The 57,671-nt window shown below is 66.9% G+C and carries 47 protein-coding genes and 1 tRNA gene (2 of these 48 cut by a window edge); 25 read left to right on the top strand and 23 right to left on the bottom strand.

Annotated features, from left to right (window positions below; genetic code table 11):
- The 3 genes in view from ACFQZZ_RS30075 to ACFQZZ_RS30085 are tightly spaced (at most 37 nt apart) and all read right to left on the bottom strand, a layout consistent with a single transcriptional unit that may run on beyond the window.
- On the bottom strand, window positions 1–1,100 hold the 5' portion of the coding sequence (locus ACFQZZ_RS30075; protein ID WP_378687459.1) for an ATP-binding protein. It extends 208 nt beyond the left edge of the window; the window shows 1,100 of its 1,308 coding nt (coding positions 1–1,100); the start codon lies at window positions 1,098–1,100; its stop codon lies beyond the left edge, outside the window.
- Between the two features lies 1 nt (window position 1,101).
- On the bottom strand, window positions 1,102–1,779 hold the full coding sequence (locus ACFQZZ_RS30080; protein WP_328409720.1) for a response regulator transcription factor: 678 nt from the start codon (window positions 1,777–1,779) through the stop codon (window positions 1,102–1,104).
- A 37-nt stretch (window positions 1,780–1,816) separates the two neighbouring features.
- Complete coding sequence (locus ACFQZZ_RS30085; protein WP_378687460.1) at window positions 1,817–2,377, bottom strand: PH domain-containing protein; 561 nt, start codon at window positions 2,375–2,377, stop codon at window positions 1,817–1,819.
- A gap of 209 nt (window positions 2,378–2,586) precedes the next feature.
- Here ACFQZZ_RS30085 and ACFQZZ_RS30090 point away from each other — a divergent pair, with 209 nt between their 5' ends.
- Window positions 2,587–3,540: an acyl-ACP desaturase gene (locus ACFQZZ_RS30090; protein WP_378687462.1), complete on the top strand. Its 954-nt coding sequence runs from the start codon at window positions 2,587–2,589 to the stop codon at window positions 3,538–3,540.
- 60 nt (window positions 3,541–3,600) lie between these two features.
- Here the strand turns inward: ACFQZZ_RS30090 and ACFQZZ_RS30095 are convergent, their stop codons facing one another.
- Window positions 3,601–4,401: a biotin--[acetyl-CoA-carboxylase] ligase gene (locus ACFQZZ_RS30095; protein WP_378687463.1), complete on the bottom strand. Its 801-nt coding sequence runs from the start codon at window positions 4,399–4,401 to the stop codon at window positions 3,601–3,603.
- Window positions 4,402–4,482: 81 nt separating this feature from the next.
- Window positions 4,483–4,671, bottom strand: a complete 189-nt coding sequence (locus ACFQZZ_RS30100; protein WP_378687465.1) for a hypothetical protein — start codon at window positions 4,669–4,671, stop codon at window positions 4,483–4,485.
- 215 nt (window positions 4,672–4,886) lie between these two features.
- On the opposite strand from ACFQZZ_RS30100, the gene ACFQZZ_RS30105 reads away from it, so the two are divergent.
- From ACFQZZ_RS30105 to ACFQZZ_RS30115, 3 genes are all read left to right on the top strand, one after another.
- A complete protein-coding gene (locus ACFQZZ_RS30105; protein WP_378687467.1) occupies window positions 4,887–6,527 on the top strand; it encodes an acyl-CoA carboxylase subunit beta in 1,641 nt (546 codons plus the stop codon).
- Window positions 6,528–6,666: 139 nt separating this feature from the next.
- Window positions 6,667–6,993: an acyl-CoA carboxylase subunit epsilon gene (locus ACFQZZ_RS30110; protein WP_378687468.1), complete on the top strand. Its 327-nt coding sequence runs from the start codon at window positions 6,667–6,669 to the stop codon at window positions 6,991–6,993.
- Between the two features lie 78 nt (window positions 6,994–7,071).
- Complete coding sequence (locus ACFQZZ_RS30115; protein WP_378687469.1) at window positions 7,072–7,707, top strand: Maf family protein; 636 nt, start codon at window positions 7,072–7,074, stop codon at window positions 7,705–7,707.
- Here ACFQZZ_RS30115 and ACFQZZ_RS30120 read toward each other — a convergent pair.
- Complete coding sequence (locus tag ACFQZZ_RS30120) at window positions 7,633–8,460, bottom strand: helix-turn-helix transcriptional regulator (RefSeq protein WP_378687470.1); 828 nt, start codon at window positions 8,458–8,460, stop codon at window positions 7,633–7,635. The two genes, ACFQZZ_RS30115 and ACFQZZ_RS30120, sit on opposite strands and share 75 nt — an antisense overlap.
- A gap of 166 nt (window positions 8,461–8,626) precedes the next feature.
- On the opposite strand from ACFQZZ_RS30120, the gene ACFQZZ_RS30125 reads away from it, so the two are divergent.
- From ACFQZZ_RS30125 to ACFQZZ_RS30135, 3 genes are all read left to right on the top strand, one after another.
- Window positions 8,627–9,541, top strand: coding sequence for a sulfurtransferase (locus ACFQZZ_RS30125; protein ID WP_378687471.1), 915 nt, complete (start codon window positions 8,627–8,629; stop codon window positions 9,539–9,541).
- A 155-nt stretch (window positions 9,542–9,696) separates the two neighbouring features.
- Window positions 9,697–11,499, top strand: a complete 1,803-nt coding sequence (locus ACFQZZ_RS30130) for an acetyl/propionyl/methylcrotonyl-CoA carboxylase subunit alpha (RefSeq protein ID WP_378687472.1) — start codon at window positions 9,697–9,699, stop codon at window positions 11,497–11,499.
- Between the two features lie 107 nt (window positions 11,500–11,606).
- A complete protein-coding gene (locus ACFQZZ_RS30135; protein ID WP_378687474.1) occupies window positions 11,607–12,557 on the top strand; it encodes a patatin family protein in 951 nt (316 codons plus the stop codon).
- Window positions 12,558–13,030: 473 nt separating this feature from the next.
- Here the strand turns inward: ACFQZZ_RS30135 and ACFQZZ_RS30140 are convergent, their stop codons facing one another.
- Window positions 13,031–15,514: a protein kinase gene (locus ACFQZZ_RS30140; RefSeq protein WP_378687476.1), complete on the bottom strand. Its 2,484-nt coding sequence runs from the start codon at window positions 15,512–15,514 to the stop codon at window positions 13,031–13,033.
- A gap of 220 nt (window positions 15,515–15,734) precedes the next feature.
- Here ACFQZZ_RS30140 and ACFQZZ_RS30145 point away from each other — a divergent pair, with 220 nt between their 5' ends.
- Window positions 15,735–16,376, top strand: coding sequence for an amidohydrolase family protein (locus ACFQZZ_RS30145; protein WP_378687478.1), 642 nt, complete (start codon window positions 15,735–15,737; stop codon window positions 16,374–16,376).
- Here the strand turns inward: ACFQZZ_RS30145 and ACFQZZ_RS30150 are convergent.
- Window positions 16,290–18,335, bottom strand: a complete 2,046-nt coding sequence (locus ACFQZZ_RS30150; RefSeq protein ID WP_378687479.1) for a protein kinase — start codon at window positions 18,333–18,335, stop codon at window positions 16,290–16,292. The genes ACFQZZ_RS30145 and ACFQZZ_RS30150 overlap by 87 nt on opposite strands.
- 230 nt (window positions 18,336–18,565) lie before the next feature.
- Between ACFQZZ_RS30150 and ACFQZZ_RS30155 the strand changes: the two genes are divergently transcribed.
- Window positions 18,566–18,961: a DUF1707 domain-containing protein gene (locus ACFQZZ_RS30155; protein WP_378687481.1), complete on the top strand. Its 396-nt coding sequence runs from the start codon at window positions 18,566–18,568 to the stop codon at window positions 18,959–18,961.
- Entirely contained in the window at window positions 18,961–19,302 is a 342-nt protein-coding gene (locus ACFQZZ_RS30160; protein WP_378687482.1) for a hypothetical protein, read from the top strand. Before ACFQZZ_RS30155 ends, ACFQZZ_RS30160 begins: the two co-directional genes overlap by 1 nt.
- 30 nt (window positions 19,303–19,332) lie before the next feature.
- Here ACFQZZ_RS30160 and ACFQZZ_RS30165 read toward each other — a convergent pair whose 3' ends face one another.
- The 3 genes from ACFQZZ_RS30165 to ACFQZZ_RS30175 all read right to left on the bottom strand — a co-directional run bounded on the left by ACFQZZ_RS30165 (window position 19,333) and on the right by ACFQZZ_RS30175 (window position 22,727).
- Window positions 19,333–20,586 (bottom strand): hypothetical protein, encoded by a 1,254-nt coding sequence (locus tag ACFQZZ_RS30165; RefSeq protein WP_378687484.1) that lies wholly within the window; start codon window positions 20,584–20,586, stop codon window positions 19,333–19,335.
- Between the two features lie 273 nt (window positions 20,587–20,859).
- Window positions 20,860–22,209 (bottom strand): L-lysine 6-transaminase, encoded by a 1,350-nt coding sequence (gene lat, locus ACFQZZ_RS30170; RefSeq protein ID WP_378687485.1) that lies wholly within the window; start codon window positions 22,207–22,209, stop codon window positions 20,860–20,862.
- Between the two features lie 65 nt (window positions 22,210–22,274).
- A complete protein-coding gene (locus ACFQZZ_RS30175) occupies window positions 22,275–22,727 on the bottom strand; it encodes an Lrp/AsnC family transcriptional regulator (RefSeq protein ID WP_040732134.1) in 453 nt (150 codons plus the stop codon).
- A gap of 109 nt (window positions 22,728–22,836) precedes the next feature.
- Here ACFQZZ_RS30175 and ACFQZZ_RS30180 point away from each other — a divergent pair, with 109 nt between their 5' ends.
- Complete coding sequence (locus tag ACFQZZ_RS30180) at window positions 22,837–24,366, top strand: aldehyde dehydrogenase family protein (RefSeq protein ID WP_378687487.1); 1,530 nt, start codon at window positions 22,837–22,839, stop codon at window positions 24,364–24,366.
- A 63-nt stretch (window positions 24,367–24,429) separates the two neighbouring features.
- Window positions 24,430–24,503, top strand: a tRNA-Met gene (locus tag ACFQZZ_RS30185).
- A gap of 168 nt (window positions 24,504–24,671) precedes the next feature.
- Here ACFQZZ_RS30185 and ACFQZZ_RS30190 read toward each other — a convergent pair.
- A complete protein-coding gene (locus ACFQZZ_RS30190; protein WP_378687489.1) occupies window positions 24,672–25,799 on the bottom strand; it encodes an acyl-CoA dehydrogenase family protein in 1,128 nt (375 codons plus the stop codon).
- Between the two features lie 239 nt (window positions 25,800–26,038).
- Entirely contained in the window at window positions 26,039–29,512 is a 3,474-nt protein-coding gene (locus ACFQZZ_RS30195) for an indolepyruvate ferredoxin oxidoreductase family protein (protein ID WP_378687490.1), read from the bottom strand.
- A gap of 701 nt (window positions 29,513–30,213) precedes the next feature.
- Between ACFQZZ_RS30195 and ACFQZZ_RS30200 the strand changes: the two genes are divergently transcribed.
- On the top strand, window positions 30,214–31,368 hold the full coding sequence (locus ACFQZZ_RS30200; RefSeq protein ID WP_378688018.1) for a lipase family protein: 1,155 nt from the start codon (window positions 30,214–30,216) through the stop codon (window positions 31,366–31,368).
- Between the two features lie 70 nt (window positions 31,369–31,438).
- Here the strand turns inward: ACFQZZ_RS30200 and ACFQZZ_RS30205 are convergent, their stop codons facing one another.
- Window positions 31,439–32,278, bottom strand: coding sequence for an SDR family oxidoreductase (locus ACFQZZ_RS30205; RefSeq protein WP_378687491.1), 840 nt, complete (start codon window positions 32,276–32,278; stop codon window positions 31,439–31,441).
- On the bottom strand, window positions 32,275–33,222 hold the full coding sequence (locus tag ACFQZZ_RS30210) for a patatin-like phospholipase family protein (RefSeq protein ID WP_378687493.1): 948 nt from the start codon (window positions 33,220–33,222) through the stop codon (window positions 32,275–32,277). The genes ACFQZZ_RS30205 and ACFQZZ_RS30210 overlap by 4 nt, the downstream gene beginning before the upstream one ends.
- A 69-nt stretch (window positions 33,223–33,291) precedes the next feature.
- Here ACFQZZ_RS30210 and ACFQZZ_RS30215 point away from each other — a divergent pair, with 69 nt between their 5' ends.
- Window positions 33,292–33,924: a TetR/AcrR family transcriptional regulator gene (locus tag ACFQZZ_RS30215; RefSeq protein WP_378687495.1), complete on the top strand. Its 633-nt coding sequence runs from the start codon at window positions 33,292–33,294 to the stop codon at window positions 33,922–33,924.
- On the opposite strand, the gene ACFQZZ_RS30220 is transcribed toward ACFQZZ_RS30215, so the two are convergent.
- Window positions 33,914–34,459, bottom strand: a complete 546-nt coding sequence (locus ACFQZZ_RS30220) for a histidine phosphatase family protein (protein WP_328409656.1) — start codon at window positions 34,457–34,459, stop codon at window positions 33,914–33,916. The two genes, ACFQZZ_RS30215 and ACFQZZ_RS30220, sit on opposite strands and share 11 nt — an antisense overlap.
- 142 nt (window positions 34,460–34,601) lie before the next feature.
- Here ACFQZZ_RS30220 and ACFQZZ_RS30225 point away from each other — a divergent pair, with 142 nt between their 5' ends.
- The 9 genes from ACFQZZ_RS30225 to ACFQZZ_RS30265 all read left to right on the top strand — a co-directional run bounded on the left by ACFQZZ_RS30225 (window position 34,602) and on the right by ACFQZZ_RS30265 (window position 46,450).
- Complete coding sequence (locus tag ACFQZZ_RS30225; protein ID WP_378687497.1) at window positions 34,602–39,446, top strand: ATP-dependent helicase; 4,845 nt, start codon at window positions 34,602–34,604, stop codon at window positions 39,444–39,446.
- Window positions 39,447–39,449: 3 nt separating this feature from the next.
- On the top strand, window positions 39,450–40,226 hold the full coding sequence (locus ACFQZZ_RS30230; RefSeq protein WP_378687499.1) for a DNA-formamidopyrimidine glycosylase family protein: 777 nt from the start codon (window positions 39,450–39,452) through the stop codon (window positions 40,224–40,226).
- A gap of 368 nt (window positions 40,227–40,594) precedes the next feature.
- Window positions 40,595–41,161: a TetR/AcrR family transcriptional regulator gene (locus ACFQZZ_RS30235; RefSeq protein WP_378687500.1), complete on the top strand. Its 567-nt coding sequence runs from the start codon at window positions 40,595–40,597 to the stop codon at window positions 41,159–41,161.
- The gene (locus ACFQZZ_RS30240) at window positions 41,161–41,994 is read left to right on the top strand and encodes an MBL fold metallo-hydrolase (RefSeq protein ID WP_378687502.1); all 834 of its coding nucleotides are present in this window, start codon (window positions 41,161–41,163) and stop codon (window positions 41,992–41,994) included. The genes ACFQZZ_RS30235 and ACFQZZ_RS30240 overlap by 1 nt, the downstream gene beginning before the upstream one ends.
- A gap of 66 nt (window positions 41,995–42,060) precedes the next feature.
- Window positions 42,061–43,425: a hydroxysqualene dehydroxylase HpnE gene (gene hpnE / locus ACFQZZ_RS30245; RefSeq protein ID WP_378688021.1), complete on the top strand. Its 1,365-nt coding sequence runs from the start codon at window positions 42,061–42,063 to the stop codon at window positions 43,423–43,425.
- A gap of 68 nt (window positions 43,426–43,493) precedes the next feature.
- Window positions 43,494–44,075 carry a TetR/AcrR family transcriptional regulator gene (locus ACFQZZ_RS30250; protein ID WP_378688024.1) on the top strand — a complete coding sequence of 194 codons (582 nt, stop codon included), beginning with the start codon at window positions 43,494–43,496 and terminating at the stop codon, window positions 44,073–44,075.
- Between the two features lie 97 nt (window positions 44,076–44,172).
- A complete protein-coding gene (locus tag ACFQZZ_RS30255; RefSeq protein ID WP_378687503.1) occupies window positions 44,173–44,373 on the top strand; it encodes a hypothetical protein in 201 nt (66 codons plus the stop codon).
- 95 nt (window positions 44,374–44,468) lie between these two features.
- Window positions 44,469–45,143 (top strand): winged helix-turn-helix domain-containing protein, encoded by a 675-nt coding sequence (locus tag ACFQZZ_RS30260; RefSeq protein ID WP_378687504.1) that lies wholly within the window; start codon window positions 44,469–44,471, stop codon window positions 45,141–45,143.
- A complete protein-coding gene (locus tag ACFQZZ_RS30265) occupies window positions 45,140–46,450 on the top strand; it encodes a sensor histidine kinase (protein WP_378687506.1) in 1,311 nt (436 codons plus the stop codon). Before ACFQZZ_RS30260 ends, ACFQZZ_RS30265 begins: the two co-directional genes overlap by 4 nt.
- 3 nt (window positions 46,451–46,453) lie before the next feature.
- Here the strand turns inward: ACFQZZ_RS30265 and ACFQZZ_RS30270 are convergent, their stop codons facing one another.
- The gene (locus ACFQZZ_RS30270) at window positions 46,454–48,187 is read right to left on the bottom strand and encodes a glycerol-3-phosphate dehydrogenase/oxidase (RefSeq protein WP_378687508.1); all 1,734 of its coding nucleotides are present in this window, start codon (window positions 48,185–48,187) and stop codon (window positions 46,454–46,456) included.
- A 275-nt stretch (window positions 48,188–48,462) separates the two neighbouring features.
- Here ACFQZZ_RS30270 and glpK point away from each other — a divergent pair, with 275 nt between their 5' ends.
- Window positions 48,463–49,959: a glycerol kinase GlpK gene (glpK, locus tag ACFQZZ_RS30275; RefSeq protein ID WP_378687509.1), complete on the top strand. Its 1,497-nt coding sequence runs from the start codon at window positions 48,463–48,465 to the stop codon at window positions 49,957–49,959.
- 37 nt (window positions 49,960–49,996) lie between these two features.
- Here glpK and ACFQZZ_RS30280 read toward each other — a convergent pair whose 3' ends face one another.
- The 4 genes from ACFQZZ_RS30280 to ACFQZZ_RS30295 form a co-directional block, all read right to left on the bottom strand.
- Window positions 49,997–51,172: a PLP-dependent aminotransferase family protein gene (locus ACFQZZ_RS30280; RefSeq protein WP_378687511.1), complete on the bottom strand. Its 1,176-nt coding sequence runs from the start codon at window positions 51,170–51,172 to the stop codon at window positions 49,997–49,999.
- Window positions 51,173–51,263: 91 nt separating this feature from the next.
- Window positions 51,264–52,325: a hypothetical protein gene (locus ACFQZZ_RS30285; protein WP_378687513.1), complete on the bottom strand. Its 1,062-nt coding sequence runs from the start codon at window positions 52,323–52,325 to the stop codon at window positions 51,264–51,266.
- A gap of 73 nt (window positions 52,326–52,398) precedes the next feature.
- Window positions 52,399–53,382: a hypothetical protein gene (locus ACFQZZ_RS30290; RefSeq protein ID WP_378687515.1), complete on the bottom strand. Its 984-nt coding sequence runs from the start codon at window positions 53,380–53,382 to the stop codon at window positions 52,399–52,401.
- Between the two features lie 324 nt (window positions 53,383–53,706).
- Window positions 53,707–55,107 (bottom strand): NAD(P)H-quinone dehydrogenase, encoded by a 1,401-nt coding sequence (locus tag ACFQZZ_RS30295; protein ID WP_378687517.1) that lies wholly within the window; start codon window positions 55,105–55,107, stop codon window positions 53,707–53,709.
- Window positions 55,108–55,276: 169 nt separating this feature from the next.
- Between ACFQZZ_RS30295 and ACFQZZ_RS30300 the strand changes: the two genes are divergently transcribed.
- Complete coding sequence (locus tag ACFQZZ_RS30300) at window positions 55,277–55,753, top strand: gamma-glutamylcyclotransferase (protein WP_378687519.1); 477 nt, start codon at window positions 55,277–55,279, stop codon at window positions 55,751–55,753.
- 74 nt (window positions 55,754–55,827) lie between these two features.
- Here ACFQZZ_RS30300 and ACFQZZ_RS30305 read toward each other — a convergent pair whose 3' ends face one another.
- Complete coding sequence (locus tag ACFQZZ_RS30305; RefSeq protein ID WP_378688026.1) at window positions 55,828–56,988, bottom strand: M20 family metallopeptidase; 1,161 nt, start codon at window positions 56,986–56,988, stop codon at window positions 55,828–55,830.
- A 17-nt stretch (window positions 56,989–57,005) separates the two neighbouring features.
- Window positions 57,006–57,671 carry the 3' portion of a M20 family metallopeptidase gene (locus tag ACFQZZ_RS30310; protein WP_378688029.1) on the bottom strand. Its footprint extends 483 nt past the window's final position, so 666 of the gene's 1,149 nt are visible here — the last part of the coding sequence; the start codon falls outside the window, past its right edge; the stop codon is at window positions 57,006–57,008.

Raw genomic sequence — 57,671 nt, forward strand, 5'->3', positions numbered from 1 at the left:
CCCTCGCCCTCGTCGGCGACCTCCACGCACACCAGCGGCTCCCGGTCACGGCCGGGTCGCACCGTGCGCACCGATACCGTGCAGGTGCCGCCGCCGTGCATGAGCGCATTGTCGACCAGCACCGCGACTGCCTCGCGCAGCCGCGACCCGGTGATCGGCGCGCAGAGCGACTCGTCACCGATCAACGACAACGTCCGGTCCGCCTCGGTGAACGGGTGTGTCCATTCCGCGACGACCCCACGCAACTCGGCCATCACCGGCACCGGATCGCGATCGGCCGCGTCCTCGTCCCTGGACGCGCGGACCAGGTCGTCGATGGCCTCGGTCAGTCGATCGACCTGTGCCATCGCCTCTTCCGCCTCGTGCACGACGGCGGGGTCGGCGTGCGCGGACAACTCGTCCAACCGCAGCCGCACCGCGGTCAACCGACTGCGCAGCTGATGCGACACGTCCGCGACCAAGGCATGCTCGCGCTGCAACCGTCCCGCGATCTCGACGGTGGCCGAGTCGAGCACATCAGAGACTCTGTCGAGTTCGGAGATGCCATGCCTGCGCGGATCCGGCCGGAAGTCGCCCTTGGCCAGGCGCGCGGCCCTGGCCGCAACGTCGCGCAATGGATCGGCCACCCGACGCGCGGTGACCATCGCGACCGACACCGCGGCACCGAGCGAGGCCAGCACCGCGAACGCCACCACGGCCACGGCCTGCCGCTGCCTGGCTTGCATCGGCCCCGACGGCACCTCGAGGCGCAGTGATCCCGCGGTGCCCATCGACAGCGACTCCACCAGCGGGTCGGATACCCGATCCACGCCGATGTCAAGGCGCGAGGCGTTGTCCTGTGGCGCCGGGTAGACGATGGTCAGCCTGCCGCCCGCGGGGACAAGCGGTCGCACCGATCGGTCGTCGAATTCGCCGAGCACCATGCCGTCGCCGTGCTCCTGCGCGATGACCTCCGCGGCGATTCGCTCCAGCCTGCTCTGCAGATCGTTGCGGGTGATGTCCTCGACCCACAACCAGGCGGTGTAGATCAGCGGAACACCGAGCACCACCGTGGTGATGGTCAGCACGGTGAGGATGGACCGGAGAATTCGGCGCCGCACGTCAGTCGGTATTCAACCGGAAGCCGACACCGCGGACGGTGACGATGCGCCGCTCGGCCATCGGGCCCTCGTCGCCGATCTTGCGACGCAGCCATGACATATGCATGTCCAAGGTCTTCGAACCGCGCAGCTCGGCGTCGCCCCAGACCTCGCGCAGGATGGTCTCGCGCGGCACCACCTGACCCGCGCGATCGATCAGCACCTTGAGCAGTTCGTATTCCTTGTTGGCCAAACCGATCTCGACGCCGTTCACCAGCACCCTGCGGGCCGCGGGCTCCAACCTGATGCCCCCGACCTCCACGACGTCGTCACCGATTCCACTGCGCCGCAACAAGGCTCGCACTCTGGCCAGCAGCTCGGCGAGGCGGAACGGCTTGCCGACGTAGTCGTCGGCACCCGCGTCCAGACCGACGACGAAGTCCACCTCATCGGTGCGTGCGGTGAGCATCAGCACCGCCAGGTCGGCGCCGCGGGCGCGCACCTGACGGCACACCTCGAGCCCGTCCATGCCCGGCAAGCCGAGGTCGAGGATGAGCAGATCGTGGTTACCCTCCAATGCACGCTTCAGAACCGCGGGCCCGAACCGTTCGACCGTCACCGAATAGCCCTCGCGCCCCAGGGCCCGGGACAGCGGCGCGGCAATGGCCTCGTCGTCTTCGGCCAGGAGTACGGCGGTCATGACCCCAGATTACGGATCGGCGCGGCGGCCGGGCTTCTCATCGGTAGTCGCCGCCGGGTGCCCCGCGGCGACCTCGGTCGTCCCACCGTTGATCCCCGTTGCCATGGGACTCCTCGAACACCTGGCGGTACAGCAGCGCGTGCACCTGCTGCACCTGCGGGATGTCGTCGTATTCCAGCGGCTCTTCCGAGGACGAGCCGATGATGAGCGTGCCGGTGCCGAGCAGCCGGTCGAACAATCCGTGGCGGAACTGCACGCTGGAGATGCGGCTCATCGGGATATCGATGCCGGTGTGGGTGATCACGCCTTGGCGGATGAGGACTCGCCGGCCGGTCACGATGAAATGGGTCGACTTCCAACTCATCACCGGTGCGACACAACGCCATCCGAGGATGCCGAGCCAGCCGACGAGAATTACGCCGAGCAGGATCGTCCGCGTGGTCCCTTCGGTGTTTCGCCAGGCGAGTCCCCCGAGGAAACCGGCGACCGCGGTGGCGACCATGAGCGTCACAGCCGGCCAGAACAGCATTTTCCAATGCGGATGACGATGGAGTATCAACTGCTCGTCCGGCGCGAGCACCTCCTCCGGATAACCCATGCCGGAACCCTACCGCGTGAAGATGCAAGAATGCCTGGACGCGGGGGCGCGCCGTGCTGCACAATCGTCACCTCGCGCAGCCGCTTTCGCGCCCGAGATTCTCCCGCTCGCTCTAGTTGTGTGTCCGCTCGACCTAGCTCTGAACGCTCTACCTGCGGAAAAGCCAAGTCCTGCTAGACAAATTGTCGACTACGACCGTGGAGGCGTGAGTGACCAAGGATCTGACTCAGCTGGAAATCCTGACCGAACTCGAACCGGTGGCCGCAGCGAACCTGGACCGACACCTGTCGATGGCGAAGGATTGGCACCCGCACGACTACGTGCCGTGGGACCAGGGCCGCAACTTCGCGGCGATGGGCGGGGTCGACTGGATTCCGGAGCAGTCCACGTTGAACGAGGTCGCCAAGGCCTCGATGATCACCAACCTGCTCACCGAGGACAACCTGCCCTCCTACCACCGCGAGATCTCCGAGAACTTCTCCTCCGACGGCGCATGGGGCACCTGGGTCGGCCGCTGGACCGCCGAGGAGAACCGGCACGGCATCGTCATGCGCGACTACCTGGTCGTCACCCGCGGCGTGGACCCGGTCGCGCTCGAAGAGGCCAGGATGATCCACATGACCAGGGGTGTGCACTCCCCCGAATACTGGGGCGGGTTCCTGGTGAACGTCGCGTATGTGACCTTCCAGGAATTGGCCACCCGGGTCAGCCACCGCAACACCGGCCGAGTCTGCAATGACCCGATCGCCGACCGCATGCTGCAGCGCATCGCCGCCGACGAGAACCTGCACATGATCTTCTACCGCAACCTGTGCGGCGCGGGCCTGGATCTGGTCCCCGATCAGGCCATGGAGGCGATCGCCATGATCCTCACGAATTTCGTCATGCCCGGCTACGGCATGCCGAACTTTCGCCGCAACGGCGTGCTGATGGCCAAGCACGGCATCTACGACCTGCGCCAGCACCTCGAGGAAGTGGTGCAGCCGGTGCTGAAGAAGTGGAACATCTTCGAGCGCAACGACTTCGGTGCGCGCGGTGAGGCGGCCAGGGAGACACTCGGTGTTTTCCTGCAGAAGCTGGCAGGCGATGTGGCCAAGTTCGAGGAGCAGCGCGATCGCATGTTCGCGCGGGAAGCCGCGAGGGGCATCATGCAGCCGTTGTGAGTCGCTGTTGCTGACCCCGGTGCGAGCCGGGGTCAGCAAGCGGTTCAGTCAGTCGAAAGCTCAGACGTCGGCGCGCAAGTGGGTGACGTCACCTGCTGACACCGCCTGATCACCGATGAGCAAACGGCCGGTGGGGTCGATATCGGTGGCGATCCCGGTCAGCGTCTGCCCGCCGGGCAACTCCGCGCGCACCTGCGCACCCAGCGTGGCGCACCGCTCGCGGTAGGCCGCGATCAGATCGGTGGTCGCCCAGTCAGCCTCCCGCCAAGCCGTGAAGCGTCGAGCGAATTCGGTGAGCAGCGACCGCACCAGCAGGGTGCGGTCGGTGTCGGCGGCACCCGCCAGCGTCAGTGAGGTGGCGTGTGGCACCGGCAGTTCCGCCTCGGTGAGGCTCACGTTCAGGCCGATGCCGATCACCACGACGGGCACGCTGCCGCTTGCCACGACCTCGGCCAGGATGCCCGCGACTTTGCTGCCGTCGATCAGTACATCGTTGGGCCACTTGAGAGTTGCCGCCACACCCGCGGCCGAGCGCAGCGCATCGACGACCGCGACCCCGGTGAGCAGCGGCAGCCAGCCGAGAGATGACGGGCCTATGCCGGGCAACCGCACCAGCACTGACATCGAGATCTGCGCCCGTGGCGGGCTCACCCAGGTTCTGGCGTGCCTGCCGCGACCGTGCTCCTGCGCTTCCGCGAGCAGCACACTGCGATCTGCGTCCGACTCCCCGGCCCGCGCGATCAGGTCCGCGTTGGTGGAGCCGGTCGACTCCAGCACATCGATGCGAGAGAAGAACGACAGTTCGGGCGATTCGATAAGACTGCGCCGCAACTGCTCTGCATCCAACGGTGGCCTGTGCACATCGGCAGGCTACTCGGTGCCGATCCACTTACCGCGGCAGGTTGTCGGAGCCGTCGCTACCGCGGTAAGTCGGAGCTTTCGCTAGCCGACGAGGTCGTACTCGCGAATCGGTGCCGCCATGGCGGAATTATCCGCACAGTCGGATTCCCCTTCGCTCGCCTCGGCCCAGAATTCCGGATCGACGACGGTCGGCTGCGGCTGCTCGGTCTGCCAGCTGGTCCAGGCCGCCGCGGCGGCCTGTTCGGCGACTGTTCTACCCCATTCCCACATTGCCTTGCTCCTCCCCTGAGCTGAAATCCGAACGTCTTCAGGCTATCTGGGCACCCCTACGCCGCACCAATGATTTTCTTATGGGGGAACGCGGTAATCGACCAGGAACTTTCTGTCCGATGTCACAACGGAACGTGATCTAGCTGCGGTTTTTACTCGTCGGTAGCCAGTACTCGGTTCGTGCGGAGCACTGGTACTCGTTACACTCCGGAGCCATGACGAGTGTCCAGCAGCAGCCCGCATCGGAATCGGCGGGCGCCCCCGATATCCACACCACCGCTGGGAAGCTGGCTGACCTGCGGAATCGGCTGGAAGAAGCCAAACACCCGATGGGTGAGGCCGCAGTCGACAAGGTGCACGCCAAGGGCAAGATGACTGCCCGCGAGCGCATCCTCGCACTCGTGGACGAGGGCTCCTTCGTGGAGCTCGACGCGCTGGCCCGCCATCGCAGCGTCAACTTCGGCCTGGAGAACAACCGCCCGCTCGGCGACGGCGTCGTCACCGGGTACGGCACCATCGACGGCCGTGACGTCTGCATCTTCAGCCAGGACGTCACCGTGTTCGGCGGCAGCCTCGGCGAGGTCTACGGCGAGAAGATCGTCAAGGTGATGGATCTGGCGCTGAAGACCGGCCGTCCGCTGGTCGGCATCAACGAGGGCGCGGGCGCGCGCATCCAAGAGGGCGTCGTCTCCCTCGGCCTCTACGGCGAGATCTTCCACCGCAACATCCAGGCCTCCGGCGTGATCCCGCAGATCTCGCTGATCATGGGCCCGGCCGCGGGTGGACACGTTTACTCCCCCGCGCTCACCGACTTCGTGGTGATGGTGGACGGCACCAGCCAGATGTTCGTCACCGGCCCGGACGTCATCAAGACGGTCACCGGTGAGGACGTCACCATGGAGGACCTCGGCGGCGCACACACGCACATGACGAAATCGGGTGTGGCGCACTACGTCGCCTCCGGCGAGCAGGACGCCCTCGACTACGTCAAGGATCTGCTGTCCTACCTGCCGAGCAACAACCGCGCCGAGGCACCGCGGATGGCGCCGACCAATCCGATCGATGGCGCCATCGAAGACTCGCTCACCGACGAGGACCGCGAGCTGGACACGATCATCCCGGACTCGCCGAACCAGCCCTACGACATGCACGAGGTCATCCGTCGTCTGCTCGACGACGACGAGTTCCTCGAGGTGCAGACCGAGCGCGCGATGAACATCATCTGCGGTTTCGGACGCGTCGACGGCCGCAGCGTCGGCATCGTGGCCAACCAGCCCACCCAGTTCGCGGGCTGCCTTGACATCGACGCCTCCGAGAAGGCCGCGCGCTTCGTGCGCACCTGCGACGCCTTCAACATCCCGATCATCACCCTGGTGGATGTGCCCGGCTTCCTGCCCGGCACCGGCCAGGAATACAACGGCATCATCCGGCGTGGTGCGAAGCTGCTCTACGCCTACGGCGAGGCCACTGTGGGCAAGATCACGATCATCACTCGCAAGGCCTATGGCGGCGCCTACGACGTCATGGGTTCCAAGCACATGGGCGCCGATGTGAACCTCGCGTGGCCCACCGCCCAGATCGCCGTAATGGGCGCTTCCGGCGCCGTCGGCTTCGTCTACCGCAAGAAGCTGCAAGAGGCCGCGAACAGCGGCGACGACGTCGACGCGCTGCGCCTCGAGCTGCAGAACGAGTACGAGGACACCTTGGTGAACCCCTACATCGCCGCCGAGCGCGGTTACGTGGACGCGGTCATCCCGCCCTCGCACACCCGCGGCCAGATCGTCTCCGCCCTGCGACTGCTGGAGCGCAAGATGGTGACCCTGCCGCCGAAGAAACACGGCAACATCCCGCTGTGATGAAGCGATAAATCTGCATGGGCCGCGCACACTGGATTGCGGAGTAGCAATCAGTTGCTCCCCGGAGCAAGATCACTTCATCGGTTTGACATCGAGTCGGGGAACACGCCCGATCGAGATAGAGAGAGGATCTGGCACTGTGACGACCGTGGCAGAAGAAGATGTGTTGACCGCCGTCGAACTGGAGCTCGCGGTCGACCCGATCGCCGACGAGATCGAGGTGGCCGTGGATCTGGTCGCTCCGACCGCCGATTCGGTCGAGAACCCGTTCATTCGCATCGTCAAGGGCTCGCCGAGCGATGAGGAAGTCGCGGCACTGGTCTGCGTGCTGACAGCGGCGGCCAACAGCGGCACGAATGGTCCGACCGGTCCGGCCGACACCTGGGGCCGACCGACCTTCATGCACCGCGGCACCTCGCCGTTCTCGCCCTACGCCTTCCCTCAGCTGTCGCACCTGCGCGACTGACGTGCGTCAGCGCAACAAGCCGACCATCGAACCGGCCTCTTCGAGGCACGACGGAACCGAGCGCAACGAGGCGCAGTCGTGACCCGTCTGATTCTCGCGTCCGCATCACCAGCCCGCCGCGAGGTGCTGCGCTCGGCGGGGATCGATCCCGTAGTGCGAGTGTCCGATGTGGACGAGGACGCCGTTGCCGCGGCACTGCCGGACAACACGCTGCCGCAGGTCGTTGTGGTCGAACTGGCCAGAGCAAAGGCCCTGTCGGTAGCCGCCGTGATTCCCGAGCTCGCCACAGACTGTGTTGTGGTCGGCTGCGATTCAATGCTGTTGGTCAACGGCGAGCTACAGGGCAAACCGCACACACCCGAGGTCGCGCGGGCCCGTTGGACCGACATGGCCGGGCGGAGCGCGGATCTGATCACCGGGCACTGCGTGTTGCGGATGCGGGACGGAGCGGTGACCGCCGAGGCGGTCGACTGTAGCTCGACCACAGTGCATTTCGCCAAACCCGAACCCGAGGAACTGGACGCCTATATCGCGACCGGTGAGCCACTGCAGGTGGCGGGCGCGTTCACCCTCGACGGGATGGGTGGCTGGTTCGTCGATCGCATCGAAGGCGATCCGTCCAGCGTGATCGGGATCGGCCTACCACTGCTGCGCCGACTGCTTGGCGACGTTGGGGTCGGCGTTGCGCAGTTGTGGGCCCACTCGGCCCGCTGACGGCGGCGCGATCCGCTGCTCGGCTGCGGCGGCTTCGGCCCCGACCGGCACCGCGGTCGGCACCGCGGTCGCATCCCTGCTGTTGTCCGGTTCCCGGCGCATCTCCTGCTCGCGTCGCGCCGCCATCAGTTCCAGTCGGACCACGCAGAGCTCCGGCTCGACGAAAGGGTGCAGCCGGACATTCACCTCTCCGCGGGCGCCACCGCGGTCGAGAACCTCTTTGATGAGGCCGAGATGCACCCCGCACACCACCTCGGAGTGCGTGCGCGCGAGTTCGCGCAGCGGGCAGGCCGTCAATCTGATCAACACCTGCTCGTCGGTCTCGGTGGCCTGGTCTCGTTCCGGCGCGAAGCCGAGCTCCGAGAGCAGTGTCATCGTGAGCTCTTTGGCGTCTTCCAGGGATTCGATCTGCTGGTCGCCGACGTCCAGCTTGGCGCCCCAGGCACGCCCAGCGGCGATGGCCGCCTCCGAGCGACGCCGCGGATCGGGACCGAGCTGATCGGCGAGGACCTGCGCGAGTTCCTGATAGCCGACCGATCGCTGCACTGCGCTGTATCCGATGCGGGGGCGCCCACGGCCACGGGGTGGCTGCTGAAATTGCCGCACCAGGGATTCCTTGGTGAGTACATCCAGATGAAACCGAACTGTGGTGACGTGCTGTCCGGTGATTCTGGCCAGTTCCTGGGCGTCGAGAGGCTCACTGGCGCCACGTAGGATCGCGAGCAGTCGCCGCCGCGGCCAAGAATCGGACATAGCTCACCCCTCCTCCTGGGAGACTTTATCGGATGTGGGTGCGATTTATTCGCCCATTCAGCCGATTTGTGATCTGAAACGAGAGTCACTATCGCCTCACACTTACCATCGCTGTGAGACCCGAACCGCTGTAACCACCGTCTACCACGCGTGAAGGACCCACATCGTGCCCGTCGCCCCGGACCCTCATCCCTCATTCGGTTCCTACGCTCATCCTCACCGACTAGTAACCACAGAGTGGCTGTCGGCAAACATTGGCACGCCTGGACTCAAGATCGTCGAGTCCAATGAGGACATACTGCTCTATGACATCGGACACGTTCCCGGCGCCACCAAGATCGACTGGCGCGGCGACCTGAACGATCCGGTCACGCGTGACTATATCGACGGTGTCCGTTTTACCGAGCTTATGCGCGCCAAAGGAATCGAGCGCGACGACACGGTGGTGATCTACGGAGACCGGGGCAATGCGCAGGCCGCGCACACCCTGTGGCTGTTCACTCTCTTCGGGCACGAGGATGTGCGGCTACTCGACGGCGGTCGCGACGCGTGGATCTCGCAGGAGCGCGACACCACCTTCGACCTGCCGTATCTCACGCGCAGCGAATACCCAACCGTGCGCCGCGACGACAGCACCGCGCGCGCCTTCCGCGAGGACGTGCTCAGCCACCTCGGCAGGCCGCTGATCGACGTGCGCTCGCCGGAGGAATACTCCGGCGAGCTGATCCAGCCGCCGATCAATCCCGAGGACGCCGCGTTGCGCGGTGGACATATCCCGACCGCGGTGAATATCCCGTGGACCGAGACTTTCAATACCGACGGCCGATTCCGTTCCCGCGCCGAACTCGACGAGGTCTACGGCGCGCTCGCCGCACGGGACGATCTTGTCGTTTACAGCCGGGTCGGCGAGCGGTCCAGCCATACCTGGTTCGCGCTGAGCTTCCTGCTCGGATTCGATACGGTGCGCAATTACGATGGCTCGTGGACCGAATGGGGTAACTCGGTGCGGATGCCTATTGCCAAGGGCACTGAACCCGGCGAGGCTCCGGCCGGTACATCCCGAAAGACCCGCAGCAGGTAAGGCATAAACCACACCCGAAGCCCCGGTGTGATCCGCGCCCTACTGTTCGGTAGGGCTATCCGAGTTCGGCGTCTGTTGGCAGACTGCCTACACTCGCCCGAGACGTAAGTTTGTCGACCACGGGGCGACCAAAAAGATTGCACACAGGAGGCTCAGTGCCCAGCCATGCCAGCGCGCGGATAACGAAGGTACTCGTAGCTAACCGAGGCGAGATCGCCGTGCGCGTGATCCGGGCGGCCAAGGATGCCGGCATCGGCAGCGTCGCGGTGTACGCGGAGCCGGACGCCGATGCCCCATTCGTGAAGCTCGCCGATGAAGCGTTCGCCCTCGGCGGCCAGACCTCGGCCGAGTCGTACCTGGTGTTCGACAAGATCCTCGATGCCGCCGCCAGGTCCGGTGCCGACGCCATTCACCCCGGCTACGGATTCCTTTCCGAGAACGCCGACTTCGCCCAGGCCGTCATCGACGCCGGGCTCATCTGGATCGGCCCGTCGCCGCAGTCGATCCGCGACCTCGGTGACAAGGTCACCGCGCGCCACATCGCCGAGAAGGCGAACGCGCCGATGGCCGCGGGCACCAAGGACCCGGTCAAGAACGCCGACGAGATCGTCGAGTTCGCCAAGGAGTACGGCGTGCCTGTGGCGATCAAGGCCGCCTTCGGTGGCGGTGGCCGCGGCATGAAGGTCGCGCACTCCATCGACGAGATCCCCGAACTGTTCGCGTCGGCCACCCGTGAGGCCATCGCCGCTTTCGGTCGCGGCGAGTGCTTCGTCGAGCAGTACCTGGACAAGGCGCGCCACGTCGAGGCGCAGGTCCTCGCCGACCAGCACGGCAACGTGATCGTTGCGGGCACCCGCGACTGCTCGCTGCAGCGTCGCTTCCAGAAGCTGGTCGAGGAGGCTCCTGCTCCGTTCCTCACCGACGACCAGCGCGCGCGAATCCACGCCTCCGCCAAGGCCATCTGCAAGGAGGCCGGCTACTACGGCGCGGGCACCGTGGAGTACTTGGTGCAGGGCGACACCGTCTCGTTCCTCGAGGTCAACACCCGCCTGCAGGTCGAGCACCCGGTCACCGAGGAGACCGCGGGCATCGACCTGGTGCGCCAGCAGTTCCGCATCGCCAATGGCGAAGAGTTGGAGTTCAAGGAAGATCCGGCCCCGCGCGGTCACTCGTTCGAGTTCCGCATCAACGGTGAGGATGCCGGTCGCGGCTTCCTGCCCGCACCCGGCCCGGTCGCGGTGTACAAGGAGCCGACCGGCCCCGGTGTGCGCGTGGACTCCGGCGTCGTCGAGGGCAGCGTGATCGGCGGACAGTTCGACTCGATGCTGGCCAAGCTGATCGTCACCGGCGAGAACCGCACCCAGGCACTGGAGCGGGCCCGGCGCGCGCTGGCCGAGTTCCATGTCGACGGCCTCGCCACGGTTATCCCGTTCCACCGCGCGATCGTCGAAGATCCGGCGTTCATCGGTGACGGCGAGAAGTTCGACGTCTACACCAAGTGGATCGAAACCGAATGGGTCAACAACGTCGAGCCGTTCACTCCGAGTGGCGCCGCCGCCGATGAGGACGAGGAACTGCCGAGGCAGAAGGTTGTCGTCGAGGTCGGTGGGCGTCGCGTCGAGGTGTCGTTGCCCGGTCAGTTCAGCCTCGGTGGCGGTGCCGCCGCCGCGGGCAACGGCACCGGTGTGATCCGCAAGAAGCCCAAGCCGCGCAAGCGTGGCGGCGGCGGTGCCGGTGCGGCCTCCGGTGACGCGGTCACCGCGCCCATGCAGGGCACCGTGGTCAAGGTCGCGGTCGAGGAAGGCCAGTCCGTCGAGGCGGGCGACCTTATCGTGGTGCTCGAGGCCATGAAGATGGAGAACCCGGTCAACGCGCACAAGGCGGGCGTTGTCACCGGCCTTTCGGTCGAGGCGGGCGCCGCCATCACCCAGGGCACGGTCCTCGCAGAGATCAAGTAAACGGCTTCGCACAGCTGAGGCGGTGCACCGTTAACTGCAGATGAGCAACCGCTGGAGCGGGCGCTGGACACCGACGTCCGCGCCCGCTCTGTCGTATGGTGGGTCGGGTGACCAGTTCGCCCGTTGCACCCACTGTCGCGGAGGTCATCCGTGGCCGCCGTGAGTCCGCGAGTCGCACCGACGGACATCGCCTCGCCCTGGTCATCGAGGGCGGCGGTAGCCGTGGCGTCTACTCCAGCGGCATGGTGCAGGCACTGGAGGAACTCGGCCTCGCCTCGATATTCGATGCCGTCTACGGCACCTCGGCGGGCGCGATCAACGGTGCGTGGCTGCTGTGCGGGCGGGCGCTGCCCGGCATGCGGTCCTGGACCGATCCCACGATCATGCGGCGCGCGGTCGATCCGGCCCGGCTGCTGCGCGGACGTCCTGCCTTCGATCTGAACTACCTGGTCCACCAGGTGTACGACGGCGTCGAACCGATGGACTTCCCCGCCATCTTGGCCAACCCAACCACCTTCCATCCCATCGGCACCGACATCCGCACCGGCCTCGCGGTCGACCTGCGCCGTCACATCGTCGACAAGCGCACGCTCATGACCGCGCTACGGGCCTCCGCCGGCCTGCCGATCCTCGCCGGACCGCCGGTCCCGCTCGGCGATTCCTACTACCTCGACGGCGGTCTCGCCGAAACCGTCCCCATCCGCACCGCGGTCCGTGACGGCGCCACCCACGCCCTCGTCCTGCGCACGCGTCGCACCGACGAACAACGCCCACCCGCCTCCCGCCTGCACCAGATCGTCGGCGGCAGCTACCTGCGCGTCCGCGCCCCCGGCGCCTACCGCGCCTGGCTCCAGCGCCCACACCAACAACACGTCGAAGACCGCTTCCTCACCGAGCTGGGCTCCACAGCCCTCCAAATCCACCCCCCACTGGGCTCGCCCGATATAGACAGCGCGGCCCGAGACACCGCCCTCCTCACCCAAGCCCTGGAAATCGGCCGCCGAGCCGTCCACACCAACCTCACCGCCGCCCTCGACATCACCACCGAAACCGCCTGACCTACCGCAAAACACAGCAGCCAGCGGGTCGACGCGCAAGCACGACACCGCGGCCCTACATCGACCATCCGGCTGCGCGACCAGAGCAGGCCCGGGCCGAAATCCGAACCTATCTCCGAGATCAGCACCATTTGCGGTGTCCAGAGCAGGTGCGGATAGCGAGATAGGGTGCGGGCCTGTGACAGTCGGCGGTCACGGCAATGTCATGCAGTTGCTGGTTATCGGTGAAGAGCTGCTGGTCGACGGCATCGATGTGCTCATATGACGCAGCGCGGCGAACTCCAGTCAGGCACAGGGAATCCTCGCCACCCTGTGTCGCATGGCCTGCAGGCCGCGGAATCCGGTCGGTATCGGATCGGTTGACCCATCGTCGGCCAGAGCTGGTGTGAAACCGAGGGATATCTTGCGGCCACCGCGGAAATACCGGGACGTGCACGCCTTGTCCGTGTCGCGCAACCCGATTCGCCGACGCGCTAATTCACCATCACCGTGACGCCTTGGGAGAGTGGGAAGTCGTGCAGTTCCAGGTGGCTCGGGGTGGCGTCGGGGGCGACGTCGAAAACCAGTTGGGTGGTGGCGGATTGGCCGGGGCGGAGTTCGAAAGAGTAGTTGTGCCACTGCTGAGTGGTCTGCCACATGGTGGCGGCGGGGTCGTGGTCGATTCTGCGGCCCTGAGTGTCGACGAGGCGCTGGCCGAACGGGAGAAACCACTTCGACTGGTCGGAAATGTTGTTCACCGTGACGGTGATGATCTCGAATGAGCCGCGGGCGGATTGGAATCCGACACGGGAGACACCAGAATCGGCACTGGTCACGACGAATTCGAACTTCCCGTCGCGCACCGGGGACTGCGCGGGCGCGGGGGCGGCCTGATCGGGGTCCGGCGGGGGCGCGGGATGTTCTTCGGCCGACGCGGTCGGCGGGGGAGCACTCGAACCACCGCCCGGGTCGCCCACTCGACTACCGGAGGCCAGCAGGGCGACGCACCCCGCCGCGAACACGAAGGGGGTCAGGAACACCACGACGAGTGCGCCGATCACCTTGGTGAACACGCCGCCCGACCGCCTGCGTGGACGGCGACGCGGCAGTGCAGGCGCCGGCGGAGCGATCCACGGGCGCCCCCGCGATACCGACCACCGAATCGGCGCCACCGACGCACTACGCGGCCGCTTCGAACTCCGCTGATACACAGACCGTTTCGCAGGCACGGACGGCGGCGGGAACGCCGCACCAGGGCGCCGCACCGGCGCATGCGGCGCGTACCGTGAATTCTGCTGCGGGACAGCGCCTCTGACCGGCGCAGGCGGCAGCTGCGGCGCAAGGCGGGTCACCACCAACGTCGGTGTCGGCCCCGGCTCCGGCATCACCTTCGTCGGCGTGGGGTGCTTCGGTGCCACAGAAGCCGGTGACTGCCCACCAGCCACCAACGCCTGGGACTCCGACGCCGACGTACTCGACGCAACAGGCTTCGCCGACGCTGGCGGTGACGATTCGCCAGCCGCCACCAACGCCGATGCCAGCCCAGACTCCGGCATCACCTTCGTCGGCGTGGGGTGCTTCGGTGCCACAGAAGCCGGTGACTGCCCACCAGCCACCAACGCCTGGGACTCCGACGCCGACGTACTCGACGCAACAGACTTCGCCGACGCTGGCGATGACGATTCGCCAGCCGCCACAGTCGGTCCCGGCTCCGGCGTCACTTTCGTCGGCAAGGGGTGCTTCGGCGCCACCGATGACGGTGACTGCCCTATGGCCACCAGAGCTGGTGATGGCTCTACCGTCGAGTCGCTCGACGCAACGGTTTTCCCAGACGGTGGTGGCGATGACTTCGGCACCGGTTGACCGGTCGCCAACGTCGGCTCTGGCTCCGGCAGCAATCTTGTCCGAGGGTCCGGCGTGGCCGGTGCTGCCGAGCTGTTCGGCGCGACGGGTTCCGCAGACGGGGATGGCGATGGTGCCGGTTGCCCGGTGGCCACCAACGTCGGTGTCGGACCCGACTCCGACAGCAACTTCGTACGAGGCTTCGGCGACGGTGGCGTCGACGGTGTTGCCGAGTGTGGCGGCCTTCTTCCCGGCTGCGGCGACGATTGCGGCGGCACCGGCGGAACTGCCGACCGATTGTGCACGGGCGGGTTCGAGGGTCGCTCCAGGCCGACGGCTGCGCGTGCGGCGTCGGCGAAGTCGCGGGCGCTCGGGTAGCGCCGGGCCTGGTCTTTGGCCATGCCGCAGGCGATGACCGCGTCCAATGCCGTTGGTACCGCCGGATTCACCGAGGCAGCGCAGGGTGGCGAGGCCATCAGGTGGTCGTGCATCTGCCGAGGTGGGTCGGTGTCGCCGTAGGGGCGACGGCCGGTCAAGCATTCGTACAGCACGCAGGCCAGCGAGTAGATGTCGGAGCGTGCGTCGACGGTCCCGTTGAACCGTTCCGGCGCCATGTACGGCCAGCTGCCGATCGCCATACCGGTTGCGGTGACGGCGGTCTGGCCGATGCCTTTGGCGATGCCGAAGTCGATCAGATACGCGTGCCCGCCACTATCGATCAGGATGTTGGACGGTTTGACGTCGCGATGGATCAGCCCCGCCCGATGCGCGGCATCCAGACCCGAGGCCACCTGAGTCACGAAGTCGACGGCCGCGACCGGGGTCAGGGTGCGCACCCGACCCAGCATTTCGGCCAGATCGATACCGTCGATGTAGTCCATCGCGATGAACAGCCGACCGCCCTGCTCACCGAAGCCATGAATGCGCACAATATGCGGATTCCGCAGAGTCGAACCGAGCCTGGCCTCACGCTCGAACCGCCGCCGGTACTCCCCATCGGCAGCCAGGTTCTCCGACAGCACCTTCAGCGCGACCATGTGCCCGCCACCGGTGTCGCGGGCGAGCCACACCTCCCCCATCCCGCCCCGCCCGAGCAAACGGTCGAGCCGGTACTTCCCGAACTGTTCCTCCCCCATCGCTGACCTCCCGGTAACCGCGCCGCTGCGGGTGGGGCGGCAACCCGGCGACCCCGAATTGCCCGAACCTGCTCCGACCCTATCCCCGCCACCCACCTCCGAACAGTGTGATGTCCCCTACGTAGTACTACCTCGCCACCGGAGACCCGGTCGCCGCCGAACCGCTCCCACCCAACACCGAGCACCCCGTCGATACGCATCGGAGACACCAACGATTGCCATGCCCGACCCACCCACAGTTACGCTCCTCGCGCTCCCTGAGCGAGCGGTACACAGCTACGGCGACCATGCAGGCAGCGACGCGGGCATGACCAGCGTCTACGTGGGCGCGGGATTGATCCGCGAACTGGAGCTGCTCGTCGCCGCCGGCCTGACTCCCCGTGAAGTGATCATCGCCGCGACAGCCACCCCCGCCGCTGCCCTCGGCAAAGACAACATCGGCGTCATAGCCCCCGGACGAGCCGCCGACCTCGTAGTAACCGGCAACCCACTCACCGACATTGCCAACCTCCGCCGCGTCGACGCAGTCCTACGCGACGGCGCAACACCACCTAACCCCGGCCGCCCCGAAACCTGCCCTCGCCGAGGCAGTTCCACTCGTCGACCGGAATATGGCCGTCGACCGGAATGGCTGCGGCAAACACAAGATCTCACTCCGGCGTGTCCCACTTGTCAACGACCCGCCCGCCCGCCTGGCGGCGGGAATCCGGTGAGAGGCGGATGGCTGTGGCGCACACGCGACGGACACTCCACCATGCGTAAGTCGTCGGCGGTCCTACTTGCCGGGCTTGTCGTTGCGCGGCTTGTCATTTCGCGGCTTGTCGTTGCGCGGCTTGTCGTTGCTGTGGCCGTCGGCACCTGAGTTGCCGTTATCGTCATTGCGGCTGCCGTTGCTCGAGTTGTTGTTGCCATCGTTGACGTCGTTGCGGCTGCCATTGCCGTCGTAGCCATTGCCCGAGTCACTGGGGCCGTTGCCGTTGTAGCCGTTGCCCGAGGTGCCGTTGCTCGAACGTTCCAGGGGCGGTTCGGCATTGTCCGGCCTCGGCATGTCGGCGTGGGGCTGCGTCGGAATCCAGTTCGCGAATTGACCGTCGGCGAGAACGCATGCGAGCGGTGTGCCGTCGCCTGCGAAGGTGCTGGCGTCGACGACGGGATTGCAGGGCTGTCCGGCAACAGGGACCACCGCGATCGGCGGCGGTGCGGGTGCGACCGGGATTCGGTGCTGCGGCGCTGGACTTGCCGACGGTACGGATGGCGGTGCGGCAGTACCGGTCTCGGTTCCTGCCGGTCGCCCCAGCCAGAGCGCCACCCCAACCACGGTAAGAAGCGCCGAGATGGCTGCGGTAGCGAATCCTGGTCCCAGCACCCGCGGGGGTTCGGTTACGCGCGGCCTCCCCGCGGCACGCGGTGATCCGGCTACTCGCTCCGTTCCGGCTGCATGCTGCGGCTCAGTTACACGCTCCGGCCCAGCCGCACGATGCGATTCAGCTACACGCTCCGGTCCAGCCGCACGATACGGCTCAGCTACACGCTCCGGCCCAGCCGCACGATACGGTCCGGCTGCAAGCTGCGATTCAGCTGCACGCTGCGGCTCAGCTACACCTTCCGGTTCGCGTGCGCGCTGCGGTTCAGCTGCGTGCTGCGATTCAGCTGCACACTCCAGCCCAGGTACACACTCCAGCCCGGGCACACGCTCCGATCCGGCTGCACACTCAGGCCCGGGTACACACTCCGATCCGGCTACATACTCCAGCCCAGGTACGCGCTCCGGCCCGGGTACACGCCCCGGTTCGAGGCGCTCCGATCCGGCTACACGCCCTGGTTCGGGTAGGCGCGGCGGTTCAGCGGCACGCTGCGGTTCAGCTACTCGCTGCGATTCAGCTACTCGCTGCGATTCAGCTACTCGCTGCGATTCAGCTACTCGCTGCGGTTCAGCTGCCCGCCACGATTCGGGCAGCACCGAGGTCGACGGGACGGTTGCCGCCGTGATCTCGACCGTCGCGGTTTCCCGCCCGGTCACCGCGGCGTACGCGTCGGATGCCATTTCGCCCGCGCTGGACCAGCGCTGGTTCGGGTCCTTGGACATGCCGCGGGCGACGACCGCATCCAATGCGGCTGGCACGGTGGGATTTACGGTGGCGGCGGCGGGCGGGTCGATCATCAGGTTTGCGCGCAATTGCTGTGCGGAATCAATGTTGCCGAAAGGCCGTTGGCCGGTGAGGCATTCGTACAGCACACAAGCCAGCGAGTACTGGTCGGCGCGGCCGTCACAGGTGCCGCTGAAGCGTTCCGGTGCCATGTACGCGAGAGTTCCGACCACATTGCTGCTTGCCGTGATCGTGGGCTGGTCGATCCGGTGCGCGGTACCGAAGTCGATCAGATGGACGAATCCGTTCGGGCTCACCATGATGTTGGACGGCTTGACGTCGCGGTGGACCAGCCCGGCCCGATGAGCGACGTCGAGCGCCGCCGCGGTCTGCGCGATGATCTCCACTGCCTGCGCCGCGGGCATCGGCCCATCGCGCCGCAGCTGCGCGGCGACATCGGTGCCCTCGATGAACTCCATGTCGATGTAGAGGCGGCCGTCGAGTTCGCCGAACGTGTGGATCGGCACATTGTGCGGGCCACGGACCTGGGCCGCCAGGCGGGCCTCCCTGGTGAACCGCTGCCGGTAGGTCGCGTCGACGGCGTGCACCGCGGCCAGCATCTTCAGCGCGACGTCACGCTGGGTGACGGTGTCGTGCGCGAGCCAGACCTGTCCGGTGCCGCCGCTTCCTAGCAACCGGTCGAGACGGTAGTGGCCGAACCACAGCTCGCCCATATCGAAACCTCTCGCTCGCCTGCTCCCCATCGAGCAGTTACCCCAAATCCGTACCGACACCGCAGAACCCGAGAAACCAATGCGGCGGCCATTCATCATTTCGCAATCGAGCGGCCCGATGTCGCGGAATTCGATGAGCACGGCGTCATTCACCGTCCGGCGTTGCCCGCTGCGCGGCGTCGGACCGCGAGGCGGCCGGATCGTCATCGACAGCCGCTAGCCTTGCTCGTATGAGTGACGTGCCCGAGATCCGCATCGGCACCGCAGAGCGTGAGCAGGCGATGCAACGACTGTCCGATCATTTCGCCGCCGGTCGGCTGAGCGTCGCCGAGTTCGACGAACGCAGCGCGGTCGTCGCGGCCGCGATGACCCGCGCTGATCTGGATACGGTCTTCGTGGATCTCCCGGAGCCCGTCGCGGCGGCGGCGCTGCCTGCCGAGCGGGACAGCGGGTTCCTGGCCGAGTGGCCGGAGCGGGTGATGGCGGTGATCCCGATCGTCGCGGTCATCCTGTTCTTCACCACTGGCAGCTGGCTGTGGTTCCTGGCGATTCCGCTGATGGGCGCGCTGCTGTTCGGCAGTCGTCACGGTCGGCACCGGGATCGCCGCGGGAAGGACAAGGACTGATGGAACCGGTCGAAATCAACGCGGGCACCTGGTACCTGCGCGCACTGCGCGCCGACGAACGCATCGACGACCGCCCCGCGCTAGCCGAAGGCGGCATCACCGACCCCGACTACGTGGCGCTGCGCACCACGCAGTGGGACAACGAATCCCACTACTCGTGGGCTGTATGCGAACCGACCACCGCCGAAATGGTCGCCGAAATCGGTGTCACCCCCACCGCCGACGACACGGCCGAAATAACCGGCTGGGCAAGGCCCGGCTACGAACCCGCATTGGCGGCGGGGCTGACATCGGTCCGCCGCTTCGTCGAGGGCGGACTCGGCCTGCGGCCGAAGGGCTGACACAACGCGCGAGGTGTGCGAACCAGTCCGCTATCGCATCACGCCCGTATGCCCGGTCGAGTAGCGGCCGGGCTGCGGCCAGACCGTCAACCCGTGAGCTCCACGGCCAACCGGTATGCGGGCCAACAGGTTCCAATTGACGATGTCTATGGCGTAGACCTCGCCATGGTGGCGGCCGGAGACCCAGAAGACGCGGCCGTCGGCGGAGATGTTGCCCATGTCGGGGCTGCCGCCGCCGGGGATGTGCCACTTGTGGACCAGGCTGTTGGCGGCGAAATCCCAGACCGAGATACTGCCCTCGTGGCGGTTGGTGATGAGCATCTGGGTGGAGTCACGGGTGACGTAGAGGCCGTGCGTGCCCTTACCGGTGGGGATGAAGCCGGTGTTCTCGAAGCTGAGGGCATCGACGGTGTAGATACCGTCGGCGGCCATATCGGCGATGAAGAAGGTGCGCCCGTCCGGTGCGAGTTTGACGTCCTGTGGCTTGCCGGAGCGACCGCCGGGCAGGTCGATCGTCTTGATCGCGGTGCGCGCCGCAACATCGAAAACCAGCATGCGCCCAGCGAATTCGCAACTGGCCAACGCGAACCGACCGTCGGCGGTGAAGTCCATATGATCAACGCCAGCGCAGTCCGGCACTGCCATCGCGTGCAGCTTCTGCCAGGTCTGCGGATCGTAGAAATCCAGCGACTTGTCCGCCTCTGCGACGACGAGCGCGAACTGGCCGTCGGGCGTGTAATACATGTTGTAGGGGTCGCGCACCGGAAACGACGGGCCCGGCATGCCGGTCCTCGGGTCGATCGGCAGCAGGCTGCCGCCGCCGAGCGGAAGATCGTTGGTGACGTACAGCGTCTGCATGTCGTAGGACGGCACCACATGCTGCGGTTCCTCGCCGCCGGCCGGGAAGGTGTCGATCACCTGGAAGCTGGCCTGGTCGATCACCGAGACGGTGTTGGATTTGCTGTTGGGCACGTACACCAGCGCCCGATGGTCGGCCACCGTCGGGCTGAGCTCGCGGTTCGCGGCGTACACATCGGTCGGCGACAGCGGCGGCGGCATACCCGGTAGCAGGTCCCGCAGGTGCGGCGGCGGTGCGCTCGTGGTGGGTGCGGCAATGGTGGTCGGCGCGTTCGACGTGTCCGCCGATCCCGCCTCACTGGAGGCACAACCCGCCACGGCCACCGCAACGGCCAGGGACGCGATGAATTGATGAGGGGCTGCGACCGGACGTCGGTCCGGCCGAGCGGATGGCGCGCAGCTTCGGTACATGCGCTGTCGGTTCACGCGCTGCACCGTGCCAGGGGGTGGTGGAGACGAGATGACATGGGTGCGAAGCCTAAGCGGTGAAGCGCGGATTCCGCGGTAATCCGCGCCGAGTCAGCCGAAGCCTGTCCTGCCATCCGGACATTCGTGACGGAACGACCCGAGGTCGATCAGAACCCAGCCCATGACATCGACCGTCGCGTCCAAAGTATGCGTGCCGAGCCTCGCGGTGGGCGCGGGCGCGGCAATCCGCGCCGCGCCCACCGAAGCCCGTCCTCCATATTCGTGACGTAACTACCCCAGGGTGGTCAGCACCCGATCCAGGGCATCGACCGCCGCGTCCAATTCGGCATCGGTGACGGTGAGCGGCGGCCGGAAGCGGATGCCCCGCTCGCCGGTGCCGAGGATCAGCACATGCTCGTCGGCCCACAGCCTGGTCAGCACCTGGTCGCGCAGCCGCGCCGAGGACACCGTGACCGCGCACATGAGGCCGCGCCCGCGGGGTTCGGTAATGCTGGGGTGCGCTGCGGCAAGCCCTTCAAGCCGTTGCAGCAGATGCGCGCCGAGCACCTGGGACCGCGCGATCAACTCGTCACGCTCGAGCACCTCGAGAATGCGCCTGGTGCGCACCATATCGGTGAGGTTGCCGCCCCAGGTTGAGTTGAGCCGGGAGCTGACGACGAACACATTGTCGGGCACCTCGTCGATACGCCCGCCCGCCATCACACCGCACACCTGGGTCTTCTTCCCGAACGCGACCACGTCCGGCTCGAGCCCGAGTTGTTGGTAGGCCCAGGTGGTTCCGGTCATCCCGACACCGGTCTGCACCTCGTCGAGCACGAACAACGCATCGTTCTCGTGACACAACCGCTGTACGGCCTGCAAGAACTGCGGACGCAGATGCCGGTCACCGCCTTCGCCCTGGATCGGCTCGGCGATGAAACATGCTATGTCGTGCGGGTTTTCGGCGAAGGCACGCCGCGCCTGATCCAGCGCGTTCGCTTCGGCGACGTCGATATCGTGATCGTCGCTCAGATATGGCGCGTCGATGCGTGGCCAGTCGAACTTGGGGAAGCGCGCGACCTTCACCGGATCGGTGTTGGTCAGCGACATGGTGTAGCCGGTGCGACCGTGGAACGCTCCGGTCAGGTGCAGCACCTTGGTACCGAGTTCCGGTGCGCGCCCGTGAGATTCGTTGTGCCTGCTCTTCCAGTCGAACGCTGCTTTGAGCGCGTTCTCCACCGCGAGCCCGCCACCGTCGATGAAGAACAGGTGCGGTAGCCGCGGGTCGCCGAGCACACGCGCGAATGTCTCTACGAACCGCGCCATTTCGACCGTGTAGATGTCGGAGTTGCTCGGCTTGTTGAGGGCGGCGGCGGCGAGTTCGGCGCGGAAGACTTCGTCGTCGGCCAGTGCGGGATGGTTCATCCCTAGGGCGTTCGAGGCGAAGAAGCCGAACATGTCGAGGTAGGAGCTGCCGTCTCGTTCGTCGACGATCCGGCAGCCACGCGAATTACGGAGGTCAAGCACCAAGTCGAAACCGTCGGCCAGGATGTGCGCCGACAAGATCTCGTGTACCCGGGTTGCGGGGGTGACCGGTGCTATGTCACCGTCCGTGCGGGTGCGGTCCAGTTCGAGGGTCACACCGGCCAGGGTACGGAAATATTTACGGAATCTCTACAACTCGTCGGACTAATTACGGCCAATCGTTATCTGTCATAGAATGTCTGCAAGATGATGGTGCTTCGAGTCCTGACGTTGGCGGTCGCCCTGATCTCCTGCAGCAACTGCTCGAGGTGCCGCGGCGAGGCCACCCGCACCAGCAGCACGTAGCTCTCGTCACCGGCCACCGAATGGCATGCCTCGATACCAGGGATATGTTGCAGAACGGCGGGCGCGTCATCCGGTTGCGAAGGGTCGAGAGGAGTGATCGCGACGAATGCCGACAACAGTTGTCCAAGTGCCTCGGGGTCGACGTGGGCTGTGTAACCCCGGATTACCCCACGCGCCTCTAACCTGCGCACCCGCGATTGCACAGCGGAGACCGATAGGCTCGCCTTCTCTGCCAGGTTCGATAACGTGGCGCGACCGTCGGCCATCAGTTCACGAATCAGCAGGCGATCGATGTCATCGAGTGCGGGTCTTGCCGGTGTATCCGCCATCAGCGAAGGCTAACTCAGCAAGCGCGACTCGTGGCGGAAACCTCTACTCGTTCACTCCCCGTAACAGCACAGTATTGTGCGCCTGCCCAAAGCGACAGCGGAGCAATCGATGACACATACGCTCGACGATCACCTCACCATCGACCTGGCAGCCCGTGCGGCGGCGCTGTTGCGCGAGCTCGGCGCCGAGCCGCCCGCGGCAGGCGGATTACCTGCTCGCACACCGATTACCGGCGGCGGGCTCATGACACTGCGCGCCGACTCCCTCGACGAGGTGGACGCCGCGATCGACCGTGCCGCGGTGGCATTCCGCGGGTGGCGCACCGTCCCCGCGCCCGGCCGGGCCGCGGTGGTGCGGCGGCTGGCCGAACTGCTCACTGTGCACAAGTCCGAACTCGGCGAGCTGGTCACCCTCGAAGCCGGGAAGATCGGTCCGGAGGCACTCGGCGAAGTACAGGAAATGATCGACATCTGCGAGTTCGCGATCGGCTTGTCGCGGCAGCTGTACGGCAAGACCATGCCCTCGGAGCGGCCCGGGCATCGGCTGATGGAGACCTGGCACCCGCTGGGTGTGGTCGGGGTGATCTCCGCGTTCAACTTCCCGGTCGCGGTGTGGGCATGGAACACCGCTGTCGCACTGGTCTGCGGTGACACCGTGGTGTGGAAGCCGTCGGAGACGACACCGTTGACGGCCCTGGCCTGCCACACCCTGTTGCGCCGTGCCGCGGCCGATGTGGGCGCGGATCCCGAAGTACACCAACTGATTCAGGGTGGCGCCGAGGTCGGTTCCCGGCTGGTCGACGACGAGCGCGTCGCGCTGGTGAGTGCCACCGGTTCGGTGCGGATGGGACGCATCGTCGCACCGCGGGTGGCCGCGCGATTCGGGCGGTGTCTGCTCGAGCTGGGCGGCAACAACGGCGCGATCGTCACGCCGTCGGCGGATCTGGAGCTGGCCGCGCGTGGCATCGTATTCGCCGCGGCGGGCACGGCCGGGCAACGCTGCACGACGCTGCGGCGGCTGATCGTGCACGCCGATGTCGTCGGTCCGCTGCTCGATCGGGTGGCCGGTGCGTATCGGCAACTACGCGTTGGCAATCCACTCGAGGATGGGGTGCTGGTCGGACCGCTGATCGACGGGCGGGCCTACGAGGGGATGCGGGCCGCGCTGGATCGAGCACTCGCCGACGGTGGCGAGTTGGTGTGCGGCGGCGACCGGGTCGACGGGTTCGGCGACGACGCTTTCTACGTGCGCCCTGCGATTGTGCGGATGCCCGCACAGACCGCAGTGGTGCGCGAGGAGACCTTCGCCCCGATCCTCTACGTGCTGACGTATCACGACTTCGACACCGCGATCACACTGCACAACGCAGTGCCGCAAGGACTTTCGTCCGCCGTCTTCACCGCAGACCAACGCGAGGCGGAACGCTTCCTCGCCGCCGACGGCTCGGACTGCGGCATCGCCAACGTCAATATCGGCACCTCGGGTGCCGAGATCGGCGGCGCCTTCGGCGGCGAGAAGCAGACCGGCGGCGGCCGCGAATCCGGCTCGGACTCCTGGAAGGCATATATGCGCCGAGCCACCAACACCATCAACTACTCCGACCAACTCCCCCTCGCCCAAGGCATTCAATTCGGCTGACAGGCTCCTGACCTCGCGATTAGGTCGGACAGCCACCCCATGGGTAGTGTTACGGCTACCCAACGCGGGGTGGAGCAGCTCGGTAGCTCGCTGGGCTCATAACCCAGAGGTCGCAGGTTCAAATCCTGTCCCCGCTACTACGAACGGCCCCGGAACAGTATGTTCCGGGGCCGTTCTGTTACCCGGGTCAGGGACTACGCAGGCAAACCGACCGTCGCGGGGCGAGTTCGTCACAGCATCACGGCGACGGGCGGCCCCTCAGCACCGGGTGGGCAGACCATTCCGCGACTGTGACACGAACCGGCTCACTCGTCTTCGGCCACTCCGAGAATCTGTTTTCCCACCACACCCGCGAGGACCTCGGTCGAGTAGGCCATCAGCTGGCCTGCTTCGGCATCCCGCAGATGGCGTTGGATCGGAGACTGTTTGAGGTATCCGGAGGCGCCACCGATACGAACGCCCAGTTGCGCGACGTCCACCGCGATCTTGTTGGCGAGATATTTGGCGCGGGACAAGTTCGGGAAGAAGGCGGGGATGCCGTTGTCGGCCTCCCAGAGGGCGCGGTCGTAGAGCGCGTGTGCGGCCGCGAGCCGGATCTCGACGTCGGCCACTTCGAACTGCACCCACTGCTGGTGCGACAGTGGCTTGCCCATGATCACTCGCGATCGCGCGTGCGCGATCAACGCGTCCAGCGCGGCGTCGGCGATGCCGAGGGAGATCGCGGGCAGCCCCGCCGGGATGACCGCGAAATCGCCGGGACCCGGGGCACGGCCACGATATTCGGCACGCAGGACAGTGCGGTCGAAGGAGAGCAGTTGGCTGCGGGTCGCGCGCAGACCCAACGTGTCCCAGATCGGGATGACCGACACTGTGGCGTCGGGGATCACACCGAAGAAGGTCGGCACATCGTCGACACGAGCATTGACCAGCAGATAATCGGCGATCTCGCTGGCCGAGACGAAGCGTTTGGCGCCGGTGATAGACCAGCCGCCGTCGACGGGGACGGCCTCCTGTTGCGGATTGAGGAAGCGGTTTCCGCTGGCCGGCTCCGACAGCGCGTTCGCGAACCGCTTGCCAGCGAGGAATTCGTCGGCGAAGAACGAGCCCAACGAATCCCGGGTGATCTCGGCGAGCGCGACACCCGCTCCGGCGTGCATCACCCAGATCGTCGCCGTGGACGGGTCGGCCTTGGCGAGAACGCGCACGAGCTGCCCGAAAGCCAGGTAGCTCAGCCCGAGACCACCTACATGCTCAGGCAGCACCGCCCGGTCGGCTTCCGCCTCGTGGAGTGCATCCAGATGCTCGACCGCGATCTCGGCGCGCTCGTCGTACTTCGCGGCAGTGGCACCGATATCGACGGCCAGCTCGGCGGCTCGGTCGAGGATCTTGCGCTCGACATCGCGGAGCGGGCCGGGGAATTGCGCTGTGGTCACGAAATACTCTCCGGTAGTTGGGGTTCCGAGATCCTGTGGCGATTGTTCGACCAGGGTACGCAGCAGGAGTTCCCGGAGCGCGCGAAATGGTCGAACCGCCGGATCCGTTCCACACCCGCAGCACAGCGAACGCCACGCGAAAGCCGAGGTCGGACGGTTTCGCACCGTCCGACCTCGGCCATTATCTGCTTACTCGAGACCGGTCGTCATCGGTCCGAGCACAGCAGCTCGGTTACCGACTAGACCTGCGGCGGCTCGATGCCCAATTCGCGCAGACCATTTCGATAGAGCTCGACGTTGGCGAGTTTGATGTCCTCGTAGCCGCGGACGATATCGGTGAGTGCGGCGGCCTTGACCGCCCGGTCGTAATCGGCCGGGTCGAGGTCGGCCGCGAGTGCCGTCACCATCTCGGCGTAGTGGCTGAGCAGGGTGCGTTCCACCCGGCGCACGTTGGCGTAGCCGAAGGGGTCGAATTTGGTGCCGCGCAGGCGCTTTCCCTTGGCAAGGACGCGTAGCGCCAGGTGGCTGCTCGGCCCGAGGCCGATCTTCTTCTTGCGGCCCATGGCGCGCAGGACGGGTGGGTGCAGCCGGTAGGTGAGATTTGCGCCGTCGGGCAGTTGGTCGGCGATATCGTCGAGGAAGGCCGGGTCGGTGAGGCGGCGGGCGACCTCGTATTCGTCCTTGTAGGCGGTGAACTTGTAGAGGCCGCGGGCCACTTGCTCGCTGAATTCGGTGCGGTCGGTGACGCGGCGCTGCGCCTCCCAAATGTGTTGCACGGTCCGCACATAGTCGCGGGCGACGCGGACGCCTTGGAAGCCGATCAGCTCCACGGCACGCAGTTCGATGAGGCGCCTTGTCTCGCCCGTCGCCGTCACGCCGTCGAAAAGGTCGGCGGGAAAGGCGATCTCGGCACGCTTCCGCCGCGTGCGGGTGGTCGCGGCAGCGAACTCCTCCGGGTGTGCCACCGCCATGCGACCCCATCGGAAGGCCGCGATGTTGGCGGCCACGGCGACGCCGTTGATCTCGATGGCCTCCTCGATCGCCGCGGCGGGCAGGCGCAGGCCACCGGTTTGATAGGCGGCGCCGACCATCAGGAAGTTCGCGGCAGCGGTGTTGCCGAACAGCACCTCGGCGGCGGCCAGCGCGTCGAACGAGCGCACCGAGCGCGATACCCGCTCCAGCCGCGACAGCAACGTGCTCTCGTCCGGGTAGGAGACGGACTTGTCGTAGACCATGTCGCCGGTCGGGGTCTTGCTGGTCGACGCGACCGACAGGGTGGCCGCCTTCGAGCCGTAGGCCAGGTTCTTGTTGTCGGTGGCGGCGAGCAGGTCGAACGCCACGATGCAGTCGGCCGAACCGGGTGTCAGCCGGTTCGCGGGTTCCAGCGCGCCGAGTGCGAATCGCAGATGTGACACGACCGGTCCGGCCTTCTGGCTCAGGCCGATCTGGTCCAGGCTCGCCACCTCGTAACCGGCGCGCAGCGCGGCGGTCGCCAGCACCTGGTTGACGGTGACGATGCCGGTACCGCCGATGCCTGCCAGGAAGACGTTCTGGGTCGTCGTCGGCGCCGCGTCCGTGAGGTCGGGCAGCACCGGCGGCTGCGCACGCTTGATCTTGTCGCGCTTCTTCGCTTTCGCCGGATCCGGCAGCTCCACGGTGACGAACGAGGGGCAGTCGCCGTCCATGCAGCTGTAATCGGTATTGCAGGAGGTCTGATCGATCCTGGTCTTGCGGCCGAATTCGGTGTCGACCGGCTGGACCGACAGGCAGTTGCTCTTGACTCCGCAGTCGCCACAACCCTCGCAGACCGCCTCGTTGATGACCACGCGAGTGCGGCGAACCGGCAGGGTGCCGCGCTTGCGCTGGCGGCGCGCGTCGGCGGCGCAGTGCTGGTCGTAGATGAGCACGGTGACGCCGGGGACCTCGCGCAGCGTGCGCTGTGCTTCGTCGAGCCGATCGCGGTGCCACAGCAGGGTGCCCGCGGCCAGCTCACGCTTGCGGTACTTCTTCGGTTCGTCTGCGCAGATGATGATCTGCCGTACGCCCTCGGTGCGGAGTTTGTGGGTCAGCATCGGCACTGCGAGCGCACCTTCCGCGTCCTGCGCACCGGTCATCGCGACGACGTCGTTGTACAGCAGCTTGTAGGTGATATTGACGCCAGCGGCGATACAAGCCTGCACGGCGAGCTGCCCGGAGTGGAAATACGTGCCGTCGCCGATGTTCTGAAACAGGTGTGGCACATCGGTGAACGGCGCCTGGCCGATCCACTGCGCGCCTTCGCCGCCCATCTGCGTCAGCCCGGTGACCTTGCTGTCGTCGCGACCCGACATGGTCACCATGGTGTGGCAGCCGATGCCACCACCGGCCAGCGAACCCTCCGGCACCGCGGTGGAACGGTTGTGCGGGCAGCCGCTGCAGAAGTACGCGGCCCGCTTGGCAGGCAGCACCGAAAGCGACAGTGGTTGTGGCAGCGGTCGTTTCATGTCCAGATGACCTTGGAGCGCGCGGCGCAAGGGAGCCACGATCCGGCCCGCGGTGAGCTCGCCGTCCTGGCTGAACAGCGGCCGGTTGTCGGCATCGCGCTTGCCGATGATCTGCGGCGCATCCGGCGTGCCGTACAGGATCTCCCGGATCTGCGTTTCGATGAAGGCGGTCTTGTCCTCGACGACCACGAGGCGCGAGAGTCCGTCGGCGAACTGCCGGACACGCTCGGGCGCAATCGGATACGGCATCCCGATCCGCAGCAGCCGGACCCCGGCGCGCAGCAGCGCGGCATCGTCGACTCCGAGGTCGATAAGCGCTTGGCGCACTGCGTCGAATGTGGTTCCCGTGGCGGCGATTCCGAGCGTAGCGCGTGCCGGATTCACCTCGATGACATCCAGCTCGTTGAGCGCGCTGTAGGCCTTGACGATTTCCCAGCGCGGGCCGTACAGATCCGCCTCGGCGATCACGCTGTCCGCCGGCGCTGCCATCGGCCGCTGCAGGTAGGTGAACGGCCTTCCCTCCCAGTCGATTTCCGGAACGGTGATGGCGATATCGCCCACCGTGCCGTCGACCGTCCACGCGCCGTCGGCCACATCCGCCACGATCTTCAGCGCCACAAGACATCCCGAAGCGCGCGACAGTGCGACACCGTGCAGACCCATGGTGACGATTTCCCGAGCATTGCGTGGGAACAGCACCGGAATATTCAACGCGGCCAGCGAGCGCTCACTGACCGCGGGCACGGTCGACGATTTCGAGGCCGGATCGTCGCCGACCAGCAGCAGCACACCGCCGCGTGGATTCACCCCGTACATGTTGGCGTGCCGCAACGCATCCGTGGCGCGGTCGAGCCCGGGCCCCTTGCCGTACCAGACCCCCACGACGCCGTCGTGGGTCGCGGCGCCCGCGGGTAGGTCGGCCTGACTTCCCCACACCGAGGTAGCGGCGAGTTCCTCGTTCAACCCCGGCACGAAGGAAATATCGTGCTCGGCAAGAACATTCGGCATTCCGTTCAACATCTTGTCGACCCCGCCGAGCGGGCTGCCCTGATACCCCGAGACGAATGTGCCCACCCGCCGCCCGGCGCGCAGGTCACGAACATGTTGTTCGACCAGCTGTCTGGCGATCGCCTGGACGCCGGTGAGGACAACGGTTCCGGCGCCGACGCGGTAGCGGTCGGCGAGGTCGTACGGGGCTGAGATCAGTTCGCGGTCAGCGAGCTCGGTCATGCAGTCCACCCATCCGCTCGGCGCCGATCCGGCGCTTCGCTTCGTTGAGCACTTGTTGCCGTCATCCTGTCTGCGAACACCTGAACGCACAATAGCGGCGGATAAAGTTGAGCAAAGTGCGCAATCATGACATCCGGCAGTGGGCACGGCCTATGCAGGATGCGAGGTATATGTGACCTCGACCACGCTACGCACGAGCTGTGGTCGTTCGTCGCAGCCACGCACAGATCGACGTTTCGGGCACCGTCTAGTAGCGCGCGTGCCGAGCGGCAATGCGCGGCGGACGATGCCAGCCGTTTGCGGAGCCGTGATCTATGCGACTATCCGTGACAGTGTGATCTCGACCAAGTTGGGATCGGCTAAGTTGTGAAACCGACAGTTTCAGTAAGACCGTGTGCTCGTTTTCGTCGAGTCGACGATAACTTTCGCAACGGATGGTGTGCCGCCAAGCGCGGCTACCGGCAGTCACGAGCCGAAGGAGGTGCAACAGTCTGCCGCGATCGGCTCGCGTTCGGTCCGGCTGCCGGTTCCTCTCCGTCTGCGCAGCGAACGAAGTGGTTCGCTGCGGTTTCCCCGTGTAGTGCCGGTCCGTCCGATGCGCTCACACCCGAAGCATGGTTGCTTCCGGTGTGCTTTGTCGGTGGCGGCTGACCCATCGAAGGAAAGTCTTGTCCAGAGTTCCCTTCAGGATTGCGATCCTGTTGTTGAGTATCGTTTCGCTCGGCCTGCTCGGTCTGCCCGCGAATGCCCAACCGCTTTATCCCACCCCCGATCCTGATCCGTTCTATACGCCACCGTCCGACATGGAGGCGCTGCGGCCGGGGGATGTCGTACGGACCCGCAAGATCGATACCGCCTTCTACGTCGGAACCGAGGGCTGGCAGGTAGCGTTCCGCTCCACCAATTCGCTGGGCGGCCCGGTCATGGGGGTGACCACCGTCCTGCTTCCTGCCGGTGTGAAGAACCCGCCGCTGGTCTCCTACCAGGCCCTGATCAATTCGCTCGGCACCCAGTGCAACCCGTCGCGGTCGCTGTTCAACGGCGAATTGCAGGACGCCGTCGGCGCCATGCTCCCGATCGGTCGCGGCTGGGCGGTCTCGCTGCCCGACTATCTCGGCCCCACCTCCGCTTACGGCGCCGCGAAGCTCAGCGGCATGATGACCTTGGACAGCGTCAAGGCGGTGCAGAAGGTGACCGAGCTCGGTCTCTCCACATCGCCTGTCGCGATCGCGGGCTATTCCGGCGGCGGCATGGCCACCGCCTGGGCTGCGGCACTGCAGCCCACCTACGCCCCCGAACTGAAGCTCGCCGCGGCGGTCGCGGGCGGCATTCCCGCCGACCTCGAAGAGATGGCGCTGTCACTCGGTTTCGACCCGCACCCCGGATTCGGCCTTGCCTTCGCCGCGGCCATGGGCCTGGAACGCGAATACCCGAACCGGCTGCCGATCTCCGATCAGCTGAACCAGAACGGCCTGTGGTTCCGGGAATTCACCCATGACGCCTGCCGCCGATTCCTGCTCTTCCACGGCGCCTTCCGCAGTGCCGAGCAGATGGCGGCGACCAAGAGCCTGATGGACAGCCCCGAAGCGCGAGCGGTGCTGCGCGAGAACAGCTTGCGTCACTTCCCCGGCATTCCGGCGGTCCCGACCTACATGTGGCAGGGCCGCTTCGACACCCTCACTTTCTTCAATCCGGTCGCCGAAGTAGCCGACCGCTACTGCCGAGCCGGAGCCCCGGTCCAGTTCCGCCCCTACGACATCGCCGAACACATGACAACGGCCGTGGCAGGTTTCGCCGACGCCTGGAACTACGTGGAAGCCCGCTTCAATGGCGACCCGGTTCCAACCAGCTGCTGAGTTCTCACCGCGACTGCGGCCCCGGAGATCTTCTCCGGGGCCGCTTTTCGTTGCCGCCTACCAGCACACGTCACTCGGTGATCGAGCGGACCTGCTCTTCGTACTTCGCGCGGGTCGCGTTGTCGGCCGGGTGTAGGGCGCGGTCCCCGTCGAAGAGTCTGCGGACCAGGCGGACTGCGCGTTCGGGGGCGGCTGCCAGGGCGATGTCGATGGGGGCGAGGTAGTTGGGGACCGCTACCTCGGCCTTGCGGGTGTGGACGGTGTGGACGATAGCGGCGGCCACGTCTTCGGGGTCGACGGTCGGCATGCCTTTGCCGAGGGTCAGGCCCGAGGAGAGCCGGGTGCGGACGGCCGAGGGCATTACGCAGCTGACGCTGATGCCCTGCGGGGCGAACTCCAAACGTGTTGCCGCCGAGAGTCCTACGGCGGCGAACTTGCTCGCGTTGTAGACGGCGAGGCCGGCCACCGGGATCTTGCCTGCCAGCGAGGCCACGTTGACGACGTGACCGCGGCCGCGCTCGATCATGCCGGGGACTACCGCGCGCATGCCGTTGATCAGGCCCCATACATTGATGTCCATGGTGGCGTGGCCGACGGCGTCCGGCTCGTCGAGGAAAGCGCCCGCGGGCATGACGCCCGCGTTGTTGACCAGGATGTCGATGCGACCGAAGTCGGCGACGGCCTTGTCCCACTGGTCGCGTGCCCGCACGTCGAGTTCGTAGGCGCGCGCGCCGATAGCGGCAGCCGCGGATTCCGCTGCGGCGGTGTCGACGTCGGCGATCGCGATTTCAGCGCCCTTGGCGGAGAACAGTTCCGCCGTCGACCGGCCGATACCGCGGCCCGCGCCGGTGATGAGTACCCGGGACCCCTTCAGATCGAATTCGGGGTAACCGTGTCCGAGAATACTCATGCGAAAGCTCCTTGTTCCAGCGCCAGGCGCGTGCTGCGCAGACTGTGTTCGAAGGTGTCGAGGCGGCGGCGGCCGTCCATGAAGTTGGGTCCCATCACCGCCAGATCCTCAGCGGTGGCGTCGACGCGCAGCACCTTGGTGCCCGCCGCGCGCAGTTGGGCGACCTCGGCATCGAGCTCGGCGCTCATCCGGTTTCGCATCTGCCGCTCGAGGAAGTGACCGGGTCCGGTCGCGGGGATCTTCCCGGTCGAGGCCATCGGGGCAAGCAGCACGACCTCATCCAGCTTTTCCGGGATGAGCAGGTCCACCGAGGCCGTTGAACCGGCGCCGCCGTCGATGAAGCGACGGCCCGCGATCGAGACCGGCGGGAACCAGCCGGGCACCGCCCACGACGCCCGCAGCGCCTCGCCCAGCGTTGCGGCGGGCGCGACGGGCGAACCGAATGCGACGCGCTCGCCGGTGGCGTAATCCATGGCGACCAGCCTGGTCGCGGGATGCGACACCCAGGAACGCCCCGGATTCAGGCGGTCGGCGAGTTGCTGCAGCCAGCTCGGGTCACCGCCGCCGACCGGCAGCAGGCCACTGCCCGCGGTCAGCAGCGCTTGCCCGGACTCCGTGCGGCGCAAGGGCAGTCGAAGCGAGCCGAGCCGTGGCCGTGGCAGCGGGGGAAACCGTCCGGGTTCGGACCGCATGTGCGCCAACAGAATCGGATTCGTCGAGGTGCCGCGTTGCATCGCGACCAGCTCGTCCACCCCGATGCCGCTCCCGAGCATGGTCATCATTTCCGCGCCTGCGGACGTGCCGATGAGCACGTCCGCCTCACGCGGATCCCAGTCCAGCACGTCGCGGGTCGCGGCGAGCGCGGCGACGATCCAGGCGGCTCCGAGCGTGCCACCGCATCCGATGGCCAGGCCACGCCGCTGTGACCCGTCTTTGTTACCCATGGTTCCAAACACTAGCAGAATCCAAATACCTGCGGTATCTGAAATCTGTCAGTACGTAGAATCGGCCGCATGGCACGTCTGACCCGGTCCGAGAGCCAGGCCCGCACTCGCGCGGACCTGATCGCCACGGCGCGCGACCTCTTCCTGGCCGAGGGTTACGCGAAGACCAGTCTGGAGCGGGTCGCCGAGGAGGCCGGCTACTCGAAAGGCGCGGTGTACTCGAACTTCCGCACCAAAAAGGAACTCGGGCTCGAGGTGCTCGGGCTTATCCACGCCACCAAATTCCAAGAGGTCACCGACCTGATCGCCGCAGGCGACACCTTGGAAGATCGGCTGGAACGCTTCCAGGAGTGGGCCGAGCGGACCATCGGCGACGTCGGCTGGACCCTGCTCGAATTCGAGTTCGCCACGGTCGCCCGCGACGACCCCGAGTTGCAGGCCGCGCTGGTATCCAGCCTCGGCATGGTGCGCGGTGCCGTCGCCGCGCAAGTGCAGAGCCTGTCCGACACGGTGGGAATTCCACTGCCGATGCCCGCGGAGGATGCCGCGAGCGCGATCCTCAGCATGGGCATCGGTCTGGGCATGCAACGTGCCATCGATCCGTCGATCCCGGCCCGGCTGATCACCGACGCCCTGCGGCTGCTGGTGACCTTCGGCGACGGGCCACTGCGGCGCGTTGCGCCGAGCGCGGTCACGCCGTGAAGTGCAGCGTCCATTCGCCGCGGTAGTGCAGCCGGGTGACACTGCCCGGCGGAATGTCGATCCGCCAGAACGATTTCGGCGGTGCGTCGAGGGCGACCAGGAGCGCCGCCCTGATCACCGCGGGATGGGTGATGGCGATGGTGGACATGCCTTCGGAGGCGATCTCGGCCATCCAGTACCTGGTTCGCTCGACCACGTCCACCACGGATTCGCCGCCGTGACCGCGGAACTGCGGGTCGGTCAGCCAGGCATACAGCTCGTCCTGCGGCACCGACATCAGCTCGCCGCCACGCCACGCCCCCGCGTCGAGGTCACGCAGCCGGGTGTCCTCCTCGCCGGGCAACCCCATCAGGGCTGCGGTTTCCACTGCTCGGCGTTCGGGGCCGGTGAGGACTCGGGCAGCCGTGAGTGGCCCGCACGCGGCGATAGCCCTGCGGCCCGCCTCGGTCAGCGACTCGTCGACTGGAAAACGTGCCTTTCGCATCGCCTCGGTCATGCCATGGCTGACCAGGTCGAGTCTCAGCACCTTTTGCACGGATGGAAGCGTACGGCCCGGCGGCCGTGACCGTTATTCGATTGCTCTGCCTTCGCTCGGACAGTTGGCAGGACGTGGATGCCGCCCCCGGTTTGTCTTTGCGGCTCGATGGGTTGTCGGTGCCCGGGTGCAGACTGGTCCCATGGCTCAGTTCTCCACCGCAACCCAGGAGTGGTTCGACGGCGCATTTCCCGCGCCGACCGCCGCTCAGCTGGGCGCATGGAAGGCCATCGCGGCAGGTGAGCACACGTTGGTGGTCGCGCCCACCGGGTCGGGAAAGACGTTGTCGGCGTTCCTTTGGGCCATCGATCAACTCGCGAGTCGGCCGAAACCCGAAGGCAAGCCCCCTAGTCGCGGCACCTCGGTGCTGTATGTGTCACCGCTCAAAGCGCTTGCGGTAGACGTGGAACGCAATCTGCGCGCACCGCTGGTCGGTGTCACGCAGACGGCGAAGCGGCTCGGCCTCGATCCGCCGGAGATCACCGTCGGGGTCCGGTCTGGCGATACGAGTGCGGCCGAGCGCCGGTCGATGCAGCGCACGCCGCCCGACATCTTGATCACCACACCGGAATCCCTCTTCCTCATGCTTACCTCCGCGGCACGGGAAACCCTCAGTGATGTCCGCACGGTGATCGTGGACGAGGTGCACGCGATCGCGGGTGGGAAACGCGGAGCGCATCTTGCGCTGTCACTGGCCCGGTTGGATTTGTCGACCGAGCGGCCGGTGCAGCGGATCGGACTCTCGGCGACCGTGCGGCCGCCCGAGGAGGTGGCACGTTTCCTGGTCGGGCACGCGCCCATCACCATCGTGTCGCCGCCCGCGCCGAAAACCTTCGATCTCTCGGTGCGGGTGCCGGTGGCGGATATGACCGAGCCGGGCGACTCCGATCAGCCCGGGTCGATCTGGCCGCATGTAGACGAGGCGATCGTGGATCTGGTGCTCGAGCACCACTCTTCCATCGTGTTCGCGAACTCCCGGCGGTTGGCCGAGCGACTCACCGCACGGCTCAACGAAGCTTATGCGGCGCGGATAGGCGAACCTGTCGAGACAGAGCACAAGCCGCCCGCCCAGATCGGGCCGTCGACAGAGGTGATCCACGGCGCCGGGCCACTGCTCGCGCGGGCGCACCACGGTTCGGTGAGCAAGGAACAACGCGCGCTCATCGAGGACGACCTCAAGAGCGGACGACTGCGCTGCGTGGTGGCCACGAGCAGTCTCGAGCTCGGCATCGACATGGGCGCAGTCGATTTGGTGGTGCAGGTGGAGGCGCCGCCATCGGTGGCGAGCGGGTTGCAGCGGATCGGGCGCGCCGGCCACCAGGTCGGCGAGATCTCGCGCGGGGTGCTGTTCCCGAAGCACCGCACCGACGTGATCCACTGCGCGGTCGCCTCGCAGCGCATGACCGCGGGACAGATCGAGGCGATCCAGATCCCGGCGCATCCGCTGGACATTCTGGCGCAGCAGACCGTCGCCGCGTGCGCGCTCGAAGCGATCGATGTCGACGCGTGGTTCGAAACAGTGCGTGGCACGGGCAGTTACGCCGCGCTGCCGCGATCGGCGTACGAGTCGGTGCTGGATCTGCTTTCCGGCCGGTACCCCTCCGACGAATTCGCCGAACTGCGACCACGATTGGTGTGGGACCGAGACGCGGGCACGCTGACCGGGCGGCCCGGCGCGCAACGCCTTGCGGTTACCTCCGGAGGCGCGATCCCCGACCGCGGCATGTTCGCGGTGTACATGGTCGGCGAAAAGGCGTCGCGAGTCGGCGAACTCGACGAGGAGATGGTGTACGAATCCCGCGTCGGCGACGTGTTCGCACTGGGTGCGACCAGCTGGCGGATCGAGGAGATCACCTTCGATCGGGTACTGGTGACACCCGCGTTCGGACAGCCGGGGCGGCTGCCGTTCTGGCACGGAGACGGGCTCGGCCGACCCGCGGAACTCGGCGCGGCAATGGGCGAATTCATCCGCAAAGCCGGACAAGACTCCGCCGCTGCCCTGGCACAGCGAACCGAGTCGACCGCCGAGCTGCCTCGGAAACGAGCGTCTCGCAGTAAGACCGGGGCCGGCGCACCGGCGCGGTCCGGCGTGGCCGCCCCTTCGAACAATGGCGGCGGGTTCGCGCAGATCGTGCGAGGCGCCGGCCTCGACGACAACGCGGCGACGAACCTGCTCACCCTGCTCGAGGAGCAGCGCACCGCCACCGGTCAGCTGCCCACCGATCGCACCTTGATCGTGGAACGGTTCCGCGATGAGCTCGGCGACTGGCGGCTGGTGCTGCACTCGCCCTATGGGCAGCCCGTCCACGCGCCGTGGGCGCTGGCGATCGGTGCCAGGCTGCGGGAACGGTTCGGTGTCGACGCCAGTCCGACGTCCTCCGATGACGGCATCGTGGTGCGGCTGCCCGACACCACCGACGATCCGCCCGGCGCAGAGCTTTTCGTGTTCGAACCCGATGAGATCGATGAGATCGTCACCGAACAGGTCGGTGGCTCCGCACTGTTCGCCTCCCGCTTCCGGGAGTGCGCCGCGCGGGCGCTGCTGTTGCCCCGACGCGATCCTGGCAAGCGAGCGCCGCTGTGGCAGCAGCGTCAGCGTTCGGCGCAGTTGCTGGATGTGGCGCGCAAGTTCCCGGACTTCCCGATCCTGCTGGAGACGGTGCGTGAATGTCTGCGTGACGTCTACGATCTGCCGGCCCTGCGCGATCTGCTCGGCCGAGTGGCGCGCCGCCAGCTGCGGCTGGTGGAGGTGGAGACCGCGACACCGTCGCCGTTTGCGAATGCCCTGTTGTTCGACTACATCGGGCAGTTCATGTACGACGGCGACAGCCCGCTGGCCGAACGCCGCGCCGCCGCACTGTCGTTGGACTCCAGCCTGCTCGCCGAACTGCTCGGGCGGGTGGAGCTGCGCGAACTGCTGGACGCGGCGATCATCGAGCAGACCGAGATGGAGCTGCAACGGCTCACCCCGGAACGCCGAGCCCGCGACGCCGAAGGACTTGCCGACCTGCTGCGCCTGCTCGGGCCGCTCACCGCTGCCGAGGCGACCGAACGGTGCGTCGTCCGATCCGACGACGCAGACCTCGACGCCGAGCCGGACCAAGCGAGCAGCCGTCGAACGGAACGCGGCGGATCGGGTGCCGAGGACCCCGCCGAATGGTTCGCCGAGCTGGTGAAATCGCGTCGGGCACTGGAGGTCGCCTTCGCGGGCCGCACCTGGTGGGTGGCCGTTGAGGACGCCGCCCGCCTGCGCGATGCGCTGGGTGTGCCCCTGCCGATCGGTACGCCCGCCGCCTTCATCGAACCGGTCGCCGACCCGCTCGGCGACCTGATCGGCCGCTACGCCCGCACGCACGGGCCGTTCAGCACCGAGGCGGTAGCCGCCCGATTCGGCCTCGGCACCGCTGTCGCCGCGACCGCCCTACACCGCCTGGTGACCGAAAAGCGTGTGGTGGAGGGCGAATTCACACCGTCATCCACCGGCTCGGAATGGTGCGACACCCAGGTCCTTCGCCGCTTGCGTCGCCGCTCGCTTGCGGCCGCGAGACACGAGGTCGAGCCGGTAGCCACCGCGGCGTTCGGCCGCTTCCTACCCTCCTGGCAGCACGTCGGCACCGGCGAACTGCGCGGTGTCGACGGCGTCGCCACCGTCGTGGAACAGCTTGCCGGCGTACCGATCCCCGCCTCGGCCTGGGAATCGCTCATCCTGCCCGCCCGCGTCCGTGACTACTCACCCGCCATGCTCGACGAACTGATGGCCACCGGCGAAGTGATCTGGTCCGGCCACGGCTCCCTCACCGCCAAAGACGGCTGGATCGCCCTGCACCTGGCCGACCAGGCACCCTTCACACTGCCGCCCACCGACGACATCGAACTGTCCGAGATACACCTGCGCCTGCTCAACGCACTCGGCGCGGCAATCGCGCCGTGGACACCGATCGAGGCCACCGAACTCACGGCGTCTCCAGAGTCGACAGTGCCGGCCGGTCCGAAAGCTCGATCCGATCCCCACGCGAACGACTCGCCGCCGCTGCGACTGCCGCCGGTGCTCCAGGGTGGCGGCGCCTATTTCTTCCGGCAGCTCTCCGATGCGACCGGGCTGCTCGACGACGCGAAAGTAGCTGCCGCGCTGTGGGAGCTGGTGTGGGCGGGTGTGGTCGCCGGCGACACTTTCGCCCCGGTCCGAGCACTGCTGTCCGGCACCGCGCGGACGACGACCGCGCACCGTATGCCGCGTCGCGCACCCCGTGGACGCGCCTACCTGCCGCGGCCGAGCATGCCGACCCGCTCCGGACCGCCCGCGGTCGCGGGCCGGTGGTCGCTGCTGCCGGATCGGGTGTCGGACAACACCGTTCGCGCGCATGCGACCGCTGACATGCTGTTGGAGCGGTACGGCGTGGTGACGCGCGGTTCGGTCCAGAACGAGGGTGTGCCCGGCGGATTCGCACTCATGTACCGCGTGCTCACCGAGTTCGAGGACCGTGGGCGTTGTCGCCGCGGCTATTTCGTCGATTCGCTTGGCGGCGCGCAGTTCTCCACCACCGATGTCGTGGACCGGCTGCGCTCGTTCGATACCGACCGAACACGTTCCCCCGAGAGCCGCCAGCACGCAACGGCTCTCGCACTGGCGGCCAGCGATCCCGCGAATCCATACGGTGCCGCGCTACCTTGGCCCAAGGGAGCGCCGGAGAGCGCCGGCCACCGGCCCGGCCGCAAAGCGGGCGCGATCGTCGTGCTGATCGACGGTGAGCTGGCGCTCTACCTGGAACGCGGCGGCAAGACACTGCTCACCTTCACCGAGGATCCGAATGCCCGCCAAGCCGCGGCCACCGCACTGGCCGGTCTGGTCCGCAACCGACATGTCGACTCGCTGGTGATCGACAAGGTCGACGGAGAATCCGTGCACGGCAATACTTTTGCCGGATTCCTCACGGAGGCGGGGTTCTCGCAGACCCCGCGCGGCCTCCGGCTACGGAGACAGCCGTGACCCATGCCTGAAGGTGACACTGTCTTCCTGACCGCGAGCAGGCTGCGACTTGCGCTGGACGGAAAGACGCTGATCCGCAGCGATTTCCGGGTGCCCCGCTACGCCACCGTCGACCTGCGTGGACAACGGGTCGAGAGCATCGGCAGCTACGGGAAGCACCTGTTCATCAGGACACCGGAGGTCAGCATCCACACCCACCTGAAAATGGAGGGTGAATGGCGCACCTACTGCGCCGGGGAACGCTGGACCCGCCCCCGGGTGACCGCACGTCTGGTACTCGGCACCGATGACACCGAGGCGGTCGGCTTCTCCCTCGGCACCGTCGAGGTACTGCGCCGCGCAGACGAGCACACCGCGACCGATCACCTCGGTCCCGACTTGCTCGGCGCGAACTGGGACGTCACCGAGGCGATGCGGCGCCTGACCCAGCACTCCGCGCAACCGATCGGGCTCGCCCTGATCGACCAGCGGAACCTGGCCGGCATCGGCAATATCTACCGCAGCGAGATCTGCTTCCTGCGGCGCGTGCATCCGGCCACGCCCGTCGCCGACGTCCCCGACCTGCTCGCGCTCGTCAACGAAGCGCATCGAGTACTCACCAAGGCAGCCACCGAACCGCCATGGCGCCCACTGGCCTACGGCCGCACCCGCCGCCCCTGCCAACGCTGCGGCACACCGATCGTGGTCCACCTGCTCGGAGAAACCGCACCCGCGGACCGAATCACCCAACGCGAGCGCGGCATCTACTTCTGCCCGCGCTGCCAGCCACCACCCGCCTGACGGGCACCCAATCGCGCGCCGACACGCACAAAGCCCTGCTGTCGGCGCGATTTGCCTTTCCATTGCTAATACTTCTCTACTGCCGCGCGACAACACCATCGGAATGCGTTAGCGAGCACTATGAGAGCAGGCAAATGATGACCGGGCCGCCCAGCAGGCCGCAGCTATTAGCGATTGCCGTTCGTCTGCTCGTAACCGCCGTAGCCATCGCCGCCACCGTGGTGTTCACCTACTGCCTACTGCAATCGACTGCGCCCGCGGGCGATTCGACCACCCCCGTCCCGCGACCACCGTCGACCCAAGACATGGGCGATCGCCTTCCATAGAATCACTAGACCGGTCGTCATAGTTCCTGATACTGTCGGGGCATGGCACCACGCACCGGCTCGCGACAACGCTTCCTCGATGCCGCCGCCGACCTCTTCCAGACCCAGAGCTATCACGCCACCGGCTTGAACCAGCTCGTCGCCGCCGGCGGCGCCCCGAAGGGCTCGTTCTACTTTCATTTCCCCGGCGGCAAGGAACAACTCGCAGCCGAGGCGCTGACCCAGTCCGGCGATCGACTGCGCGAAGCCGTCGACACGATTCTCAACAACGGCGGCGACCTGAACGCCGTCTTCGATGCACTGACAGCAATACTCGTCGACTCCGATTTCGAGCGCGGCTGCCCCATCGCAACCATCGCACTCGACGCGTCGGCCGATAGTGAGCCGATCCGGCAAGCCTGCGTCGCCGGTTTCGAATCGTGGCGCGCAACGATCGAAACGTTCTTACGAGACAAGGGAATCGAAGCCGACCGGGCGGCAAGCCTGTCCACCGTGGCGCTCGCCATGATCGAGGGCGCCCTGCTGCTCGCCAAGACCCAGCGCGACCCCGCCCCATTGCTGGCAGTCGCCGAACATCTCCGCACCACCTTCGAACGAGAGATCTCCTGATGCGAATCCATCACCTCAACGGCGGCACCCTGCGCCCCTTCGGCGGTCGACTCATCGACGGCACCGGCGGCCTGCTGCGCCGCGCCGAAATGGTCTGCCACTGCCTGCTGATCGAACTCGACTCCGGACTTGTGCTGGTGGAGACGGGAATAGGCGAACAGGCGGTGCGTCACCCGCGGGAATGGCTCGGCAGCAAGTTCTTGCGACTCACCAACCCGGTCCTCGAACTGGAGCAGACGACGGCATACCAGGTGGAGGCGCTCGGCTTCCGCCGCGAGGATGTCCGCGACATCGTGCTCACCCACCTCGATCTCGATCACGCGGGCGGCCTCGCCGACTTCCCGGACGCGCGGGTGCACGTGTACGCCGAGGAACTGCGCTCACTCGAAGGCAGACATGGCGCCAAGGAGCGCTTCCGCTACAAGGCGCCGCAGTTTCGGCACGGCCCACAGTGGGAGGCCTATTCGGACTTCGGCGAAAGCTGGTTCGGATTCGATGCAGTACGCCAGTTGACGGGGCTGACCCCGGAGATTCTGCTGGTCCCCTTGTCCGGGCACACCCGAGGACACGCGGGCGTGGCGGTCGACACCGGCAACGGCTGGTTGCTCTCGGCGGGCGACTCCTACTTCCATCCCGGCAAGCTGGACCCGGTTCGCTCCCAGCAGCCACTCGGGATCTCGATCTTCGAACGCCAGATGCAGACCCTGCCAGGTCCCCGAGTCGAAAACCAGCAAAGGCTGCGCGAGCTTGTGCGCGACCACGGCGACAAGGTGACCACCTTCTCCGCGCACAACGCCGCCGAGCTGCGCGCCCTCCAGAACGTCGCTGTTTAATCGAAACCCTTGACGCCCCAATCACTCCCAGTTAACTTACATTTTGTAAGTTAACCGAGGGAGTGCATTGTGAACGATCCGCGACGGTATGTGGTCATCGGAGGCGGGCTGGCCGGGCTCGCCTCCGCGGTCTGGCTGGCCGAGGCAGGCAAGCAGGTCACCCTGCTGGAGCGCCGCGGCAGGCTCGGCGGTCGAACCCATACCATGAAGGTCGACGCGGTCGACGATGTCCCCGATAACGGCCAGCATGTGATCGCCAGCGGCTACGACCACCTCTTCCGCTACCTGACAAGCATCGGAACCCGCGAGTTCGTCGCGTTCCCGCACCATGCCACGCTGCGCTGGCCCGACGGTCGCAGCACGACCATGGCGACAAAGGGCTTGGGCGCACTGCGTACCCTGTTCGGCGCGCACCCCGACGCGAGCCTGCTCGACCGGCTGCGCGCCGCGCGGGCCACCCTGCGGTTGGGCTGGCAATGCCTGCACCAGCCTGCCGATCTCGCCGATCTCACCACCGAGCAGTGGTTCCAACGGATCGGTATGCCCGCCACCGCGCGCGAGGCACTGTGGGACTGGCTGGCACTAGGCGTCGCGGCCGAGCCGGTCCAGCAGGAATCGGCGAAGGTGCTCGCCGACGTCATGGCGACCGGAATCCGGCTCGGCATCAAGCATCGCCAACCTGCCACCATCGGCTATCCGACCACCGACCTCGACACACTCTTCATCACCGGCGCCGAAAGGGTTTTCGAGCGGCACGGAGTCCAGGTGCGTCATCGCGCGGTGGCCAGGCGAATCCACATCGTCGACGGCGCGGTGACCGGAGTCGAGCTGGCCGACGGCACCGTGGTGCCCGCCGACGCCGTGGTGTGCGCGGTCCCCAATTCGAACGTGGGCGGCCTGCTCGACGAGCTGCCCGAACACGCCGATATCTACGCGGCCGCGGACAAACTCGGCTACACCCCGATCGTGAGCACCAACCTCTACCTGGACCGCCCGCTGGGAACCACGTCGCAGTTCGAGGCGCTGATCGGCGGCACCGGCGTCATCGATGAGGTTTTCGACCGACAGCTGATGACCGGCCGCGGCACCGATCGCGCCTGGCTGTACTGCCTGACCACCAGCGGCGCCTACGAGCAGATCCACAAGACCAACGAGGCGATCGTTGCCGAGCAGATGGAGCTGTTGCGCCGCTACTACCCCGCCGCCGCGGACGCGAAAGTGATTCAGGGACATGTGGTTCGGATGCCGAAGGCAACGTTCTCCCAGGTGATCGGCACGCACGGGCTGCGGCCGGACCAGCGGACCTCGGTGCCGTCGCTGGTGCTCGCCGGCGACTGGACGGCCACCGACTGGTCGGCCACCATGGAAAGCGCGGCCCAAAGCGCCGCGCGGGCCGTGGACCTGCTGCTTGCGCTACCGTCGGTGCCGTGACCACGGAGCGCTCCATTTCCGAGCCCCGCGCAGCCACCACCCAACCCGACAGCCCGCCCAAGCGCCGCATGTCCGCGGCCGACCGGCGCACGCAGTTGCTGGATGTGGCGCGCGACATCGTGGCCGCCGACGGGTTCGCCGCGGTGAGCATCGATCGAGTGGCGCGGGAGGCCCAGGTGGCACGCGCACTGGTGTATCAGCAGTTCACCGACCTGTCGGGGCTGATGACCGCGCTGCTGGAGCGCGAGACGGCCATCGCATTTGCCGGTGTCAGCAGCGTCGACTGGTCGGGCACCGACTACGACGTGGATCAGGTCGGCCGCGGCGTGCTCGCCTATCTGCACGCCGCACCGACCAGCTGGCGGATCATCCTGAGCCCGCCCGAGGGCGGTCCCCCCGATCTTCGGGAACGGCTCGAGCTCGGCCGGGCCTACGCACGCGCGATCGGCGCTCGCCACCTGTCCCGCTTCGCCGGGGTCACCGTCGACCCGGACGGCGCGACCGAGCGGATCATGCTTGCGGCCTTGGAAGAACTGGCTCGGCTGCATCTGGCCGACCGCGATCGGTACCCCGACGACATGGTGCTGCGCTATCTACGCTCCCTCGTGTCCTGGGCCGCCGCCGTCGAGGCACCCAAGAAGACCCGCTGACCTGCGGTTTCGCCGTCATCACGAAATCCTCATAGTGGGATTGGTTTTCTTGTGTCCGGCGCGGAGAACCGCGCGGGAACGAGAGGAAATCCAGACCATGAAGATCAAGACCGCACTTGTCGCCGGAGTCTTCGTCCTCGGTGCCGTCGCCGCGGGCACCGGCGTCGCCTCGGCCGAGTTCATCGGCAACTACGCGACCTATGAGGCCTGCGCGGCCGACGGCAACTCACCCAGGACCGGTGGCACCGAGTGGCAGTGCGTCGAGGTGGCCGGCGGCTGGGACCTGCACACCTTCTGATCGATCGAATTCCGAACGGCGACTGGCCCGGAGGGGTCGGGCCAGTCGCACTCCGGCCCGCACGCGGTATCTGAAGTACCTTATTCTCAAACCTCGTGCGGGTTTTGGTGGTTGAGGACGACGAGGGACTCGGCAACGAAGTTGCCGCGGGACTACGGTCGGCGGGCTTTGCGGTGGACCTCGCACACCACCTCGCGGACGCCGATCTCAAGATCACCGTCAATACCTACGACTGCCTGGTCGTCGACCGCGGGCTGCCCGACGGTGACGGCCTGCACCTCGTCGCCGCACACCGCGCGGCGGGTCGGCGCGTGCCGGTATTGATACTGACCGCGCGCGACGGGCTCGCGGACCGGATCGCGGGCTTCGACAACGGTGCCGACGACTATCTGGTCAAGCCCTTCGCGCTGGCCGAGCTCACCGCTCGTGTGCGCGCACTGTGCCGTCGGCGCGAGCAGCCGGCCCCCGCACGAATAGTGCTGGGCGACATCGACATCGATCTGCCGCGGCGTCGCGTCCAGCGCGCGGGCATCCTGCGCTCGCTGACCCCTAAGGAATTCGCCGTGCTCGAATTGCTCGCCACCCGCGCGGGCAACGTCGTGTCCCGCTCCGAGCTCATCGAATGTTGCTGGGACGAGATGGCCGAACCCGCCTCGAATGTGGTCGACGTCGTCGTCGCGCAGTTGCGCCGCAAACTCGGCGCACCGCAGGTGATCGAGACCGTTCGTGGCACCGGCTTCATGATCGGAAGCACACCATTCGCACCGTGAATTCCTTGTCCGCCGGACCCGGCGGTCGGTTCATCGGCTCGGCCGCCGACCGACCCGCGGTGACCAGACTGCGCCGCACTCGCTGGCAGCTGACGGCGCTTATCACCGCGATCACCGCGACATCGCTGATCGTCCTCGGACTCGTCGCGGCGACCATCGATTCGCGCTCGCGCGACCACGCCATCGACAATTCCCTCGACCGGGTGGTGACCGGGCTGTACCGGGCCGTCGACCTCCCGCCCGGCGAGGACGTCATCGACCTGAGCCAGATCGAAAACGACGCCCTTGCCAACGGTGAAACCGCGGTCATGATCGTCAGCTCCGACGGCGACGGCAAGTGGACGGAGAGCTACGCGCACCTGCGCTCGTGGTTGCCCAAGGACGATGGTGCGGCAGGCCTGGCCGACGACGCCGTCTTCGCCGGAGAAACCGTCTTCCGCGACGGATTCGACAATATGGGCCGACCCGTCCGGATCGCGGCGACGCCGATCTCCTGGGAGGACTCCCGAGTCCAGGCGGTCGTCATCGCGGGCACGAATCCTGGCCTGTGGGACCGTGATCGGGCGCTGCTGATCTGGGGACTCGTGGTCGGCGGCGTCACGCTGGTCGCGCTCTCGGCTGTCGCGGGTCACGTGCTTTCGGGCCGAAGCATGCGCCACGCCATGGTGATGGTCGAGGAGCAGGAACGATTCCTCGGCGACGCCGCCCACGAACTGCGCACCCCGCTGACCACGCTGCGACTGGTGACCGAGCCGCGCGAGCGAGCTGCCCAGGACAACCAACGAGCACTGACCGACGCGCGAGCACTCGGCGATCGGATGGAACGGATCGTTGCGGGCCTGCTCGCCAGAGCCCGCATGCAGGCAGGCGTCACCACCATGGAGAAGGTGCAACTGCTGCTCGATCAGCTCACCGAATCCGTCGTCGAGGAGTTTCCGCAGGCGAATATCGTCGTCACGGCCCACCCGACGGTGGTGGTCGGCGATCCGGGCCTGCTGAGCCTCGCGGTGCGCAACCTGATCGAGAATGCGATCGTGCACGGCGCGGTGAACCGCGTCGCGCCGATCGAGGTACACGTGGCCGACGGACGCGTCAGCGTCCGCGATCACGGTGCGGGGATCAATCCGCAGCTGTCGAGCAACCCGTTCCAGCGCGGTGTGAGCGGGGGACGTGGCAGCGGCATCGGCCTTGCGCTGGTGGCCTGGATCGCGGACCTGCACGGCGGCGGCGCATCGATGGAACCGGCTGCGGGCGGCGGCACCATCGTCTCCATCGCACTACCGCTGCCGGCACTCGGTCACTCCTGACGCTCAGCTGTCCAGCGGGACCGGTTCCAGGATCTCCGGGCGTGGCTCGGGTGCGGCGATGCGCAGCGCGTCGGCCGACGCATCGTCGGGCTGGGTCTGCGAGCGGATCTCGGCCTCGACCCTGGCCTGGTACGTCTTTACCTCGCGGTCGATTTCGTCGTCGCCCCAGCCGAGCACCGGCGCGACCAGGCAAGCCACCTGTTCGGCGCAGTTCGCGCCGCGGTGCGAGTACTCGATGGAGATCCTGGTCCGCCTGGCCAGAATGTCGTCCAGGTGCAGCGCACCCTCCGCCGCGGCGGCGTAGACGGCCTCCACCTGCAGATACGACGGTGCGTCCGTAATCGGTTGCAGCAGCTCGGGTTTGCCGTCGGCCATCGCCATCACCTCGTCGATGAGCGAGCCGTAGCGATCCAGCAGATGCTCGATCCGGTACGGATGCACGCCGTATGCCTCGGCCAGCTGCACCGTCTGGTTTATCAGCGCGAAGTAGCCGTCGGCGCCGAGCAACGGGACCTTTTCGGTGATCGATGGCGCTACTCGGGCCGGAATGTCATGCGCCGCTTCGTCTACCGCGTCATAGGCCATCACCCGGTACGTGGTGTACTTGCCGCCCGCGATGCCGACAAGTCCGGGCGCGACCCGCGCGACGGCGTGCTCGCGGGAGAGCTTCGAAGTCGAATCGCTCTCTCCCGCAAGCAATGGCCGCAGACCCGCATATACGCCATCGATGTCTGCGGGGGTGAGCGGGGTGACCAGCACCTGGTTCACCCGGTCAAGGAGATAGTCGATATCGGCTTTGGTCGCCGCGGGATGCGCGAGGTCCAGATTCCAGTCGGTGTCGGTGGTTCCGACTATCCAGTGCGCGCCCCACGGGATGACGAACAGCACCGAGGTCGCGGTGCGCAAGATGATCGCGGCATCGCTGACGATGCGGTCGCGCGGCACCACGATGTGCACGCCCTTGGAGGCCCGCACGTGGAACCGGCCGCGGTTGTGCGAGAGCGCCTGGACCTCGTCGGTCCACACACCGGTCGCGTTGATCACCACGTGGCCGCGGACCTCGGCGGCGCGGCCGTCCTCGCAGTCGCGGACCTTCACTCCGACGACCCGGTCGGCCTCGCGGAGGAACCCGACGACCTGGGTGGAGGTTCGGATCACCGCGCCGTAATGCGCGGCGGTGCGCGCGACGGTCATGGTGTGGCGTGCGTCGTCGACGACTGTGTCGTAGTAGCTGACACCGCCGATCAGCGAATCGGGCCGCAGGCCCGGCGCCAGCCGCAGTGCACCGTGCCGCGATAGATGACGTTGTCCTGGAACTGATTTGGCGCCGCCCATGGTGTCGTAGAGCACCAGACCGGCCGCCACGTACGGGCGTTCCCACGCGCGGTGGGTCAGCGGATAGAGGAAACGCAGCGGTTTCACCAGGTGCGGTGACAGCGTGGCCAGCGCGAGTTCGCGCTCCCGCAGCGCCTCGCGCACCAGCCCGAACTCCAGCTGCTCCAGGTAGCGCAGGCCGCCGTGGAACATCTTCGACGACCGGCTCGAGGTACCCGAGGCGAGGTCACGCGCCTCGACGAGCGCGACACGCAGGCCGCGGGTCGCCGCGTCGAGCGCAATTCCGGCGCCGACTACACCACCGCCGACCACGATCACGTCGAAGCGATCCTTACCGAACCGCTCCCATGCCGCCGTACGCTGCTCGGGGCCGAGGAACTGAGATTCCGGTTTCTTGATCATGCTCGACTCCTCAAGCCGACGCCAGCGTCGGGTGTAGACGACGTTGTGGGTCTTCACGGGCACACGATCGAGCTGCTCTGGTACAGGCTATGCGAGTCGAGGACGAATCCCTGGCCGTGGCACGGGCCGTGTCGCATGGAGAGCTACTCGCCGGTAACCAAGACCCACAGTAGTCCTGCCATACCTGCCCCGCGATGTGATGCACACTGCGGCCGGTACACACCATGTCGCATCGTTTGACACGCACCACGCACAGCATTTAGTAGCCTGCACGAATGCGTCGCTATGTGGCCGCCATTGATCAAGGCACGACTTCGAGTCGATGCATCGTGTTCGACAGGCGAGGCCGCGTGGTCGGCGTTGCCCAACGAGAGCACGAGCAGATCTTCCCGCGGCCGGGCTGGGTCGAGCACGATCCGGAAACCATCTGGCGCAACACCGAATTCGTCCTCGGCGAGGTCCTGAAAAGTACGGGTGTCGCAGCCGACGAGATCAACGCGGTCGGTGTCACCAACCAGCGCGAGACGACGGTGGTGTGGGATCGGGCCACCGGCAAGCCGATTCACAATGCCATCGTCTGGCAGGACACCCGCACCGATCGCCTGGTCACCGAGCTGGGTGGCGAGTACGGTGCGACCCGCTATCAAGACCGCACCGGCCTGCCGTTGTCCACCTACTTCGCCGGGCCGAAACTGCGCTGGATTCTCGACCATGTCGAGGGCGCCGAGCAGCGGGCCGAGGCGGGCGAGTTGTGCTTCGGCACCATCGACAGCTGGGTGCTGTGGAACCTCACCGGCGAGCACATCACTGACGTGACGAACGCTTCCCGCACCATGCTGATGGATCTTCGTACGCTGCAATGGGATCCGCGGATCTGCGCGGAGTTCGGGGTGCCGCTCGCGATGCTGCCCGAGATTCGCAGTTCTTCTCAGATCTACGCGGAGATCACCTCGGGCCCGCTGGCCGGCGTGCCGGTCGCCGGCATCCTCGGCGATCAGCAAGCGGCGACCTTCGGCCAGGCCTGCCTGTCCCCCGGCGAGGCCAAGAACACCTATGGCACAGGCAATTTCATGCTGCTCAACACCGGTACGACGCCGGTGTTCAGCAAGCACGGCCTGCTCACCACCGTCTGCTATCAGCTCGGCGGCGAGGCCGCGGTGTACGCGTTGGAGGGCTCCATTGCGGTCACCGGCTCACTGGTGCAATGGTTCCGTGACAACCTCGGCATCATTTCCACCGCCGAGGAGATCGAGCCGCTGGCCCGCAGCGTCGACGACAACGGCGGCGCCTACATCGTCCCCGCGTTCTCGGGCCTGTTCGCGCCACGCTGGCGCCCGGACGCCCGTGGCGTGATCGCGGGGCTCACCCGGTTCGTCAACAAAGGGCATCTGGCGCGAGCAGTCCTGGAGTCCACCGCATTTCAGACGCGCGAGGTCATGGACGCCATGCGCGCCGACGCCGAATCCCAGCAACTGCGCCTGGAACTCACCACCCTCAAGGTCGATGGCGGCATGGTCGGCAACGACCTGCTCATGCAGTTCCAATCCGACATCCTCGACGTTCCCGTCGTCCGTCCGGTGGTCAACGAAACCACCGCTCTCGGGGCTGCTTACGCGGCTGGGCTGGCCGTCGGCTTGTGGGAGAGCACCGACGATATCCGCGCCAACTGGGCCGCCGACAAGACATGGCAGCCGTCGATGTCCACTACCGATCGCGAAAACTATCTCAACGCTTGGGACAAGGCGGTCGAGCGCACCTACAACTGGGCTTGATCCGCCTCTCGACCTTTGGCTTCCAGTCGGCTGGCGTTTACCGCGCTGCGCGAGCCAAACGGTCGATAGCCGCTTCCAGAGTCGAAGCGTCGGCCGTGGTGAAGCACATGCGCATCGAGTGGCCGTAGTCGGTGTCGACGGCGAAAGCCGAACCTGGCACGAAAGCGACGCCCTGGTCCAGCGCCCGGGGAAGGAGTTCGTCGGTGTTGGTGTCATCGGTGAAGTCCGCCCACACGAACATGCCACCGGTGGCGTCGGTACAGGTAACACGGTCACCGAAGCTGGTGCGGACGGCGTGCACGAGCGCCTTGGCGCGATCGCCGTAAGCGGTGCGAACGCTGTCGACGTGGCCGGTCAGCCAGGCTTCGTCGGTGAGCAGGTCGGTGGTGATCTGGTGGGTCAGCGCCGAACCACACAGGTCCGCACCTTGTTTGAGCAGTTCGACAGCGCGACAGACACCGTCCTGGGCGACCATCCAGCCGACACGCAGGGCGGGCGAGAGGATCTTCGAGGCACTGGACAGCCGAATCACGTTGCGGGAATAGGTCGCAACCGGCTCGGGGGCAGGCTGGTCGAACCACAATTCGCCGTACGGATCGTCCTCGATCACCCAAAATCCGTGCGCCTCAGCGAGTTCAGCCAGCTCCATACGGCGCAGCGAGCTCATCGTCACGCCGCCGGGATTGTGGAAGTTGCTGACCGTATGCACGACCGCAGGACGTTCACCACGCGCGAGCAGTTCCTTCAACACATCAACCCGCATGCCGTCGGCATCCAAGGGCACCGCGACGATTCGCGCCCCCGCAGCCCGGAACACCTGCAGCGCACCGACATACGCCGGATCCTCGACAACGACCAGCGCGCCCGGATCGAGCAGCACCTCGGCGAGCAGCGAAAGCGCCTGCTGCGAGCCATGTGTCACGAACACTTCGTCGAGCCCGACAGCGCGCCCGAGCTTGGCCGATTCCCGCTGCCGCAGCACATCGCGCAGCGGTGCCCAGCCGGGCGACTCGGTGTACTGCAGAACCGCCGTACCGCTCAGCGCCGCATCGGCCGCGGCGGCGAGGCGCTCGCGGGGCATCAGCTCCGCGTCCGGCAGCCCACCCGCCAGACTGATCACGTCGGCACGGGTGGTCAGCTTCAGCAGGTCACGAATCGCCGAACTCTTCAGTCCGCCGAGCTTGCCTGCCAGCGGTGGAATGGTCGGCGACATGGGAAACCTCCGAGGGGACGCCACGGGTACGCGAATTTTCACTGTCCCATACCGTGACCAGAATATGAAATGAGTTTCCCAATATTTGAGACTAGAGGCGCTCTCGGATGGCGTAGACCAACGTCTTGTCGTCCCGGTTCGCCGTAACGACGGTCTGCCGGTAGACGGTCGTGGTGCCGTCGGCGCGGTGCTCGGTCAGATCCACCTCGAAGGTGTCGGTAGCCTGCTCGGTGATCCGCAGACAGTGGGTGGTGCCGACCGGGATCTGCTCATTGATGGCGGCCTGGATGATCTCGGCGGACGACACGTTTTCCGCGTCCGGCGCGACGAATTTCCTGACCTTCTCGCCGTTGCGCTCGACGTAGAAGGCGTATTGGAAGCCGAGAATCGCATTGGCTGCGCTGTCGGTACCACCAGCACCGTTGCCGACAGTCACCTTGCCGTCCTTGCTGGCCGGGCAGCTCAGCGCGGCCGTCGGCGTGACGGGCGGCGCCGCTGAACCACCGCCGCTGTCGCGGTTCACCGCGATGATGGTCGCCACCAGTGCGGCGACGACAGCCACCGCCGCGACCGAGCCGAGCGCGATCCACACGCTGCGCGAACTCTTCTTCTTCCGATTCGGCGTGAAGACCGGAGTCGGAATGGTGCTCGGCGCCAGGCGCTTGGCAATCGGATCGTCCGACCAGGACAGGCCCGGCTCGGGAGCGCGCGGTGGCGTCGGCACATCTCCGGTGTCGGTGGGTCGATTCCACCAGGTGTCGCGGTCGCCGCCGGACGGTGGCACCTGGTGACGGACGGTGCGGTCCTCGTCGGCGTCGGCCGGAGACTGCGGGATGCGCGGGGCCGGGGCGGCGGGCGGCGGAGTATCGGGAAAGACCGTGGTGTCAGGCGCTCGATACTGCGCGGCCGGCGGCGGCACTGCCGGCGGTTCGTCCGCGGGCCGCCAGATCAGCTCGGGATGATCTGTGGCGGGCTCTGACCACTGCGGAGGTTGTCCACCCGTCGGCGGACCGAAGTCGTCCATGGGCGGACCGAAATCGCCGACCGGCGGACCGAATCCCGATACCGGCGGACCGAAATCGCCCACCGGCGGACCGAATCCCGACCCGGACTGGTCGGATTCTTTGTCCCTCGCGTCGTCCTCGGAACCCACACCAAATCCTTTCCCCAGGACACACGTGTGGGGCGGTCGCGAACGACCGCCCCACCCGTCGAATCAGCTCGTGTCAGTACTGGAGCGAACCACCCCACTGAGTGATGACACCAGCCACGTCGACCGTCTGCGGAGCCAGTTCGCCCGGCTGCCACGGAAGCTTAACTTGCGCCGCGGCATCGAGGGCAGCCGCGCCGCCCGGCTGGGCCGCGATCCAGTGCTCGACGGCCGCCTTCGCCTTGTTCAGCTCAGTGGTGTCGAGAACGGCGGTGTTCTTGTTGTCGGCCAGGCCTTCGCCACCGGTGTAGCTGGTGAGCTTGATGGTGTTGGCGTCGACATACTCGACCGAAACACCGGCCTCGCCCGCACCGGTCGGGGTGCGGTAGCCGACGGTGCCCACGTAGCCCGCCGCGTTGTTGAAGTGGTGGGTGTTGGCCACGAAGCCGGGCAGCACGCGCCCGCCATCGATGTTCGCGCCGAGCTCCGCATGCGGACCGGTCATTTCGACGACCGGAGCCGCGGGCGCGGACTGCAGACGCGGCGCCTGCCAGCGCGGCGGCTGCTGCACCAGGGTCTGCGATTCGGGCTGTGCCGCCTCGACATTCGAATCGCTGCCACCCTGCGCGCCCGGCTGGGTCGTACCCGGCTGGACAGGCTTCGCATCGGCGCCCGTCGCGGGATCCGGCACGACCGCGGGCTGGGCAGGCGGCTGCTGACCGGGAACCGGCAGCGGCGCCACCCGCGGGGTGGTCACACCCGGCTGAGTCGGCGCGGCGAGCTTCGGATCCTTCGGTGGATTCGGCATCACCTGGTTGGGGTCCGGAGTGGTGACACCCGGCTGACTCGGCGTCGGCTTGGACTCCGGCTTACCGGGTTCCGGCTTGGTGGTCTCCGGCTGTCCCTGGTCCGCTGGTGCGTCGGTGGTGCCCGGCTGCGCAGGTGCCGGTGCAGGTGTGGTCGGTGTGGTCGGCTGATCGTTGGGAACTGCCCCCGCCGGCGCCGCGAAGAGAGTGGCCACAGCGGCCGCAGTGGCCAGCGGCAACGATGTACTCGCCATCGCTCGCTGCGTCCGACTCGGCTTACGATGTTTCACTTTTCGCAAATCCCTTTCCCGAGTGCGACCGAACCGGGCGCACTCAGTTGTCTCTGGTGAGACGCACGGCCGCCGAACGGCTTCAGGGCCATTCGCCGTATCCCGTTTGGAAAGGAACAATCCCCCCACACAGAACCTCGCGACCGCCCGCCGATCGCATCTCTGCGGGAAGTGAACCACATGTGAGCCGCACTGGCAACGCAATGAAATATGCCCAACACCAGGAACACTCACGCTGGCACGTTCAATGCTCCCCACCTCGACCGACGGGGGTGACGATCACCGCCGTCAGTCCAGGTCGTCGTGGCGCATCAGCAGGCGGGCGGCTTCGGTAACCGAGCCGGTCAGGGAGGGATATACCGAGAAGGTCTGGGCAAGGTCGTTGACGGTCAAATTGTTCTGTACCGCAAGGGCAATCGGCAGGATGAGCTCCGAGGCGATGGGGGCAACCACCACGCCGCCGATCACCACACCGGTCGCGGGCCTGCAGAAAATCTTGACGAAACCTCGTCGCAAGCCCGACATCTTGGCGCGCGGGTTGGTGTTCAGCGGCAGCATCACCGTGCGGGCGGGCGTCTCGCCGTTGTCGATGGCGGTCTGACTCACGCCGACGGTCGCGATCTCCGGGCGCGTGAACACCGCGGAGGCGACGGTCTTCAACCGGATCGGGCTCACACCCTCACCCAGCGCGTGATACATCGCGATGCGGCCCTGCATCGCGGCCACCGAGGCCAGCGGCAGCAGGCCGGTGCAGTCGCCGGCGGCGTAGATGCCTGGCACCGAGGTGCGCGACACCCGATCCACCCGCAGATAGCCTCGGTCCAGCTCGATCCCGACCCGCTCCAGACCGAGATCATCGGTATTTGGCGTGGAACCCACAGTCATCAGGGCGTGGGTGCCGGTGACGGTCCTGCCGTCGGACAGCTTGACCACGATGCCGTCGGCGGTGCGTTCCACCGCATCGGCACGCGCGTGCTTGACCAGCTCGACACCGCGCTCGGCCAGCGCGTCCTCCAGCACGAGAGCGGCGTCCGCGTCCTCGCCGGGCAGCACCCGGTCGCGGCTGGACACCAACTTCACATGCACACCCATTTCGGTGTACGCGGAGACGAATTCGGCGCCCGTGACACCGGAACCGACCACCACCAGGGTCTCCGGCAGCTCCTGCAGGTCGTAGAGCTGACGCCAGTTCAGGATGCGCTCACCGTCCGGCTCGGCGCCGGGCAACACGCGCGGGCTCGCGCCTGTGGCGATCAACACCACTTCGGCCTCGACGATCCGCTCTTCGCCGCTGTCCAGCATGGCGCGCACCTGATGCGCAGCAAGACCGGTCGCGGCATCGATCAGCTGCCCGCGCCCGGCGAGCACCGTGACGCCGACGGTCTGCAGCTTCGACCTGATATCCGAAGACTGCGCGAGCGCAAGCGCTTTCACACGCGCGTTCACCTCGGGCAGTTGGATGGTCGCCTGACTCGGATCGAGGGTGATGCCCAGGTCACGGGCGCGACGCAGGTCGGTGCGCACGCCGGTCGATGCGATAAATGTCTTCGAGGGCACACAGTCCCACAGCACGCACGCGCCGCCGATGCCGTCCGAATCAATCAAGGTCACCGACGCGCCGTGTTGCGCCGCAACCAGCGCCGCCTCGTAACCGGCCGGTCCGCCACCGATGATCGCTATGCGGGTCATGGATACCTCCGCTCGAGCAGTTCGACCGGGATCTCCGGTACCTCGGACAACGTTAGCCGGGGCGGTTTGCCGCTGCTTCGCGTGGCTGCGGCGGTAGTGGCGGCGCGCACAACACGGACATCTGGCGGGATGGAGTCGATGTGTGGCGGTTATTGGATACCCTTTGCTGGTGCCGATCTACGCCGCCTACGGGTCGAACATGGACTCGTCCCAGATGCTCGAGCGCTGTCCGCACTCCCCCATGTCCGGTACGGGCTGGTTGGAGGGCTGGCGTCTGACCTTCAGTGGCGACGACATCGGCTGGGAGGGGCCGCTGGCCACCGTCGTCGAGGAGCCGGGATCCCGGGTCTTCGTCGTGCTCTACGACGTATCGCCGGAGGACGAGCAGCGGCTGGACCGCTGGGAGGGCTCCGACTTCGGTATCCACCGCAAGGTCCGGCTGCGGGTCACGCCGAGCCCGGGCAGCGGTGTACAGCCGATCCTCGCCTGGCTCTACGTGCTGGACGCCTACGAGGGCGGCCTGCCCTCGGCGCGGTACATCGGCGTCATCGCGGATGCCGCAGAGAAGGCGGGCGCGCCCGAGGAGTACGTGCATTCCCTGCGCACCCGTAACAGCCGCAACGTTGGTCCCGGCAACTTCGGCTGACCCGACACCTCGACACAGCGATGCGGCCGGACCCAGTGGATCCGGCCGCATCGCTGTTCGTATCGGTTTGTGGCTCAGCCCGCTTGCAGCACGATGTTGCTCAGCACTCGGACACCGACCGCAAGCGCGCGCTCGTCGATGTCGAATGTCGGCTGGTGCAGGTCGAGCTGTTCGCCGTGACCCGACCAGACGCCGAGCCGCGCCATCGCGCCCGGCACCTCTTCGAGGTACCAGGAGAAGTCCTCGCCACCGCCGGACTGCATGGTGTCGGCAAGAGCGTCCGGACCGATCTCACGGATCGCGTCCTCGAACATCCGCGTCGACTGCTCGTCGTTGACCACCGGCGGCACGCCACGCTTGTAGTTCAGCTGGTACCGCACACCGGTCGGAGCGAGCAGGCCGTCCACGATCTCGCGCACCATCGGCTCCAGCAGCGACCAGGTCGCGTGATCGCCGGTGCGGACGGTGCCGGTGAGCATGCCGGTCTGCGGAATTGCGTTGGGCGCCTTGCCCGCACTGACCGCGCCCCACACCATGACGGTGCTGGTGCGTGGATCGATACGACGGCTGAGCAGCCCGGGCAGCCCGGTGATCACGGTGCCGATCGCGTAGACCAGATCACTGGTCAGATGCGGCCGTGAGGTGTGCCCGCCCGGCGAATCGAGCACCAGCTCGACGGTGTCGGCGGCCGAGGTGATCGCCCCGACCCGAACTCCGATGCGCCCGACTTCCAGCCGAGGGTCACAGTGCAGGGCGAAGATCCGCTCGACACCCTCCATAGCGCCGGTGGCCACGACGTCGATCGCGCCGCCCGGCATGACCTCCTCTGCGGGCTGGAACACCAACCGCACGCCCCGTGGCAGCTCGGCGTCGGCAAGCGCGAGCGCGGTGCCGAGCAGAATCGTGGTGTGCGCGTCGTGTCCACAGGCATGCGACACGCCCGGCACGGCGGAGGCAAAACTGAGCCCGGTGAACTCCTGCAGCGGGAGCGCGTCCATATCGGCGCGCAATCCGATCCGCGGTCCGTCCGGCCCGATGTCACAGATGAGTCCGGTGCCGCCAGGAAGTACCTTGGGCGAGAGCCCGGCCTTCGTCAGCCAGGACGAGACGAACTCGGTGGTGGCGAACTCGGTGCGAGAAAGCTCCGGGTTGGTGTGGATATGCCTGCGCCACTGGACGAGGTCGACCGTGTGCTCGGCCAGCCACGACTCGACCGCTTCCTGCCCGGTTCGCACCAGACGGCCGGTACTGCTCACCGAATGTCCTCCTGTCGTTGAACGAGCCGTTGCAACAACCTGTCTTTGTCTACTTCATCGCGGGCGATGGCAATAGCGGTACGCGCGAGCGCCAGCGCGCCATCGGTAACCGCACGATCCGCCGAGGCGTTGATACTGGCCGCGGCGAAGCCGGGCTGATGTGTCACCGCCCCACCGGCGTCGATGCCGATGACCGGATGGATGCCCGGAATGACGTTGGTGACGTTGCCCATGTCCGTACTCCCGAGCGGTCGCTGCGCCTCGAGCTCCGGTGCGATCGGCACCCGGCCCAATTCGACGATCTGCTCGCGATAGGCAAACAGTAATCCCGGATCGGGGGTTAGCTCGGTATATGTCGGCGCAACCGTCCGGATTTCGTGAGTGCAGCCGGTCGCCAGAGCGCCCGCCTCGAAACAATCTGACGCTCGTCGCATCAGATTGTCGAGAGATGCAGAATCGACTGCGCGTAGGTAATACAGCAGTTCCGCACGTCCAGGCACAATGTTGGGGGCTACGCCACCGTCGCTGACTATACCGTGCAGTTGCTGTCCAGGTAGGAGATGCTGCCTCAGCAACCCCAGAGCTACCTGCGTGACCGTCACCGCGTCACCGGCGTTGCGGCCGAGCTCCGGCGCCGCGCTCGCATGCGCTTCGCGGCCGTG

The sequence above is a fragment of the Nocardia sp. GCM10030253 genome, assembly GCF_042675075.1.
Classification (GTDB): Bacteria; Actinomycetota; Actinomycetes; order Mycobacteriales; family Mycobacteriaceae; genus Nocardia.

Bases quoted from the DNA above. Each gene is read 5' to 3' on its own strand.
- ACFQZZ_RS30080 (WP_328409720.1), bottom strand. From the start codon at position 1,779: ATGACCGCCGTACTCCTGGCCGAAGACGACGAGGCCATTGCCGCGCCG.
- ACFQZZ_RS30085 (WP_378687460.1), bottom strand. From the start codon at position 2,377: ATGGGTTATCCGGAGGAGGTGCTCGCGCCGGACGAGCAGTTGATACTC.
- ACFQZZ_RS30100 (WP_378687465.1), bottom strand. From the start codon at position 4,671: ATGTGGGAATGGGGTAGAACAGTCGCCGAACAGGCCGCCGCGGCGGCC.
- ACFQZZ_RS30105 (WP_378687467.1), top strand. From the start codon at position 4,887: ATGACGAGTGTCCAGCAGCAGCCCGCATCGGAATCGGCGGGCGCCCCC.
- ACFQZZ_RS30120 (WP_378687470.1), bottom strand. From the start codon at position 8,460: ATGTCCGATTCTTGGCCGCGGCGGCGACTGCTCGCGATCCTACGTGGC.
- ACFQZZ_RS30140 (WP_378687476.1), bottom strand. From the start codon at position 15,514: ATGGGGGAGGAACAGTTCGGGAAGTACCGGCTCGACCGTTTGCTCGGG.
- ACFQZZ_RS30145 (WP_378687478.1), top strand. From the start codon at position 15,735: ATGCCCGACCCACCCACAGTTACGCTCCTCGCGCTCCCTGAGCGAGCG.
- ACFQZZ_RS30150 (WP_378687479.1), bottom strand. From the start codon at position 18,335: ATGGGCGAGCTGTGGTTCGGCCACTACCGTCTCGACCGGTTGCTAGGA.
- ACFQZZ_RS30155 (WP_378687481.1), top strand. From the start codon at position 18,566: ATGAGTGACGTGCCCGAGATCCGCATCGGCACCGCAGAGCGTGAGCAG.
- ACFQZZ_RS30160 (WP_378687482.1), top strand. From the start codon at position 18,961: ATGGAACCGGTCGAAATCAACGCGGGCACCTGGTACCTGCGCGCACTG.
- ACFQZZ_RS30175 (WP_040732134.1), bottom strand. From the start codon at position 22,727: ATGGCGGATACACCGGCAAGACCCGCACTCGATGACATCGATCGCCTG.
- ACFQZZ_RS30180 (WP_378687487.1), top strand. From the start codon at position 22,837: ATGACACATACGCTCGACGATCACCTCACCATCGACCTGGCAGCCCGT.
- ACFQZZ_RS30195 (WP_378687490.1), bottom strand. From the start codon at position 29,512: ATGACCGAGCTCGCTGACCGCGAACTGATCTCAGCCCCGTACGACCTC.
- ACFQZZ_RS30205 (WP_378687491.1), bottom strand. From the start codon at position 32,278: ATGAGTATTCTCGGACACGGTTACCCCGAATTCGATCTGAAGGGGTCC.
- ACFQZZ_RS30210 (WP_378687493.1), bottom strand. From the start codon at position 33,222: ATGGGTAACAAAGACGGGTCACAGCGGCGTGGCCTGGCCATCGGATGC.
- ACFQZZ_RS30215 (WP_378687495.1), top strand. From the start codon at position 33,292: ATGGCACGTCTGACCCGGTCCGAGAGCCAGGCCCGCACTCGCGCGGAC.
- ACFQZZ_RS30225 (WP_378687497.1), top strand. From the start codon at position 34,602: ATGGCTCAGTTCTCCACCGCAACCCAGGAGTGGTTCGACGGCGCATTT.
- ACFQZZ_RS30230 (WP_378687499.1), top strand. From the start codon at position 39,450: ATGCCTGAAGGTGACACTGTCTTCCTGACCGCGAGCAGGCTGCGACTT.
- ACFQZZ_RS30235 (WP_378687500.1), top strand. From the start codon at position 40,595: ATGGCACCACGCACCGGCTCGCGACAACGCTTCCTCGATGCCGCCGCC.
- ACFQZZ_RS30240 (WP_378687502.1), top strand. From the start codon at position 41,161: ATGCGAATCCATCACCTCAACGGCGGCACCCTGCGCCCCTTCGGCGGT.
- ACFQZZ_RS30250 (WP_378688024.1), top strand. From the start codon at position 43,494: ATGTCCGCGGCCGACCGGCGCACGCAGTTGCTGGATGTGGCGCGCGAC.
- ACFQZZ_RS30255 (WP_378687503.1), top strand. From the start codon at position 44,173: ATGAAGATCAAGACCGCACTTGTCGCCGGAGTCTTCGTCCTCGGTGCC.
- ACFQZZ_RS30270 (WP_378687508.1), bottom strand. From the start codon at position 48,187: ATGATCAAGAAACCGGAATCTCAGTTCCTCGGCCCCGAGCAGCGTACG.
- glpK (WP_378687509.1), top strand. From the start codon at position 48,463: ATGCGTCGCTATGTGGCCGCCATTGATCAAGGCACGACTTCGAGTCGA.
- ACFQZZ_RS30280 (WP_378687511.1), bottom strand. From the start codon at position 51,172: ATGTCGCCGACCATTCCACCGCTGGCAGGCAAGCTCGGCGGACTGAAG.
- ACFQZZ_RS30290 (WP_378687515.1), bottom strand. From the start codon at position 53,382: ATGGCGAGTACATCGTTGCCGCTGGCCACTGCGGCCGCTGTGGCCACT.
- ACFQZZ_RS30295 (WP_378687517.1), bottom strand. From the start codon at position 55,107: ATGACCCGCATAGCGATCATCGGTGGCGGACCGGCCGGTTACGAGGCG.